This window comes from Bacillus sp. R86525, from assembly GCF_042466195.1.
GTDB lineage: Bacteria > Bacillota > Bacilli > Bacillales > Bacillaceae_G > Bacillus_A > Bacillus_A nitratireducens.
Map to the genome: position 1 here is coordinate 3,225,251 of NZ_JAXHPX010000007.1, position 57,671 is coordinate 3,282,921.

59 protein-coding genes, 6 pseudogenes and 1 other annotated feature (1 of these 66 cut by a window edge) are annotated in these 57,671 nt (G+C 33.7%); of the genes and pseudogenes, 16 read left to right on the top strand and 49 right to left on the bottom strand.

Annotation, left to right across the window (positions count from 1 at the left end; genetic code table 11):
- Both gntK and SJY24_RS19270 read right to left on the bottom strand, forming a co-directional pair.
- Window positions 1-592, bottom strand: partial view of a gluconokinase gene (gene gntK, locus SJY24_RS19265; protein WP_377865818.1) — the 5' portion only. The gene continues 947 nt to the left of window position 1, outside the view; 592 of the gene's 1,539 nt are visible here — the first part of the coding sequence; its start codon is at window positions 590-592; its stop codon lies beyond the left edge, outside the window.
- 490 nt (window positions 593-1,082) lie between these two features.
- Window positions 1,083-1,544: a hypothetical protein gene (locus tag SJY24_RS19270; RefSeq protein ID WP_098219481.1), complete on the bottom strand. Its 462-nt coding sequence runs from the start codon at window positions 1,542-1,544 to the stop codon at window positions 1,083-1,085.
- Window positions 1,545-1,754: 210 nt separating this feature from the next.
- Between SJY24_RS19270 and SJY24_RS19275 the strand changes: the two genes are divergently transcribed.
- Together SJY24_RS19275 and SJY24_RS19280 are read left to right on the top strand one after the other, a co-directional pair.
- Window positions 1,755-2,657: an ABC transporter permease subunit gene (locus SJY24_RS19275; protein ID WP_377865819.1), complete on the top strand. Its 903-nt coding sequence runs from the start codon at window positions 1,755-1,757 to the stop codon at window positions 2,655-2,657.
- Window positions 2,654-3,673 (top strand): ABC transporter permease, encoded by a 1,020-nt coding sequence (locus SJY24_RS19280; protein WP_377865820.1) that lies wholly within the window; start codon window positions 2,654-2,656, stop codon window positions 3,671-3,673. Before SJY24_RS19275 ends, SJY24_RS19280 begins: the two co-directional genes overlap by 4 nt.
- 152 nt (window positions 3,674-3,825) lie before the next feature.
- Here SJY24_RS19280 and adhP read toward each other — a convergent pair whose 3' ends face one another.
- The 7 genes from adhP to SJY24_RS19315 all read right to left on the bottom strand — a co-directional run bounded on the left by adhP (window position 3,826) and on the right by SJY24_RS19315 (window position 10,996).
- Window positions 3,826-4,863 (bottom strand): alcohol dehydrogenase AdhP, encoded by a 1,038-nt coding sequence (gene adhP, locus SJY24_RS19285; RefSeq protein ID WP_000649117.1) that lies wholly within the window; start codon window positions 4,861-4,863, stop codon window positions 3,826-3,828.
- Between the two features lie 773 nt (window positions 4,864-5,636).
- The gene (locus tag SJY24_RS19290) at window positions 5,637-6,173 is read right to left on the bottom strand and encodes a methyltransferase family protein (RefSeq protein WP_377865822.1); all 537 of its coding nucleotides are present in this window, start codon (window positions 6,171-6,173) and stop codon (window positions 5,637-5,639) included.
- Window positions 6,174-6,721: 548 nt separating this feature from the next.
- Window positions 6,722-7,576, bottom strand: coding sequence for a MurR/RpiR family transcriptional regulator (locus SJY24_RS19295; protein WP_377865824.1), 855 nt, complete (start codon window positions 7,574-7,576; stop codon window positions 6,722-6,724).
- A 130-nt stretch (window positions 7,577-7,706) separates the two neighbouring features.
- Complete coding sequence (locus SJY24_RS19300) at window positions 7,707-8,342, bottom strand: response regulator (protein ID WP_000694636.1); 636 nt, start codon at window positions 8,340-8,342, stop codon at window positions 7,707-7,709.
- Between the two features lie 14 nt (window positions 8,343-8,356).
- Window positions 8,357-9,475, bottom strand: coding sequence for a GAF domain-containing sensor histidine kinase (locus tag SJY24_RS19305; RefSeq protein ID WP_483861726.1), 1,119 nt, complete (start codon window positions 9,473-9,475; stop codon window positions 8,357-8,359).
- Window positions 9,476-9,627: 152 nt separating this feature from the next.
- The gene (locus SJY24_RS19310) at window positions 9,628-10,521 is read right to left on the bottom strand and encodes a mechanosensitive ion channel family protein (protein WP_377865826.1); all 894 of its coding nucleotides are present in this window, start codon (window positions 10,519-10,521) and stop codon (window positions 9,628-9,630) included.
- Between the two features lie 307 nt (window positions 10,522-10,828).
- Window positions 10,829-10,996, bottom strand: coding sequence for a hypothetical protein (locus SJY24_RS19315; RefSeq protein WP_377865828.1), 168 nt, complete (start codon window positions 10,994-10,996; stop codon window positions 10,829-10,831).
- Window positions 10,997-11,042: 46 nt separating this feature from the next.
- On the opposite strand from SJY24_RS19315, the pseudogene SJY24_RS19320 reads away from it, so the two are divergent.
- Window positions 11,043-11,272: pseudogene (locus tag SJY24_RS19320) on the top strand (hypothetical protein).
- A 35-nt stretch (window positions 11,273-11,307) separates the two neighbouring features.
- On the opposite strand, the gene SJY24_RS19325 reads toward SJY24_RS19320, so the two are convergent.
- The 3 genes from SJY24_RS19325 to SJY24_RS19335 form a co-directional block, all read right to left on the bottom strand.
- On the bottom strand, window positions 11,308-11,856 hold the full coding sequence (locus SJY24_RS19325) for a cysteine hydrolase family protein (RefSeq protein ID WP_061673900.1): 549 nt from the start codon (window positions 11,854-11,856) through the stop codon (window positions 11,308-11,310).
- Between the two features lie 114 nt (window positions 11,857-11,970).
- Window positions 11,971-12,216 carry a hypothetical protein gene (locus SJY24_RS19330; protein WP_016129303.1) on the bottom strand — a complete coding sequence of 82 codons (246 nt, stop codon included), beginning with the start codon at window positions 12,214-12,216 and terminating at the stop codon, window positions 11,971-11,973.
- Window positions 12,217-12,292: 76 nt separating this feature from the next.
- Window positions 12,293-12,781: a putative periplasmic lipoprotein gene (locus SJY24_RS19335; protein WP_377865829.1), complete on the bottom strand. Its 489-nt coding sequence runs from the start codon at window positions 12,779-12,781 to the stop codon at window positions 12,293-12,295.
- Between the two features lie 422 nt (window positions 12,782-13,203).
- On the opposite strand from SJY24_RS19335, the gene SJY24_RS19340 reads away from it, so the two are divergent.
- Together SJY24_RS19340 and SJY24_RS19345 are read left to right on the top strand one after the other, a co-directional pair.
- Entirely contained in the window at window positions 13,204-13,638 is a 435-nt protein-coding gene (locus SJY24_RS19340) for a GNAT family N-acetyltransferase (protein WP_377865831.1), read from the top strand.
- Window positions 13,639-13,738: 100 nt separating this feature from the next.
- Window positions 13,739-14,614 (top strand): annotated as a pseudogene (locus SJY24_RS19345) (WXG100 family type VII secretion target); the annotation flags it as partial.
- A 250-nt stretch (window positions 14,615-14,864) separates the two neighbouring features.
- Here the strand turns inward: SJY24_RS19345 and SJY24_RS19350 are convergent.
- Window positions 14,865-15,038 (bottom strand): hypothetical protein, encoded by a 174-nt coding sequence (locus SJY24_RS19350; protein WP_377865832.1) that lies wholly within the window; start codon window positions 15,036-15,038, stop codon window positions 14,865-14,867.
- 197 nt (window positions 15,039-15,235) lie between these two features.
- Window positions 15,236-15,766 (bottom strand): hypothetical protein, encoded by a 531-nt coding sequence (locus SJY24_RS19355; protein WP_377865834.1) that lies wholly within the window; start codon window positions 15,764-15,766, stop codon window positions 15,236-15,238.
- A gap of 343 nt (window positions 15,767-16,109) precedes the next feature.
- On the opposite strand from SJY24_RS19355, the pseudogene SJY24_RS19360 reads away from it, so the two are divergent.
- Window positions 16,110-17,031 (top strand): annotated as a pseudogene (locus SJY24_RS19360) (CPBP family intramembrane glutamic endopeptidase).
- Window positions 17,032-17,233: 202 nt separating this feature from the next.
- Here the strand turns inward: SJY24_RS19360 and SJY24_RS19365 are convergent.
- The 8 genes and pseudogenes from SJY24_RS19365 to asnB all read right to left on the bottom strand — a co-directional run.
- Window positions 17,234-17,494, bottom strand: a pseudogene (locus SJY24_RS19365) (hypothetical protein); the annotation flags it as partial.
- A gap of 93 nt (window positions 17,495-17,587) precedes the next feature.
- On the bottom strand, window positions 17,588-18,235 hold the full coding sequence (locus SJY24_RS19370) for a nitroreductase family protein (protein ID WP_377865836.1): 648 nt from the start codon (window positions 18,233-18,235) through the stop codon (window positions 17,588-17,590).
- A gap of 98 nt (window positions 18,236-18,333) precedes the next feature.
- Window positions 18,334-19,209 (bottom strand): D-amino-acid transaminase, encoded by an 876-nt coding sequence (dat, locus tag SJY24_RS19375; RefSeq protein WP_377865837.1) that lies wholly within the window; start codon window positions 19,207-19,209, stop codon window positions 18,334-18,336.
- A 131-nt stretch (window positions 19,210-19,340) separates the two neighbouring features.
- Window positions 19,341-20,303, bottom strand: coding sequence for an ABC transporter substrate-binding protein (locus tag SJY24_RS19380; RefSeq protein WP_377865838.1), 963 nt, complete (start codon window positions 20,301-20,303; stop codon window positions 19,341-19,343).
- 233 nt (window positions 20,304-20,536) lie between these two features.
- Window positions 20,537-21,538 carry an N-acetylmuramoyl-L-alanine amidase gene (locus SJY24_RS19385; protein ID WP_377865839.1) on the bottom strand — a complete coding sequence of 334 codons (1,002 nt, stop codon included), beginning with the start codon at window positions 21,536-21,538 and terminating at the stop codon, window positions 20,537-20,539.
- A gap of 105 nt (window positions 21,539-21,643) precedes the next feature.
- Entirely contained in the window at window positions 21,644-21,979 is a 336-nt protein-coding gene (locus SJY24_RS19390) for a hypothetical protein (protein ID WP_377865840.1), read from the bottom strand.
- A gap of 43 nt (window positions 21,980-22,022) precedes the next feature.
- Window positions 22,023-22,382, bottom strand: a complete 360-nt coding sequence (locus SJY24_RS19395) for a GNAT family N-acetyltransferase (RefSeq protein WP_377865841.1) — start codon at window positions 22,380-22,382, stop codon at window positions 22,023-22,025.
- A gap of 92 nt (window positions 22,383-22,474) precedes the next feature.
- Entirely contained in the window at window positions 22,475-24,376 is a 1,902-nt protein-coding gene (gene asnB / locus SJY24_RS19400) for an asparagine synthase (glutamine-hydrolyzing) (RefSeq protein ID WP_000333827.1), read from the bottom strand.
- A gap of 217 nt (window positions 24,377-24,593) precedes the next feature.
- Here asnB and SJY24_RS19405 point away from each other — a divergent pair, with 217 nt between their 5' ends.
- Window positions 24,594-25,058 carry an Hsp20/alpha crystallin family protein gene (locus SJY24_RS19405; protein ID WP_001288090.1) on the top strand — a complete coding sequence of 155 codons (465 nt, stop codon included), beginning with the start codon at window positions 24,594-24,596 and terminating at the stop codon, window positions 25,056-25,058.
- A 34-nt stretch (window positions 25,059-25,092) separates the two neighbouring features.
- Here the strand turns inward: SJY24_RS19405 and SJY24_RS19410 are convergent, their stop codons facing one another.
- On the bottom strand, window positions 25,093-25,680 hold the full coding sequence (locus SJY24_RS19410) for an SCO family protein (RefSeq protein ID WP_000833350.1): 588 nt from the start codon (window positions 25,678-25,680) through the stop codon (window positions 25,093-25,095).
- A gap of 336 nt (window positions 25,681-26,016) precedes the next feature.
- On the opposite strand from SJY24_RS19410, the gene SJY24_RS19415 reads away from it, so the two are divergent.
- Window positions 26,017-26,991 (top strand): MBL fold metallo-hydrolase, encoded by a 975-nt coding sequence (locus SJY24_RS19415; protein ID WP_377865842.1) that lies wholly within the window; start codon window positions 26,017-26,019, stop codon window positions 26,989-26,991.
- Between the two features lie 199 nt (window positions 26,992-27,190).
- On the opposite strand, the gene SJY24_RS19420 is transcribed toward SJY24_RS19415, so the two are convergent.
- The 4 genes from SJY24_RS19420 to SJY24_RS19435 all read right to left on the bottom strand — a co-directional run bounded on the left by SJY24_RS19420 (window position 27,191) and on the right by SJY24_RS19435 (window position 29,737).
- The gene (locus SJY24_RS19420) at window positions 27,191-28,033 is read right to left on the bottom strand and encodes a DegV family protein (RefSeq protein ID WP_098500441.1); all 843 of its coding nucleotides are present in this window, start codon (window positions 28,031-28,033) and stop codon (window positions 27,191-27,193) included.
- Between the two features lie 153 nt (window positions 28,034-28,186).
- The gene (locus SJY24_RS19425) at window positions 28,187-28,438 is read right to left on the bottom strand and encodes a DUF2535 family protein (RefSeq protein ID WP_000629009.1); all 252 of its coding nucleotides are present in this window, start codon (window positions 28,436-28,438) and stop codon (window positions 28,187-28,189) included.
- A gap of 330 nt (window positions 28,439-28,768) precedes the next feature.
- Window positions 28,769-29,509, bottom strand: a complete 741-nt coding sequence (gene tatC, locus SJY24_RS19430; protein ID WP_000390123.1) for a twin-arginine translocase subunit TatC — start codon at window positions 29,507-29,509, stop codon at window positions 28,769-28,771.
- A 42-nt stretch (window positions 29,510-29,551) separates the two neighbouring features.
- Complete coding sequence (locus SJY24_RS19435; RefSeq protein ID WP_000492443.1) at window positions 29,552-29,737, bottom strand: twin-arginine translocase TatA/TatE family subunit; 186 nt, start codon at window positions 29,735-29,737, stop codon at window positions 29,552-29,554.
- A 214-nt stretch (window positions 29,738-29,951) separates the two neighbouring features.
- Between SJY24_RS19435 and trhA the strand changes: the two genes are divergently transcribed.
- The gene (gene trhA / locus SJY24_RS19440; protein ID WP_098500252.1) at window positions 29,952-30,608 is read left to right on the top strand and encodes a PAQR family membrane homeostasis protein TrhA; all 657 of its coding nucleotides are present in this window, start codon (window positions 29,952-29,954) and stop codon (window positions 30,606-30,608) included.
- 41 nt (window positions 30,609-30,649) lie between these two features.
- On the opposite strand, the gene SJY24_RS19445 is transcribed toward trhA, so the two are convergent.
- The 5 genes from SJY24_RS19445 to SJY24_RS19465 form a co-directional block, all read right to left on the bottom strand.
- Window positions 30,650-31,369, bottom strand: coding sequence for a lysophospholipid acyltransferase family protein (locus SJY24_RS19445; protein ID WP_377865843.1), 720 nt, complete (start codon window positions 31,367-31,369; stop codon window positions 30,650-30,652).
- Window positions 31,370-31,480: 111 nt separating this feature from the next.
- The gene (locus SJY24_RS19450) at window positions 31,481-32,116 is read right to left on the bottom strand and encodes an FMN-dependent NADH-azoreductase (RefSeq protein ID WP_377865844.1); all 636 of its coding nucleotides are present in this window, start codon (window positions 32,114-32,116) and stop codon (window positions 31,481-31,483) included.
- 217 nt (window positions 32,117-32,333) lie between these two features.
- The gene (gene pbpC, locus SJY24_RS19455; protein WP_377865845.1) at window positions 32,334-34,319 is read right to left on the bottom strand and encodes a penicillin-binding protein 3; all 1,986 of its coding nucleotides are present in this window, start codon (window positions 34,317-34,319) and stop codon (window positions 32,334-32,336) included.
- 156 nt (window positions 34,320-34,475) lie between these two features.
- The gene (locus SJY24_RS19460; protein ID WP_377865846.1) at window positions 34,476-34,964 is read right to left on the bottom strand and encodes a dihydrofolate reductase; all 489 of its coding nucleotides are present in this window, start codon (window positions 34,962-34,964) and stop codon (window positions 34,476-34,478) included.
- A 20-nt stretch (window positions 34,965-34,984) separates the two neighbouring features.
- Entirely contained in the window at window positions 34,985-35,941 is a 957-nt protein-coding gene (locus SJY24_RS19465) for a thymidylate synthase (protein ID WP_377865847.1), read from the bottom strand.
- 199 nt (window positions 35,942-36,140) lie between these two features.
- Between SJY24_RS19465 and SJY24_RS19470 the strand changes: the two genes are divergently transcribed.
- Complete coding sequence (locus SJY24_RS19470; RefSeq protein WP_377865848.1) at window positions 36,141-37,598, top strand: serine hydrolase; 1,458 nt, start codon at window positions 36,141-36,143, stop codon at window positions 37,596-37,598.
- A gap of 170 nt (window positions 37,599-37,768) precedes the next feature.
- Here the strand turns inward: SJY24_RS19470 and SJY24_RS19475 are convergent, their stop codons facing one another.
- The 3 genes from SJY24_RS19475 to SJY24_RS19485 form a co-directional block, all read right to left on the bottom strand.
- Window positions 37,769-38,632 (bottom strand): phosphatase PAP2 family protein, encoded by an 864-nt coding sequence (locus SJY24_RS19475; protein WP_377865849.1) that lies wholly within the window; start codon window positions 38,630-38,632, stop codon window positions 37,769-37,771.
- Between the two features lie 8 nt (window positions 38,633-38,640).
- On the bottom strand, window positions 38,641-39,750 hold the full coding sequence (locus SJY24_RS19480) for an alpha/beta hydrolase (protein ID WP_377865850.1): 1,110 nt from the start codon (window positions 39,748-39,750) through the stop codon (window positions 38,641-38,643).
- Between the two features lie 153 nt (window positions 39,751-39,903).
- The gene (locus SJY24_RS19485) at window positions 39,904-40,764 is read right to left on the bottom strand and encodes an AraC family transcriptional regulator (protein WP_377865851.1); all 861 of its coding nucleotides are present in this window, start codon (window positions 40,762-40,764) and stop codon (window positions 39,904-39,906) included.
- Between the two features lie 45 nt (window positions 40,765-40,809).
- Between SJY24_RS19485 and SJY24_RS19490 the strand changes: the two are divergent.
- Window positions 40,810-40,944 (top strand): annotated as a pseudogene (locus SJY24_RS19490) (S41 family peptidase); the annotation flags it as partial.
- Window positions 40,945-40,980: 36 nt separating this feature from the next.
- Here the strand turns inward: SJY24_RS19490 and SJY24_RS19495 are convergent.
- The 6 genes and pseudogenes from SJY24_RS19495 to SJY24_RS19515 all read right to left on the bottom strand — a co-directional run bounded on the left by SJY24_RS19495 (window position 40,981) and on the right by SJY24_RS19515 (window position 45,598).
- A complete protein-coding gene (locus tag SJY24_RS19495; protein ID WP_377865852.1) occupies window positions 40,981-41,910 on the bottom strand; it encodes an aminoglycoside phosphotransferase family protein in 930 nt (309 codons plus the stop codon).
- A gap of 11 nt (window positions 41,911-41,921) precedes the next feature.
- Window positions 41,922-42,070, bottom strand: a pseudogene (locus SJY24_RS32085) (VOC family protein); the annotation flags it as partial.
- 7 nt (window positions 42,071-42,077) lie between these two features.
- The gene (locus SJY24_RS19500; protein WP_377865853.1) at window positions 42,078-42,719 is read right to left on the bottom strand and encodes an HAD family hydrolase; all 642 of its coding nucleotides are present in this window, start codon (window positions 42,717-42,719) and stop codon (window positions 42,078-42,080) included.
- A 107-nt stretch (window positions 42,720-42,826) separates the two neighbouring features.
- Window positions 42,827-43,414, bottom strand: coding sequence for a YpjP family protein (locus SJY24_RS19505; protein ID WP_377865854.1), 588 nt, complete (start codon window positions 43,412-43,414; stop codon window positions 42,827-42,829).
- Window positions 43,415-43,695: 281 nt separating this feature from the next.
- Window positions 43,696-44,895 carry an ABC transporter permease gene (locus tag SJY24_RS19510; protein WP_377865855.1) on the bottom strand — a complete coding sequence of 400 codons (1,200 nt, stop codon included), beginning with the start codon at window positions 44,893-44,895 and terminating at the stop codon, window positions 43,696-43,698.
- Window positions 44,888-45,598, bottom strand: a complete 711-nt coding sequence (locus SJY24_RS19515; RefSeq protein ID WP_377865856.1) for an ABC transporter ATP-binding protein — start codon at window positions 45,596-45,598, stop codon at window positions 44,888-44,890. Before SJY24_RS19515 ends, SJY24_RS19510 begins: the two co-directional genes overlap by 8 nt.
- A 154-nt stretch (window positions 45,599-45,752) precedes the next feature.
- Between SJY24_RS19515 and SJY24_RS19520 the strand changes: the two genes are divergently transcribed.
- Window positions 45,753-46,184, top strand: a complete 432-nt coding sequence (locus SJY24_RS19520; protein ID WP_377865857.1) for a GNAT family N-acetyltransferase — start codon at window positions 45,753-45,755, stop codon at window positions 46,182-46,184.
- A 29-nt stretch (window positions 46,185-46,213) separates the two neighbouring features.
- Complete coding sequence (locus tag SJY24_RS19525) at window positions 46,214-46,741, top strand: HAD-IIIA family hydrolase (RefSeq protein WP_377865858.1); 528 nt, start codon at window positions 46,214-46,216, stop codon at window positions 46,739-46,741.
- 57 nt (window positions 46,742-46,798) lie between these two features.
- Here the strand turns inward: SJY24_RS19525 and SJY24_RS19530 are convergent, their stop codons facing one another.
- From SJY24_RS19530 to SJY24_RS19555, 6 genes are all read right to left on the bottom strand, one after another.
- Window positions 46,799-47,239: a GNAT family N-acetyltransferase gene (locus SJY24_RS19530; RefSeq protein WP_073518498.1), complete on the bottom strand. Its 441-nt coding sequence runs from the start codon at window positions 47,237-47,239 to the stop codon at window positions 46,799-46,801.
- Window positions 47,236-47,709: an SAM-dependent methyltransferase gene (locus tag SJY24_RS19535; protein ID WP_377865859.1), complete on the bottom strand. Its 474-nt coding sequence runs from the start codon at window positions 47,707-47,709 to the stop codon at window positions 47,236-47,238. The genes SJY24_RS19530 and SJY24_RS19535 overlap by 4 nt, the downstream gene beginning before the upstream one ends.
- Before the next feature lie 87 nt (window positions 47,710-47,796).
- Entirely contained in the window at window positions 47,797-48,495 is a 699-nt protein-coding gene (locus tag SJY24_RS19540) for an aspartate/glutamate racemase family protein (protein WP_377865860.1), read from the bottom strand.
- A gap of 145 nt (window positions 48,496-48,640) precedes the next feature.
- The gene (eutG, locus tag SJY24_RS19545) at window positions 48,641-49,843 is read right to left on the bottom strand and encodes an alcohol dehydrogenase EutG (protein WP_377865861.1); all 1,203 of its coding nucleotides are present in this window, start codon (window positions 49,841-49,843) and stop codon (window positions 48,641-48,643) included.
- Window positions 49,844-49,895: 52 nt separating this feature from the next.
- On the bottom strand, window positions 49,896-51,335 hold the full coding sequence (locus tag SJY24_RS19550; RefSeq protein WP_377865862.1) for a GntP family permease: 1,440 nt from the start codon (window positions 51,333-51,335) through the stop codon (window positions 49,896-49,898).
- A 355-nt stretch (window positions 51,336-51,690) separates the two neighbouring features.
- Window positions 51,691-52,356, bottom strand: coding sequence for an HAD family hydrolase (locus SJY24_RS19555; protein WP_377865863.1), 666 nt, complete (start codon window positions 52,354-52,356; stop codon window positions 51,691-51,693).
- 191 nt (window positions 52,357-52,547) lie between these two features.
- Here SJY24_RS19555 and SJY24_RS19560 point away from each other — a divergent pair, with 191 nt between their 5' ends.
- Both SJY24_RS19560 and SJY24_RS19565 read left to right on the top strand, forming a co-directional pair.
- Window positions 52,548-53,345: a lipid II flippase Amj family protein gene (locus SJY24_RS19560; protein ID WP_377865864.1), complete on the top strand. Its 798-nt coding sequence runs from the start codon at window positions 52,548-52,550 to the stop codon at window positions 53,343-53,345.
- Between the two features lie 24 nt (window positions 53,346-53,369).
- Complete coding sequence (locus SJY24_RS19565; RefSeq protein ID WP_377865865.1) at window positions 53,370-53,945, top strand: nucleotidyltransferase family protein; 576 nt, start codon at window positions 53,370-53,372, stop codon at window positions 53,943-53,945.
- A 37-nt stretch (window positions 53,946-53,982) separates the two neighbouring features.
- On the opposite strand, the gene SJY24_RS19570 is transcribed toward SJY24_RS19565, so the two are convergent.
- Together SJY24_RS19570 and SJY24_RS19575 are read right to left on the bottom strand one after the other, a co-directional pair.
- Window positions 53,983-54,897, bottom strand: a complete 915-nt coding sequence (locus SJY24_RS19570) for an alpha/beta fold hydrolase (RefSeq protein ID WP_377865866.1) — start codon at window positions 54,895-54,897, stop codon at window positions 53,983-53,985.
- 36 nt (window positions 54,898-54,933) lie between these two features.
- Window positions 54,934-56,274, bottom strand: a complete 1,341-nt coding sequence (locus SJY24_RS19575) for a sodium-dependent transporter (RefSeq protein WP_377865868.1) — start codon at window positions 56,272-56,274, stop codon at window positions 54,934-54,936.
- 117 nt (window positions 56,275-56,391) lie between these two features.
- Window positions 56,392-56,640 (bottom strand) — a binding site (T-box leader).
- 153 nt (window positions 56,641-56,793) lie between these two features.
- Between SJY24_RS19575 and SJY24_RS19580 the strand changes: the two genes are divergently transcribed.
- On the top strand, window positions 56,794-57,600 hold the full coding sequence (locus SJY24_RS19580; RefSeq protein WP_377865869.1) for a peptide ABC transporter permease: 807 nt from the start codon (window positions 56,794-56,796) through the stop codon (window positions 57,598-57,600).
- The last annotated feature ends 71 nt before the right edge of the window (window positions 57,601-57,671 follow it).

Genomic DNA, 57,671 nt, shown 5'->3' on the forward strand with positions numbered 1-57,671 from the left:
AAACATCTTCATCCCAGTTTAATGTTTCTAAATTAAATAACCCAGTAGCTGATGCAATTGAATGATCAACTACATAGCGTGAGAATAATTGATAAATGACATACTCTTTAATGGAAATAAATTTATGAGCAGTTCTGAATAACTCCGTTTCTTCTTCTTTCATCCACAGTAATTTAGAAAGTGGTGACATCGGATGAATCGGTGTACCAGTTCTTCTATAAATGTCATGACCATTCATTTGTTGTAATAGTTTTTCTGATTGCTTTGTGCTTCGATTATCTGCCCAAATAATAGAGCGCGTTAACGGTGCGCCGTTTTCATCTACTGCAATTAAGGCGTGCATTGCTGTACTAATACCGATTGAAGAAATATCCTCTGGTGACACATTACCCTTTTCAATGGCAACGCTTACAGTTTTATATACAGCAGCACATATTACATCAGGATCTTGCTCCGCCCATCCGACGTTCGGTTGAATGATTGGATAATCAACTGCATGTGAAGCAACGACTTTTCCTTTTTCAGTGAATACAACCGTTTTCGTACTTGTGGTACCGATGTCAATCCCGATTACTCTCCCCCTTGTTTCCATGCGAATCTTCCCTTCGTTTCTAGCAAAATACGATCTAGTAAACCGTTTACATGAATTAGCATATAAAATATTTTTCATAAATCAAGTCACAAAAAGAAAATTTTTTTCAAAATAAAATGTACCCCCCATTTTATTTCACTTATCCATACACATAGAGCGACTAAATCTTTTGTTTAGTATTTGCTGATTCGTTGCACGAAACCAACATCTCTCGTAAGATATTCGGAAATAAAAAGTTTTGAATTTCTCAAGCAAATAATTGTAATTCATTGGATACAGAAATAGACATACAAAAACGCCATCCTTTCCTGTGATTTTACAGAAAGAATAGCGTATTTTGTAACAGGAACATAAAGTTTGACAAATTAATATAGATAAACTCAATAAATGAGCAAAAAGAAAGAGCGTTTTAAAAAAGGATTAATTATTATTTGTATTTCTTGTTCAACTACATAACTCGTTAATTAAACGAGAGACTAGTATACATTAATTATTCAAGTAATGTTTGTAAAGCTGTTTCAATGTCTGTTTCTAAATTATTTCTTGATGTGTCATATAAAGTCCCAGTACTTTTAAAATAACCACCATAGTAATACCATAACTGTATGAAATCTGCATATTCATCATCTTCAACAGTAACATCATTAAAATCTATTATTATTTCAGAACGATATTCTTTTTCTAGACATTTCTCAGAATTTAAGTCTTCTATTTCATCTCCGTCAATATCCCTATTAACCCATATTTTTAGGTTTCGTTTTCCTTTTCTCTCAAATTCATTTATATATTTTTTTTGAAGAACTTTACTATATTCTGATCCTAACCTTTCTAATTCAACTATCTTTCTTTTTAATTCTTCATTTAGCTCACTTTCAGAAATTAAAATGTACCTCTCATCTTCTAAATCATTCTCTTTATCTTTTTTAAATAACCTTTTTAATTTATCAAACATTCTTTCCCCTCCACCTAAAGATAATAATATATAAGTTTTCGTTTTCTCAGCTTGATAGACATAGGGCGTGGCTCCCTACTATCACTTTTTCACCTTGTAAATATATGTTCCATACTATAAAATCTAATAGAATTTATATTTTTCTGAAAAATCAAAAACAAAATATGAACTTTATTGTATAATGTTGTAAAACGATGTCGGAGGGATTTAATGTTATATAAAATATCTCAATTCACAATAAAACTTTCATCAATTCTTTTATCACTCTTACTATTACTAAATTTACCTTATTTATTTATCACTCAACAAGGATTCACTTTTCAACCAATTCATTTTTTTAATCAGATCGTTACTATGTTAAAACAGGTTTTCTCCCCTGAATCATTAGTGGTTATAGGATCAGACCCGAAATTTGGTAGTTTCAAAAAAATACCATTATTTCCAACTGTTTTAGAACCTTACCTCTATTCATTTACTGTATTATTTGTAGCCTTTTTGCTTGCACTCTTTCTATCATCTAGTATGGCATTTTTTTATTTTTTAGCAAAAGATTATATAAAAAAATGGATAAACCGAATTGTATTCATATTAGAAGCTGTCCCTGATATGATGATGATGATTTGTTTGCAAATATTTTTCATATGGGTACTTCAGAAATTCGGGGAATCTCCTGTCACCATTATTTCTTTTAATGAAAATCGAGCTTATTTACTCCCTATTTTATCTTTAGCAGTCTTACCTACATTACAAATGTTTCGGATGATGGTGTTATACATAAAAGAAGAACATGAAAAACATTACGTAGAGGTTGCATATGGAAAAGGACTTTCATCAAGTTATATACTATGCATTCATTTATTCAAAAATATATCTATCCACTTCTTTCACCATTTAAAAACGATTTTTGTTTTCTTACTTTCTAACTTATTCATTTTAGAATTTATTTTTAATATGGAAGGCATTATCCAATTTTTATTTAAGAAGGCGTTTATTTCACCTCCAGCTGCATTTATCATACTTGTTATGATTATTTTACCGTTTTATGCCATTTTTCAAATAATCTCATTCATGATGAATAGATGGCAAAAGCAATTGAAAGGAGCAGCATTATGAAATCTATTTGGAAATCAAAACGATTTTTAATCGGCTTTACTTATTTATTCATACTTGTTTCAGCTAGTTTTATTTATAGTTGGTTCTTTAAAGATAACATCCCAAAACCTCCTCAGTTACTTTACAATGACAATAACGAATTACTTGGAAAGGCCCCCTTTTCGCCATCGTTAATGCCGCCTTTTGGATCTGATCGTTTTGGAGAGTCTGTTTTCTTCCAAATTGTAGAAGGAGCAAAATTCACCATTTTATTAGCCGTGGCAATTAGCTTCTTTCGAATTTTATTCGGAACATGTATAGGAATCCTCTTAAGTTTATACGCTCCAAAATTCAAGAGATTTTTCCAGTCATGCTCAGAAGTTTTTTATTATATTCCAACTCTATTTATCGCATTTATACTCATCACGCCCGTTAATATTGTAATCACATCAAACGCTGATAGATTGGACCCAAATATTTCATTTATGTTTTATCAAGTACTCGTACTTATTTTCGTCGCTCTACCTACACTTTCTTTATATATATCCTCAGAGGTTGATGAATTTATGAAACAAGATTACATTTTAAGTTCTCAATTGCTGGGTGCTAGCCGTTTTCATATTATCAAAAAACACTTACGAGTCTTATTACTTGATCGCTTATTTGTGTTATTCATGGAACATATCGTCCAAACACTCATACTCGTTATCCATTTAGCGTTGCTTAACATTGTAATTGGCGGGATACAAATGCGGGAACTCTATGACGGAGTGCCCAAACCTGTTTCTATATCTAATGATTGGGCAGGTCTTATTGGATTAAATCGTTATGAAATGAATCTTTCATGGTGGATTATTTTTTATACTCTCGTTTCATTCTTTATTACGATTCTTTTTATTAAGCTTATGACAATCGGGATTCAAGATGCACTGAAAGCAAGAGATTCGCAAGTTGTAGCAATTAAAACCGTTCCAGATCATAAAAAATTTGTTGAAAATAAAGATTCTTTTTCGTTTGCAAATAAAGTGAACTTTTAATCATGTCTCATCAATCAAGTATTAATTGGCATTGATATTAGTAGAATATAAAAAAGATGATCCCTATTGAATACGAGGGATCATCTTTTTTATGCCGTCTAACTTTTTTACATGTCCTTTGCTAGACTCATGTTTTGTATATTTAAAGTAAATTATTTACAATCACAATTATGCTGTTTAAAATCGATTACCATACGTCCTTGAATTCTACCTTCTTCCATTTCTTCGAATACATTTTGTACTTTATCTAGAGAACAGGTTTGAACAACCGGCACTACTTTTCCTTCTGCACCGAACATGAATGCCTCCTCTAAGTCCTTACGAGTACCAACTAGAGAACCAACTACTTCAATTCCATCTAATACAAGGCGCGGAATGTTTAAATCCATAGTTTCTACTGGTAAACCTACTGCAACGACTTTACCACAAGCACGTACTGCATCAACTGCTGAATTGAAGGCTACTTTAGAAACGGCTGTTACTACAGCAGCATAAGCACCACCAAACTCATCTTGAACAATCTTATCAGCAGGACCTTGAGAAATTGGATTGATAGTCATATCCGCACCAACCTCTTTTGCTAAGGCTAATTTGTCGTCATTGATATCTACTGCAATTACCTTTGCACCAAATACGTTTTTAGCATATTGGATAGCTAAGTTTCCTAATCCACCACAACCATAGATTACGATAGGTTGACCAGGTTTAATGTCTGATACTTTTATAGCTTTATATGTAGTTACGCCCGCACATGTGATTGATGATGCTTGAGCAGGATCTAATCCTTCTGGTACCTTCACCGCATAATCAGCTGTAACAATACATTGTTCAGCCATACCACCATCTACTGAATAACCAGCATTTTTCACTTCACGGCAGAATGTTTCTCTCCCCGTTACGCAATATTCACAACGTCCACAAGATTGGAACATCCATGCAATACTTACACGGTCACCTATCTTTAGTGAAGTAACATCATCAGCAATTTTAGTAACAATACCTACACCCTCATGACCAAGGATGCGGCCATCGGTGTTTCCGAAATCATGATTCGCAACGTGTAAATCAGTGTGGCAAACTCCACAATACTCTACATCCACTAGCGCTTCACCCGAGTGTAACGGACGTAATTCTTTTTCAATAACTTCAATATTTGCTTTGCTGTTTTTATTAACTACTACTGCTTTCATATGTGATCTCCCCTTTAGTGTTTTAGAGTTTTAATGAGTTTATCTCACAACTACTGTCCTCACTATTTTGGCTAATTATTGTACCAAATTTAAGTGTTCAATCATCATTACAGGTTCATCATAACATGGAATTTCATAAGCTTATTGTAAAATATTGAACAATTTTTGAATTATTAACCAAATATTTTCTTGCTATATTTGAAAGGAAAACTGAAATTCCATCATATTTACATTGAAATTTATCAGGCATTTCTTTTTGGTTTAGATGCAAAGAATATAGGGGTTTAAAAAATATTTTTTAAGCTTGGGAGATTATAAGTAGTATATTTCTATAGACAATTAGAACCCTTAAATCAAGCGAATATATCAACAACTATTCACCAATATAAAAAGCCTTCTATTATTATATTTAGATCATACACTTTAGACTCAATAAAATCAAAGACAGGAACATATTTGTTCCTATCTTTTTATAATGTGGTGGGACCCCGAATCCATTTATTTAAGAAATTTCTAGCACCCCAAAATAAGAAAATGTACATTTTCTTATTTTGGGATATTTGCTTTTCTTAGTTTGATTGTGACGAGCTACACCACGCTAAGCAAAAATACAATAAGCCATCCATTTAGACAGTTTATTCCGATAACTATTCCTCTAACTTCACCAAATAGAAAGAAAAGATGTATTTCCTCGAATAAAATTAGTTTGGATATCACCCCAATGTAAAGACTAAATGACTTTAGTAACTAATTTTGAACTTTCCCTATAATCCCTAATATAGAAACGGAATAATTCGCCAAGTCTTGGACTGATATTGTTTATATTGTTCACCAAACAGCGTAATAAGAATTCTCTCTTCAATTTTTATACGATACGAATACACAAGGAAAAATAAAATAATATTTATGATAATGGCAATGAATGAAGATGAAGATATAGCAAATCCTAAAAAGGTCAAAAAAGACCCTAAATAACCAGGATGGCGAACATATTTATATAGACCGTTTTGAATTAACTTATGTCCCCCTTGCATTCCGACATTCCTACTGTAAAATCTCCCTAAGATTTTCATTGAAGAAAATCTTATCCATACACCAATTAGCCCGATAATAACACCCAAAAACAGCAATGAATTAATCTTATTTACTGTAAAGAAATACATAATCTCTGGAATGGTTAACATCAATGCTAAAACTATTCCGATAAAAAAACTAGAGCCACGATTTTGTTTTTCTTCTTTAACAGGTGAACTTCTATAAAATTCTAATAATAAATACAGAAAAATAGGTAAATATGCTATGAGAAACATAATTCTTTTTCCTTTCAATAAAAGTATCTTATAATCAACTCACTTATTTTTATCAATTAGGTCATGAAATTTGGAGATCCCTTCAGAAATAACTAATTACTCTTCCTTGTTCAATGCCTTTATTTTTGCAAGTAATGGCACAAAATAATCAGAGATTAACTTTTCAATATAGTCTTTAACTTGTTCTAAAATGTAAAGACATGTATATCCCCGATCTAATTTGTCAGTTTTTCGTTCTACTAAATTTTGTTTTTCTAATCGGTCTATTACTAAGCTACTGATGTAACAGGTACCCCCTCTGAATCCACTAGTAGGAAAGCTTTTCTTTTACCAACGTTTATTTTCTTTAACCCTCATTAAAACACTCTCCGAGGCTTTGTCCCCCTCCCAAAAGCCAAACAAACGATTCAAATTCCATATCTACATTATACTAATCGAATTGAATATTCATTCTTTTTATTCATTATGTAAATAAAAAGGATAATCAGCCCCATAATGGACTAACTACCCTATAAGTTATTATCTATATTTAACATTTGAAGAGCCTTTTATATTCGTTTCATTGAAATTGTTTCACGTATACTTTGTAAATTTTGCAATGTTTCTTCTTGGCGTTGTAACGATAACCCAACGTATAAAGTATCTAACAAACTTAACTGTGCTATTCTTGACGAACTTGCTTCTGTACGAAATTCCGTCTCACGCGTCGAAGTATATAGCGTTATATGAGCAAGTTGGCTTAATGCAGATTTTTGATAGCTCGTAATCGCAATAATGCGCGCCCCTCTTGCTTTCGCTACTTCTAATGCTTCAAGTAATCCTTTATTACTGCCCGAATGAGAAATTGCAATGACCACTGCTTCTTTTGTCAGCAAGCCAGCTCCCATAATTTGAAAATGTGAATCCGTATGAGCAATACAAGAAATACCCGTTCTCATAAACTTATGATAAGCATCCATCGCAATAATACCCGAACCACCATTTCCATAAAACTCAATTCGTTTCGCTTCATTCAGCGCACTTACTGCCTGTTCCAACGCGTTATCGTTTAACAAATGTAATGTATCTTGCAGTCCTGTAATATGTGAATGAAAAACTTTTTTAGCAACAGTGACCATATTATCTTCTACCGATACTTCCTCATGAATATTTTGCATCGGGGTATGTACAATCTCACGAGCTAATGTAATTTTCAGGTCTTGAAACCCTTGAAAACCTAGGTGTTTGCATAAGCGGAATATCGTTGCTTCAGAACTATTCGTAACCTCCGCTAACTCCGTAATCGATTTATGTACAACATCTTGTGGATGTTTCAAAATATGTTCGGCAATACTTCGTAATTTCGGTGATAAACCATTTAACGAAGCCTGAATCTTTCCAATCCCACTTTTTGTACCAGGCATATCGTATCTTCCCCTTCCATAGTAGCTATATTGTACCTAATAATCGAAAGAAGAAACACCTTTATTTAGCGATTTTATTCGCTCCTATGTATTCTACCGTAACATATGACACAATTATTCATACTTATTTCTAGTTTTCCCCATGCTTTACTGCGTATAATGCAGCTTGTGTACGGTCATCTACTTCTAATTTGGCCAATACGTTAGAAACGTGTGTTTTCACAGTTTGTTCTGTAATATGAAGCTCTGCTGCAATCTCCTTATTGCTTCTTCCTTTCGCAATTTCACGAAGTACTTCTTGCTCCCTTCTCGTTAACATAGAAAAAGGATTCTCTTTTTCTTTCTTGACTGCTGACCGTCCTAATAGTGCAGGTGTTACTTTCGGATGAAAATTTGCATTCCCTTGATATACCGCAACGATTGACGCAACAAGTTGATCTGGCTGCACTTCTTTTAATTGATAACCATCTGCTCCAGCTTCTATTGCTGGTAAAACATAATCTTGTTCTGAAAAACTACTGAGCATAAGTATCTTTATCGTCTCATCATATTGTTTTATACGTTTTGTCGCTTCAATACCATCCATTTTCGGCATTGATAAATCCATTAATACTACATCTGGCCTTTCTGTTTGGACGAATGTTAATGCTTCTTCACCATTTTCTGCTTCCCCAATAATTTCAAATTCTTCTCTCGTCTTCAAAAAAAATACAAGTCCCCTTCGAACGATATGATGATCTTCTACAAGTAATAATTTAATTTTCACAGACGTTCTCCCTCTCAAACCGGTAATTGAATTTCTATCTTCGTTCCCTTTTCTGGTTCTGTTTTTATTCGAAAAATTCCCCTCATTAATTCAATTCGTTCTTTCATACTTTTCAAACCAAGTGCGGACTCTCTTACTTGATCCTGTATAAATCCTATTCCGTTATCTTCTATGTAAAAGTGCAGCTTATTATCTTCAATCCTTAAATGAACACATACTTTTTCACACGAAGCATGCTTTTTACAATTATGTAATGCCTCTTGGCTTATACGCCATAAAACTTCTTCTATTTCATCTTCAATTAAAACCATTCCATCAATTCGAACTTCCACTTGAATCCCTAACAGTTTTCCGTAATTTTGTATCGCTTCTGCTAAACCCTTCTCTAATCCTTCAGGCCTTAATTGCCAAATCAAAAGTGTCATCTCTTGTAATGCTTCCTGTGATAATTCTCCAATATAACTTAACATCTCTTGCAAGTCTCTATCCTTCGTCATATTTAGAGTCCCTTTCGCCGTTAGCATAATTGAAAATAACAATTGTTTAACGGAATCATGTAGGTCACGTGCAAGTCGATTTCTTTCAGCTACAACTACATATTTCCGTTCTTTCTCAACTAATTGAATACGTTGTATGGTCGTTCCAATTTGAAATGCAATCGCTTCTAATAACGCTAACTCTTCCTCAGAAAAATGTGTTTTATGGGGCGAGGCAACATTTAATAGACCAAATTTCTCTGATCCAGATCTTAGTGGGATTGTCGCATGATGTGTAACATCTTCGGTCTCTCCCCAATTACATTCAATCGCATCCTCTATTCGTTTACATTCAATAATATTTGTCGCTTTTTCCAATCTTCCATTCACAAAACGTTCTACACACCAACAATCTCCTTCACACATCGGCTTCTTTTCTTGCCAAGTAAGAGCTGGTGGTAAGTTTTGGTCTACAAGCATACGATGCTTTCCACTTTCATCAATAAAGAATATCCAGCCTGTTTGTAAATTCATAACTTGTAATAATGTATGTAACACTTTTTCTAACATTTCCTGTAAGTTTGTCGCTTCATTCAGTAACTCAGCAATTTTTTTTAATGCTTCTAAACGATGCATCTCTTTTTCATCTATGTTCATTCTCATCACCAACTATCATTATAACATTAAGAAATTTCTAAATACTATAAACAAAAAAAGAACTGAATTCCTTCGGCTCTTTTTCAGGAGATATCCCATACAGTTCATTCAAATCCAAATTCTAAATAAAAACAGAAATCAGCTAATTTTCTTTAACTGTCTGATAAAGATTGTCCTCTATGAATATGCTGTAAACTTTCAGTGTTAACGAACATATTCGCTGCTGGCATTTGCACTTGATTTTTATGGAACATAGACATTAATTCAAACCTTACTTGTCTAGAAGTTTCAAAATAATCTTCCGGTTTAATCAAACCTGTAATACAAAATTCATATCCAACATATTTAAGGTTAGGATTTAAGTCTGTAACTCCAACATATTTAAATGGTTCAACAGCTTCATCATCTACTCTATAAAGATTTTGGTCCGATTTTTCATTACAAATAACACATACTTCTTCTAACAATTCCTTAACTCTTGTAGGATCTTCCTGATAACTTACCGTGATGCGTTCAATAACTCGCATCCACCCTTTATTAAAATTCTGTATCGTTCTAATCTCTCCATGTGGTATGGTAAGGAGTTTCCCTGACCATTCACGAATTTGCATAAAACGAATACTAATTTCCTCAATAGTTCCTGAATTTGTTCCGTTAAAAGTTACAAAATCGCCAACACGAAACTCTTTGTCCGCTAATCTTGCGAAGCCTAATATGACATCTTTTAGCATCTGTTGTGCAGCAAAACCGATGACAACTCCCGCTATCCCTGCACCTGCAATAATACTTTTTATATCTACAAATTGACTAATTAAATATATGATCAGACTGATGATAATGATATATCTAAAAATAGATCGAATAACACTTTGAATCGTCTGCTCTACCTCTTCATCAAAAAAGCTTGATTTTTTAAAAAACCAATCAATAATGCGATTTATGACAAAAGAAATAATAATAAGAACTAAAGCAAATAGTAAAAACCTTAAAAGTAAAAACTCCCTTACATAATTAAAAAACTCCTCAGTATACGTTAATAAACTCATCCATCCACTTCCTTACTAATGAAAATTTCATGCAAAGCTGCTTTATTGTAAATACGCATTTATCATCTCAACACTTGTTTTCAGAACATCTTTTCTCCTGACCTTAAATCATACTTTCTTAACTATGTATTTGTATTCATTGTTCATCTTCAACAATATAATCCTTTCATCAATCTTTCAACTTCAGATGTCCTTTTCTATTCACTATAAATATACCCTTTTTAATACCCTAAAGGGAGATTACAATAGAATTTTTTATAAAGTGAAACTTTAATCAGTGGGGGTTTTGTTCATCTCCCACTGATTATTAGCCCTCACCAATCGGGCATTTACGGGCAGCAGGGCTTCCACCTAACTTCTTTGCTCCAGTCGAATTTTGAGGTAAAAGTTTTACTGCCCACAAATAGCGGGATAAACGACTTTCTTTTAAATCCGCAATACTCACTTCATTACAAGGAACATATTCATATGACACCGAATAGTTCATTTGAATATATTTTTACTCGCGGAGGTTACTAACAATGGGATATATTGAAGAGCTAAGAAAAGTTGTTGGATCAAGATCACTCAATTTAGCTGGAGTAGCTGTTTTCAATGAACAAGGATAAATATTACAGAATTTACATGTGGCTTGTTAAAAGCAGACGGAGTTGAATCATTGCATGTACAATTTTTCGATTTAAACCGACTACCAGAAAAAATTAGTCCGTTCATTAAAAAGTTAATTCAAAAACAAGTTGTTTCTATATAAATGTAAAAAAGAGGCCTTTTCGAAGGCCTCTTTTTTCACTTCACTTCTGCATTTAAACAAGATTTAAAATGTCCAAGCGCATATTCATGTCCTTGCGCATTAAAAGATGCAACCGCCTTTTCATAAACGACAATTTTAAATCCTTTATTATAAGCATCTACTGCTGTATGAAGAACACAGATATCGGTACAAACACCTACAAGATGAACTTCTTCTATTCCTCGTTCTCTTAACTTCATCTCTAAATCTGTTCCAGCAAATGCACTGTATCGTGTTTTGTCCATGTAATATACATTCTCAGCATTTTTATATTTTTCGTATACATCTTGTAATTCACCGAATAAGTCTCTTCCATTTGTATCTGCTATATTATGAGGCGGAAACAATTTGGCTTCAGGATGATATACATCATTGTCTTCATGTTTATCGATCGCAAACACTACATAATCTCCATCTTCAATATACTTCTTCGTTACATGCACAAGTTCTTTCTCAATTTCTTGACCTGGCTTCCCGCAAGTTAAAGCACCTTTTTCAGCTACAAAATCATATGTATAGTCGATATTAATAAGAGCTCGTTTCATTACTACTATCTCTCCTTCTTCTGTTTCACAGTAAACAATAGAAAATTTGTTATTACGACATCGTATGTACTATTCGACATTTCAAATGAAATCCCTACATTTCCAACTCAATACTTACCTTAATCCGAGCTTATCATGAAATCGGTACACAATGACAAAACATACAGCTCCTATTAGCATGTCATGGATTTGATAATTGAGCGTCATTTGAATAACCTCTTGTATAGTAAGCCAAACTACTGACATTATCATACTAATCAAAAAGATACGAACAAACCGATTCACATCATCAACCACTTTCTCTGTCGTAGTAGTAAAGAGTAATTTCTTACTATTCATTCGTACTAGAAAGTGAAACATATTATTCTCAACAACCTAATTCTATCCAAATTAAAAAGTACACTACCACTTTAAGTAATGTACTTTTTATCCATAATTAAGACGCAGGCTTCGTTTCAAACGTCGCTTGATTAAAGCTAATGACTTTTCCTTTCGGGTCATTGTTTTCAAACTGAGCTGCGGTAATCGTATGACTACCTGTCTCAAGCATTTTTTCTTTTAATTGCACTGTTGTCTGTGTTGTACTAGTTACTTGATGTTTATCTGCAAATATTTGATCTACAAATACAAATGTTTCTTTATCGTTTTGAAAATTAGAAAGTTCTAACTCGACTTGCTGAATTAAAGTATCTTTTTTGATAAATACAGTCGGTATATTTCCATTTTCAGAAGTACCATCTGGTGTAATGACTTTTACTTTCCCTTCTCCAACTGGTATTGCCCCTTCAGGAAATACAACCATATTCTCATCACTTGCATTTACAATTTGTTCTTCCTGATTTGACTGTGCATCCTCTTTTTCCTTTGGAGCACCACAGCCTACTAATAACAATACAGACAATCCAGCGATTATGAATTTTTTCAAAATTCATCCCCCCTGTAATTTCATTATACTTTATTATACAAAAATAATTTATTAATTTTAAAACTAGTTTTCAACACTTTCATGAACAAACATAAGCTTGCTCACGATTACTGTACCATACTTTCATTTTAAGAACATTAATTTTTTTTAAGAAATAAATAGTAATTCCACTCTATTCATCATTTTAGCCCAATTCACTAAAGAAATATCCATTCAAAATAAAAAGACATTGTTTAAATTATATTTAGGTAATGTACCTCAAAGACAATAAAACCAAAGGTGTGGACATATTATACATGTACAATATGTCCACGCCTTTTTTATTGGGATAGCACCAACATAACGCGGATTCTGTACGTTAAGATAAATATTGTAAATATTAAATGTGATATAATTGGAGAAAAAAATGTAGGGGGTCCTTAGTGGAGATAAGAAAATATAATTCTGATGACATCAAACAATTTACAGATTTAATTCCAGATTTTGGTTACCCTAGTTCATTAGATGAAATGAAAGTAAGAATGAAACGTATCGAATCCAATCCAAATTATTACACCTTTGTTGCAATAAATGATAATAACTTAGTAGGGATGGTAGGAATAACAATTCATACAACGTACACAAACAATGATGAAATGATTCAAATAACATCGCTAGTTACAAAGAAAGAATATCGCGGCCAAGGTATTGCGAAAGCATTGATTAAATATGTGGAAGAATGGTCTTTGAAAAGAGGTTCTGATTTTATTTATCTTCTAAGTGGAAAAAGTGAAAAGAGGATAAAGGCACACGAACTATATAAATTCCTTGGTTACGAGATAACAGGTTATAGGTTTGTAAAGCGTATGAATAAATAGATATTATTTAACAATTGAGTGCATTTGTTAAATAATTAAATCCCAATTTCTTATGTATTTAACTGAGAGATTGGGATTTTTTATACTGGATATCCTTAGCGTGCGAAATTTGCGTTTTCAATGGATTGGTGCCTCTAATCAACGATTCATTCAAATGTTCAATGATGCAAGACCAAAAGCTTTTACATCTATCAATTCGATTATAAAAGTGGAAGAGGATTTGAAACGAATTGCCGAAAAATTCCGTACTGCAGATGCTTCATATGACGAAAATCTTGAAGAAGGAGCAATGTGTGGTCCGTTAAATAGTGAGAAAAAAGATGAATCTTTACGTGACAAAGTTTGGCATGGTCTCAAAGAAACTTATGAAGATCTTAGTAAAGTAAAAAATTCAGATGAGTCTTTATATGATAAATTTAAACATGGTATCGATGCAGCGTATAAAGATGTGAATAAAATAAAAGACGCTATAGATGATGAAATTGAATCTACTTTTGAAAAAGCTGGATTAGGTGTCTCTTATCACTTTAAAAAGGGAATAGGCGACGCTATAGGTGATGAATTATTAGGACTTGCAGATGCAGTTATCCATCCGATTGACACATTTAATAACACGATTGAAGCCGTTTCTCACCCAGTCGATACGTTCAATGCGATAAAACAAACAATTTCTGATTCTTGGAATCGTGATGTTACCAATGGTAACTCGTATAGTAGTGCAGAATGGTATGGAAGCGCGACTGGTCATACTATATTGGCTGTTGGACAACTATTCGTAGGAACAAAAGGCGTGGATAAAATCGCAATGTTGAAACCTGGCACAAAATTATCTGAGATTTCACTAACCGCTAATCAAAGCTTGCAAGACGCTGCGTCCTTATTCAATCGTAATCACAATGAGTTTGCTTTAGCTGGCGGAAATAATATACGCTCTGCATTTGATACACCTGATTTTAGAAAAGCTGAAGAAAAACTATCGACTCATCAGTTTGCTAAAGACGAGTCTGGTTCTAGCGGAAATAATCCTGTTAATGAAAATCATACTTCATCACTCTCTACTAGCGAAATCATATCTAGTTTACAAGAAACTGAGAATTTCCGGTCAAACTCACTTAAACATATCCTTGAAATCGGACGAATTGTAACGGAATTAGAACAAGCCCCCTAAGAAACGGTCTTGTTCCTTGTTTTCTTTGATCAACTATTACAACGGAGACTCAAATAAATCATCTTGCTGTAACATCTTTAACTGCATCGGAAATACGGTCAACTGCTGCTTTTCCAGCATCTTCAACAACATCAATTGCATTTTGTACTGTATCGCCTGCCACTTCAATCCCACGTTTTGTTTTGTTACGTCCTTGGTCAATGGCAGATTGATTTCGATTTTGCTCAGTCATTTTTTACTCCTCCTTAAATCGCTCTTCGACCTTAGTATACGAAAATGTTGTTTTATCATTCATACATTAGGGAGTGTTATAGGACGGGTACATTATCCATTCATTTGCATTGTTTTGAATGTACAATACAATTAAAGTAAAAAAAATCCCTCAGATAAGCTGAGGGAAGCTTTAAAATTCACATTATTTTTCCTTCTTTAATCGCATTTTTCTATTTGGTCGCCTTCTTCACCTGTGTTTACTGCCGAACTATCCGTTCCGCCTCCCACTGCATGTTGCTGTTTGGTGTTAGAACTTTCGATGGCAGCGTTGGTTCCCGCTGCACTGTCATCTCCACCACCACTTGCCACTTGAGTAGCACTAGCCTGTTTCTCACGGGTTCTATTAATTTGATTATTGATGATGAGTACAACTTCTGCCTCTTCATCCGAAGTCTCTTCTTTCATTTTATGCGGCTCAATCTGATCCCCACTAATTCCTTTATTTATCGCTTCGCCTCCAGCGCCCACCGTTTCTTGCTGTCGGGTATTCGATGAATCGATTGCTGCATTACTTCCTGCTGCACTATTTTGTCCGGCTCCACTGGCAATTTGTGTTGTATTTGGTGCAAATGTAATCTGATTATTAATGACAATGACAATTTTTCGTTTATCATCAAGATTTCCCAAATTAATTTCTTGCCCATCTTTTTTTACAAATCGAAACGTGATTTTTTCATTGTTTTCCATGTTCTCACCCCCTTTGTAATATTAAATGACTAAAGAATGATAATGGATTGGACAAGGGTATTTTTTTATAACTATGTGCACCCCGCCCACAATGAAAGGTGTATTCCTATGACTACTTTCCATAAGAAGTGAATGTTATTTTTCTTAAGCCGTTCCAAAGTAAACTTTTGAATATTAGTTTACTTTCATTTCTCAGATTTTATTGACTCTTCACCGAATCTTCTAATGTCCTCAAAGTAAACAACAAAATAATACATTCAAAACATAATTAAAAATTAAGATGGTTCAATTCGGACGAAGGCACCAGCACATAGCGCAGTATTTTATAATTGAAGGGGTGATTATGTTGAAATATTTAACGAAATCAAAAAAACTCATCAACGAGTCTGAGAGCGTATTTGGAATCCTATCCGTTAACTTCATTTTTTGTAATGGCATATTTATTCTCGTGGGTTGTATTAATTCCATTTGTCTTATCCCAATGGGGTGTTTTCCCTAAAACAAAAGCATTTGATATTTTCTTTGTTGCCAATGCATTTGTAGGCCCTATGTTAGCAGCATATATCGTGATTCGAACTCTTGAGGGAAAAGAGTCATGGAAAAAAGTTAGAAAAAGCATCATATCTACTAAAGTCGGTTTGAAGTGGTATTTGTTTACTCTCATCGTTATCCCTGCTGCAATGTTTCTGGGTATGGTGATATTAAATTGGGGGATACCTACTTTCCATGACCTTACTTCTAAATTTTTTATAACCTATCTCATCTCTTTTGTAGTTACTTTCTTTCTCGGTGGACCTTTACCTGAGGAAATCGGATGGCGCGGTTTCGCTCTCCCTCGGTTACAATCGAAGTTTGGACCGTTAAAAGCAACATTACTACTTGCCGTCCTGTGGGCTTTTTGGCATCTTCCGCATTTCTTAACTGCTGCACAAAGGGGCGGACCAGGTTCTGACCTTTCTATCCTATATATTCATTTACCAATTTTCATTTTGATGTGTTTGCCGATTTCAATCATTCTCACTTGGGTCTATAACTGCAATCGCGGTAACTTATTTATTGTCATGCTAGTTCATGCGAGTGTAAATACGTTTAGCTTGGTACAAACTAATTCCACCAACCCTGTTTTAAAGAATTCAGATTTATTTGTAGGGATAGGATTGAGCATTGTTGCTTTGCTTATTCTTATTTTCACACGAGGCAGCCTTGGATATAGACAAATTACTAATGAAATAGGATTCAGTAACAATGAAAATATAAGTAAATAGAAACGATAAAAATAAACTTGGTTACCATAAAAAACATCACGTTTTCATTCTGAAAGCATTATAGAAGTTTAACCTAATGATTATATAGCTGATACTGATTATAAAAAAAATATAATCAGATTAATCGCTACATCAATAAAGATAATTTAAATAAAAAAACACCCTTCATTAATAACTAATGAAGGGTGTTTTGAATTAATCATTACAGTTCATCTTCTTCAACTTTTTTACTGTTATACTTACTATATCCGTATATACATAAGCAAAAAAACACTCCGCCTATACCATTTATAGTAAGATCCTTCATGGTAATTGCTTCTCCAGAAAGTAAATATGTTAATAAAGTAAATACAATGAAGAAAATAAATCCCGAGAATATCGGATTACGAACTAACATTTTATGATTTGATGTATAGCGTATATATATTTTTTTGATCCGCATCATTATAACGCTATAAACGGAAATACAAAAAGATAATCAGCCTACATAATAGACTAACTATCCTATAACTTATTACCTAATTTTAATCATTTCAATGTCTTTTCTACATAACATTTAGAAAATAAATGTTGTAATCTCATCTACTTCTTTTCTTGGAAGTTTCTTCGGCTTATCTTTCGGAAACCCGAGTGAAATTACCATATTAATTTGTTTTTGAGGCCCAATTTGTAAATATTGTCGCAGTTCATCCTGAGCTAATAATACAGGTCCTGTCATTGGACAAGTGCCAAGTCCTCTCGCATGTGCAGCTAGCATTAAGTTTTGTGCTGCTAGACAGCTACTCTTAATTCCTTCTTCTTCCCATACTGAATCAGGAACGAAGGCAATTGGATCAAATATCTTTTCACGAAACTTTGATTCATATGGTGTTGCTAAACATACGATTAATACTGGCGCCTCAGAGAAAGCTGTCGCATATGGGCCGAAAGAACGTGTAAGTAATTTCCCTGCTTTCTCTTCTCCATTTTCTGCTGCTTTTGCCGCAAGTTTATGTAATGCATCCCATGTCATTTGTTCAATTTCTTTAATTTTCTCTCGGTTCATAATGACCAAGAACTCCCACGTTTGTGAGTTCGTATCACTCGGTGCATAACGAGCACAATCAATAATTTCTTTTATATCACTAGTGGATACTTCTTGTTCTGTAAACTTTCTTACACTTCGTCTACCGTGAATTACTTCTTTAAAATCTTCATAATTCATACATTAAATCCCCTTTTTACAGCGTTTTCAAAACTTGTCCTATGGTTGAATTATATCATGAAAAAAAGCTGGGGGAATACCAGCTTTTTTCCTCATTATTAATTTGTCACTTTAAACAAACTAATACTTTCTTCATATGCAGCTTGTAGTTTTTTCGTAATTGGTCCTCTTTCGCCACTCCCAAACTTCTCATCACCAATTTGAACAACAGGGAATATTTCAAGTGGTGTTGCTGTGAAAAAGCACTCATCGGATTCGTACACTTCCTGTAATGAAAATTCACGCTCTTCTACCTCTATATGTAACGCTTTCGCTAATGTAATAACGTAGTGACGAGTAATGCCGTGTAGAATGAAATTATCGGCCGGATGTGTAATTAATTTATCATTTTTCACCATAAAGAAATTCGAATGACACCCCTCTGTTACAATTCCATCTCGCACCAATATCGCTTCTTGGTAGCCTTGCTCGTTTATTTTATTTTTAATCATGATATTAGGAAGCAGATTTAATGATTTTATATGGCAGAACTTCCAGCGTATATCCTCTTCGACAGTAACCTTTATTCCTTGTTCCATAGTAGCAGTAGGTCTTGGAAACGAAACGATATTCGCAAAATATGTTGGTTGTAAATCTTTTTCATACACATGATTTCGTACTTGAACACCACGTGATATTTGAAGATACACATTCCCATCTTCTTGAAATTGATTTTTTTCAATCATTTGATGTAACTCTTCCACTAACTCTTCTTTAGTAAACGGTGGAATTAGTTTTATTTCTTCCATAGAATTAAAAAATCGTTCCAAATGTAAATCTAATAAATGTGGCTTCCCATCATATAGCCTAAAAACCTCATATATACCATCACCAAATTGAAAGCCCCTCTCCTCTAATGGGACCATCGGCTGTTCTTCCTTCTTATTCACAATTCTTCCGTTAAATAAAATCCAATCTTTATGAGTAGCTTTCATTCCTTCCCACTCCTTTATTCCATGATTGATTTTATTATACAACTTATCCACATTTAAAAGAAGGAATTTTCTGTATTTAACTAAATTAAAAAGTACATCACCTATTTAAAGTGATGTACTCAACCATTCATTTATTTCAGGAAATATTTTCCAATATCATCTAACATTAAATTTGCTGCTTTAATACCACCTGCTGTATTCCAAATTACTTCATCCACTTGGAATACTTTATTGTCTTTTGAAGCTTGTAGCTGCTTAAAGAGTGGATCTTCTGTCCATTCTTTTGCTAACGTATTTCCTTCGTTATTCTTATCTGCATCTTTATCAGATGTAAAATAGAATATGTAGTCCCCATCCATATTCGGAATTTGCTCTTTTGTAATTCCTTTTATCGCAAATTCATCTTTATCTTGTAGTGGTGGTCGCTTAAATCCAACATCATTTAAAACAGCACCTGAGAATGAGTTTTTCTGATAAATCCGGACATCACCTGGTACGAAGCGAATAATAGAAACTGTAGAATTCAATTTATCTCCTAACTTCTCTTTCATTCCTTCAATACGTTTTTTATAATCTTCAAGAGCCTTTTGCCCTTCTTTTTCTTTATTTACAGATTTTGTATAGAGTGTAAAGTTTTCCTTCCAATCCCCGCGCAATGTTTCAGCGTATACAGTTGGTGCTATTTCGTTCAATTGCTCATATATTTTTTCATGACGCATTTTATTCCCGATAATTAAATCCGGCTTAAGCTTCATAACTGCCTCTAAATTAATATCACGCTCAGTTCCTACAACTTTCGTATCTTTTAAATCTTTCGCTAAATGAGGATACCATTCATCACCAGCACGTGGTTTTGTAGTTCCAACTGGCGTTACTCCAACAGCTAAAAGTGCCTCCGCACCCTCATTTGTTAAAACAACTACTTTTTTAGGTGTACCATTTACTGTTGTTTCACCCATTGCATGCTTTACAGTATACGAATCTTTTGCTTTAGCTGATGGATCATTTTCTTTTTTCTCTTCTTTGCTACACCCTGCGATTATTACCATAAGTATCATAATGCAGAACATAAATATTTTTTTACTATGTACCATACGTCCCCCTAGATGAAATTGATTATCATTAACAATTAAATGTTAATGTATATTACATACATTGTCAATGTATATCAGAAAACTTTTTTAATATATACAATTTAGATTCTATCCGCTATTCAAATGTTTATTTTTAAAATAAAGTGTATAAGTATGAAAACAATAAACGTTCTTAAAATGCGTATCTACGTCATACATAAATACGCATTCATATTACATCATAAATTCATTTCCTAATATTGATTATATTTAATATATGATGGATCATTGTACACCCATTGATTTCCACCAAGGTTCAACCAACCGTTTTGATTAATATATACTAAATAAGATTCTGGATTATTTAATTTACGAATAACTGAAGAAGATGTTGATGGACCACTTCTTAAATTCACATTCATTCCTTGTATATATGCGACACCAATTGCACTTCCATCACTATTGCTCGTCTTTACAAAATTAATGTACGAAGGGTCATTATACACCCATTGTCCATTTCCTAAGTCCAACCATCTATTACTTTCCTGATATACGACATACGACTCTGGGGAGTTTAGTTGACGAATAACTGAAGAAGACGTTGATGGACCACTTCTTAAATTCACATTTTTCCCAAGTATATAGGCGATCCCCTTCGTTTGTGGTGTTGGCTGGGGGTTTGGAGGTTGTGGATTTGGAGGATTGGGATTTGGAGCAACTCCAAAAATAGCTGCTATCCCATTTGCATACGCTTGACTTAATTCTTCAATAAATTGTGGATTTTTCAATAAATTAGCATCAAACGTTGTATCAATAAAAGCAGTCTCAGTTAAAATTGCATCCATTGCAGTCTCTCTTAGTACCGCATAATTTGCTTTTTTTGCTCCTCGGTCACGAAGACCATATTTAGTTAATACAGGATTGACTGCTGCATGCATTTTTTGTTGCTTTTCATATGCGGAACTACTATTAGATAGCGCATTGTAAATATAACTTTCAAATCCAGTTCCACCGCCGCTATTAATGTGAAATGAGATAAAATAATCTGCACCAAATGAATTAGCAATATTAGCACGTTCTGATAAAGAGATGAATACATCGCTGTCACGTGTCATTTTAATATTGATTGGATAATTTGCAGATAAAATATCTCGTACACGTCTAGCAATTTGAAGTGTTAACTCTTTTTCCACTAACCCATTACCAACAGCACCAGAATCATATCCACCATGCCCTGCGTCTATAACCAGTTTCATATAGCTTTTTCGTTCCTTTCGTTAAGATAATAAGCTTACATTTCTACTCGTCCTATTTTATGTTAGTTGTACAAGTTCCGTTACAAATACAAAGAAAAAACCCCCTTATGTAAGGCGGCTTCTATCACTTTTCTTTAACCAATTTAAAATGAATATGTACGATTGATAGTGGATGTAACGTATACAAAACAAAATAAATATAAGAGCTATTCCAACACCGCTGTATAACAATCCAAACTTTAAAAAGATGTTCAAAAGAGGTGAAAAATGAATTGCGCTTTGTAATGCAAATAACATGCAAAACAAAATTACAAACACGGGTATATATTGTAATTCATATGGTCTTCTCTTCTTATACATTCTTTTTCGAATAAAAATCTGGCATAGTTCTGCTACAATAAAACAACCTCCAACTAATACAAGACCAGCAGTCATCGTCATACATTCACCTGCCCCATATTCATTTTATCAAGTGATCAATTCACTATATTTTCTTTACATATATTCCATTTTCCTCAATAAAACCAGATCCCATTATGAATGATTTGGCTTGTTCCGTAAACACCTCTTGCAATACTTTTATTTCATTCACATTTCTCTGTTTCATTATTTCTTCAAATGTAAAATACGTATTTGTCCCGTATCCATAACCTTGATAATCAAAATGAATAATTAACTGTGACAAAATAGCACTCTCTTCTTGGACACTATAATCTATTACACCAATATATGTATCATCAACTTTTACACAATACTGAACCTTTTTCATATCTAAGCTGTGTGAGTGAAACATTTCTTTTACAACACTTTCATTTTCTGTATTTACTTTCTCAAACGTAATCATATGTTGTCCATCCTTTTACTATTATTGTATCAATTATAATTACAATTTATGAAAAAAACCTTAAGGCCGAATACGACCTTAAGGTTTTTTTATTAAACTAAGCTATACGCACGCTTTGTTTCTTCGTGGAACTTATTCGTATCGTATTTATGCTCAACATAAATTTGATGCCATACCATAAACGCAAGTACAGTCCAAATTTTACGGCTATAATCGCCTTTATCTGCACAATGTGCTTCCAGTAAGTTTAATACATACTGTTTGTCGATTAAATGATCCGTTTTGCTTTCTTTAATAATATTTATAGCCCAATCGTGCATTTCATCTTTTAACCAGTGACGAATTGGTACTGGGAATCCAAGCTTTTTACGATCTAATACGTGATCTGGAACAATGCCACGTGCTGCTTCACGTAAAATAGCTTTCGTAGTTCCGTTAGCAATTTTAAATTCAGTCGGAATTTTAGATGCAACGTCAAATACTTCTTTATCTAAGAACGGTACACGAAGTTCTAATGAATTTGCCATCGTCATTTTATCAGCTTTTAATAAAATATCGCCGCGTAACCATGTGAACATGTCAATGTACTGCATTTTACTTACATCATCATAATCTTTAATTTCGTTATACAATGGTTTCGTGATATCCATATAGTTAACACTTTCATCGTAATACTTCATTAATTCAGCTTTCTCTTCTTCACGGAAGATTTTCGCATTTCCATAGTAACGCTCTTCAATTGGCGTACAGCCACGCTCTAAGAAGCTTTTCCCTTTAAATCCTTCTTTAAGAGCACCACTTAATGCCTTTAGAACGCTCTTTCCTGGGCTAGGAATGTAAGAGAACATTTTTAAAGAGTTTGGCTCACGATAAATGTTATATCCACCAAATAGCTCGTCTGCACCTTCACCAGAAAGAACAACCGTTACATGTTTACGTGCTTCTTTCGCAACGAAATACAATGGTACAGCTGCTGGATCTGCTAAAGGATCATCCATATGCCAAATGATTTTTGGGAACTCATCCATAAACTCTTGCGCTGAAATGAATACGTTATGGTTTTTAACTCCTAATTTCTCTGCAGTTTCTTTCGCAACGTCAACTTCACTAAAACCGCGTTGCTCAAAACCAATAGAAAATGTTAAAAGATTTGGGTTCATTTCTCTTGCGATAGAAGCAATAATAGATGAATCGATACCACCAGAAAGGAATGAACCTACTGGTACATCACTACGCATATGCACTTTTACAGAATCGTATAATACATCACGAATTGCTTGGATATGTTCCTCTTTCGTTGCGCTTGAAGCGTTGAAATAAGGATTCCAGTAGCGATGGATTTCCATCTCTTTACCGATTTCTTTTACGAAGTAATGACCAGGCTCAATTTTATTAACATCAATTGTTAATGTTTCTGGCTCTGGACCATATTGGTACGTAAAGTAATGTTGTAGTGACGTTGGGTTTACCCCTTTGTCTTCCATTACATGCATAATACTTTTCTTCTCAGATGCGAAGAATGTAGTATCACCTTGTTGTGCGATGTATAAAGGCTTAATGCCAAAGTGGTCACGTGCACCGAAAAGTGTCTTTTCTTCACGATCCCAAATCATAAATGCGAACATACCACGAAGGTAGTCTACACATTTTTCTTTCATATGTGCATACAATGCAATGATAACTTCTGTATCAGATTGCGTTGCAAACGTTGCGCCTTTTTCAAGTAACATTTCACGTAATTCTACATAATTGTAAATTTCACCATTAAAAATAATTACATATCGATCATTTTCATAAGTTAGCGGCTGATGTCCTGCCTCTAAGTCAATGATGCTTAAACGGCGGAAGCCAAATTGTACATGTTCATCACGAAAATATCCTTCGTCATCTGGACCGCGGTGGAAAATCATCGTGTTCATATTTTCAAATTGATGTTTTTCTGTTTCTGAAAACTCTCTAGGGTTTTCACATAAACATCCTACAAAACCACACATACTTCTTACCCTCTTTCAGTTTTCATTCTGTCTCTATACTACTATATCAACCCTATTTATACTAGCATAATCAACTGAATATGGCGACCAAAAACTATAAAAAAATCACTCCATTTCACATTTTTAACAATTTTTTATGAAAACATGAAAACTAGGCAATCACCTTTCTCCGCTTTTGTCATATGATATTGCATATTGATTTCTAGGAGGGAATACCATGAGTGAAGAAAAAAAAGATTCTTCTCGCCCACCGGTTCGCAATTATTTAAAGCAAATTGATGATTTCTTCGAGCAAACACCACTTCGCAATGTAATCGCTGATTTAAATCATTTTTTCCAAAAAGGAAACCGTTTATTAACATTCCCTGTAGATTTATATGAAGTTGGTGAAGAACTCGTTGTTACAGCTGAACTACCTGGTATACAAAAAGAACAAATTCGAATTGAAATACAAAGTGAATACTTAAAAGTCTCTGTAAAAGAAGAGATACTTGACGAGGAAGAAGAACAAACATCTCATAACTATTATCGCCGAGAACGTTCCATTTCAGAAGCATCAAGACTGATTAAGTTACCATACTCAATTAATAAAAAAGCAGCGAAAGCTTCTTATCAAAACGGCGTATTAGAAATTCGTGCACCAAAACTTCCACAGCAGCATGACATTTTATCCATAGACTAATGTAAAAAAAGAAGGGTGCTATGCACCCTTCTTTTTAATCCGCTAATCGCTTCATATCACGTATAATATCTTCGTATGGCGTATTACTAATGCCACTATATTTTTTCATTACTTTTCCGTTTTGATCAATTAAATAAAAAGATGTACCGTGTATTACTTGCCCATCTTCTGGTTTATCTACAAGCGATTGGAAGTTATCTTTTGAAAACTTTGTAATTTCCTCCAGTGAATACCCTGTTAACAAGTTCCAATTACTTGTATCTTCTGTAAACTTTTGAATGAAAGCTTTCAAATTTTCTGGTTTATCAAGTTCAGGATCTACACTAAACGAAACAAACTCAACATCCAATTTCTCTTCCTTAGCCATTTTCTGTAATTTAGCCATATTAGCAGTCATTGGCGGACAAACTGTTTGACAGTTTGTAAACATGAAATCAGCTACCCAAACTTTCCCTTTTAAATCTTTTGTACCAAATGGCTTTCCTTCTTGATTTGTAAATTGGAAAGTTTCTAAATCCCAGTTTAACGGTTTACGTAATTTTGAACCTGAACTGCTACAACCTGCAAGTACAAAGAGACAAAATACAACCATAAGACCAATTAACTTTTGATAACGCTTCATTATTAAACCTCTCTTCTCTTTCCTTAATTTATGTAAGTAATGTATATCATAACAAAAGTAAACACTATGAGAAAATTGTTTACGTCATTTGTTCACGAAATCGTACGATTTTACGTATGTTACTTCTTTATTTAAAGCTAATTACTAGACAAAATATATTTTACTACTATTATTTCTCTTAACATTATTTACGAAACAAAGTTCATTGGTAAATTTGTAAATACCTATCCCCTGTTTTTTTACAATTACTTAAACATTAATCCATGTTAAACACTGTATTCCTTAACAACATTTCGGTACAATACAACTACAACGATTTTAAATGAGGTGATGTTCATGGCTAAGCGCTATGAAAATATGGATAATGTAAGTACAAAAAAATCGATTCGCTCCTTCCTACGCTGGCGTAAAGAGAGAAAGCAAAACAAAAAAGACTTTTCTTTTCTAGTAGAACAATCACCTGTTAAACAAAGTAAATTTTTGCTCAATAACTTTGAAAAAACAACTGTCACATGGATTGGTCATTCCACTTTTCTCATTCAAACGAACGGCTTAAATATTTTAACAGATCCAGTATGGGCAAATAAATTAAAGTTGGTTCCACGACTTACTGAGCCAGGGCTCTCTATAAAAGAACTACCGAAAATCGATATCGTTCTTATTTCACACGGTCATTACGATCATTTAGACTTTTCATCTCTTCGCCAGCTAAATAATGATGTTCTATACCTTGTACCTATTGGGCTGAAAAAATTATTTACTCGCAAAAAATTCACTAACGTAGAAGAGTATAATTGGTGGGAAAACACAACAATTAATGATGTTTCCTTTCACTTCGTACCCGCCCAGCACTGGACGAGAAGATCCTTATTTGATATGAATACATCTCACTGGGGTGGATGGATTATTAATAATGAAACAACGAAAGAAACCATTTATTTTTGTGGTGACAGTGGCTATTTCCAAGGTTTCAAAGAAATTGGCAAACGCTTTTCAATTGATATTGCCCTTATGCCAATTGGCGCTTATGAACCAGAATGGTTTATGAAAGTATCTCATGTTTCACCTGAAGAGGCAGTGCAAGCTTATTTAGATTTAAACGCTACACACTTTATACCGATGCATTACGGAGCTTTTGCCCTCGCCGATGAAACACCCCGCGAGGCAGTAACAAGGCTTCGAAATAATTGGAATTTACGTATGTTACCGTGGGAACAACTGCATGTACTCTTTTTAGGCCAAACTTTTACTTATAATAGTGCAACAAACGGTAAGCAAGTAAATGAAAAAATTGAAACGTTACACGTATAACGTAACTACTTATTTTCTATATCCAACATATACTATAGAAAATCATAAAGTGAAACTTTAATCAGTGGGTGTTTTCTATGAATGAATATTTACAGACTCGCTATATCATTAGCGGGAGTGCCTGTATAGCCCTTCTTATTTCTTACTTTCTATTCACATAAAAAAGCTACTTGAAAATTCATTTCAAGTAGCTTTTTTATTACTCTGCTAAATACATAAATCCGATTGCTCCCGGACCTGTATGAGTACTAATAATAGGCGTTGTATAGAAAATTTCTGATTGAGCAAATCCACTCACTTTTTCAACAGCCGCTTTTACATTTTCAGCTAAAGGAATTGCTTTCGCATGTGGAATTGCAACAGCTTTTACAACTTTTCCAGCTGTATCTTCCTCAAATAACTTAGCTAACGTTTTTACAATTTGACCTTGGCTACGCACTTTCGTTACAGGGTTATAAACACCATCTTCAAGGCTAGCAATTGGTTTTATATTAAGTAGCGAACCGATAAACGCTTTTCCTTTACCGATACGCCCACCCTTCACTAAGTTTTCTAATGTATCTACTACTACATATAAACGAGTATTCTTTCTCACTTCATCTACACGTTTTAAAATTTCTTCTAGTGAGCGTCCTTCATTTGCCATTTTCGCAGCTTCAACTACTTGATATGCTAAAGCATGTGTAATAAATTGAGAATCAACAACTGTTACTTTTGTATCGGTCATTGATGCAGCACTATTGGCAGTTGCCACAGTACCACTCATTCCACTTGTCATATGAATGGAAAGTACTTCACTTCCATCTTCACCTAACTTGTCATACATTTCTACAAATGTACCCATTGCCGGTTGTGATGTTTTTGGTAATTCCTCTGATTTGATCATTTCTTCAATAAATTCATCAGGTTGTAAATCAACACGATCTAAATATGTTTGTCCATTTACAGAGATTGATAATGGTAGCACATGAATGCCATACTTTTCGATTACATCCTGCGCTAAATCTGCAGTTGAATCTGTTACAATTTTAATTTTTTGCATATTATATTCTTCCCTTTCCAATACGCTCTCCCTGTTATTATACTAGCATTCCCAGTGCTTTCAACAATTTAGAACAAATTTCACCAAATTAATTATATTTTTATACCTAAAATGAAAAAGACAGAGCCTATTTAACTCTGTCCCTGCTGTATATTATGCATTCTTTTCCAGAGTATTTGTTTTATATACATTTGAATAATCATTCCACTTCAAACAACTTTGTAAATATTCACGGAAAGAGTACGAGAATCTTGGATTTTTATGTTTTTGAATTTTTGCAATAAACAATTGAAGACGAGACTGAATTAGAAACGCTAATGGATGCTGTGTTTGTAGGACAGGGATTTCAAATATTTTAATACAACTCCCTGTTGCATGAGTGAAATAAAAACTTTTCGTAATCACAATATCAATCCTCTTTTTCGTTGGATTTTTGAACTTCCTCCACTTTATTCTTTAACACGTTTTTCAAGTGTAGGTTTCCTATGAAAACTAAAATATTCTTAAGCGGCCCCCGTTTAGAAGTTAATACTTCATTTATATCCACCTAATTCGGCCCCTGTCCTATATATCCCTTGAGACGGGAGTCTTATTACCCATATATAGCTAGATAACTTCAGTATAAACTTATAAAAGTGAAAAGTTTGTCTAAATTTTGGAGATTCTATAATTTTTTTCTTCTATATATTGTATACGATTATATCTAGAGTATAACAAATAAATTAAAAAGTGCCTTTATAAAGAGGCACTTTTCGACTGTATTTCTTCTCTTTTCTTTTTGCGCTTACTAACAATCTTTGATAGAGCGATACTAATTTCATAAATACAAATAAGCGGTACTGCTACTAAACTATGTGATAAAAAATCAGGCGGCGATATACACGATGCAATGATAATCAATGCTACGTATGCATACCTTCTTATTTTTATTAGAAATTCCGCCGTCAACAGTCCAATACTCGTTAAAAACATTACTACTACAGGCAATTCAAAAATTACAGCAAATGGAACTGTTAAATTGAGAACAAAATGAAAATACTTTTCTGTCGTAAACATCGTATTAAACATTTCATTACCTATCGTAGTTAAAAAATGAAATAAAAACGGCATTACAATGAAATATCCAAAGCATAAACCTGCAATAAATAATATAGACAATACCGGTATATACATCACTGTCATCTTTTGTTCATTTGGATGTAAACCCGGTTTTACAAATAACCAAATTTGTATAGCAGCAAAAGGAATTGTACAAACGATAGCAAATACTGTAGCAATCGAGAAAAAAATCCACAATACATCACTTGGACCGAGAACAGTTAATTTCATTGGTAAATCTTTTACAAGCCAAAAATAAATATCCTTCGTAAAAGTGAATCCAATAATTAAAAATAGCACAAAGGATAGCACTGTATATATTACTCGTTTGCGAAGCTCAACTATATGTTCTACTACGCTCATTTCCCGATCTTCCATCTCGTTCACCACACTTTATTTATCCATTACAAGGAAAATTCATTACATTTTTTCTTTCTTTTCCTTCTCTTGAAATGCATCATCAGTCAATTCTTTCGTTGATTTTTTGAATTCTTTTAACGTTTCCCCTAAAGCCTTCCCGATTTCCGGCAATTTTTTAGGTCCAAATAAAATGAGTACAGCTACTAAAATTAAAATTAACCCTGGAAAGCCAATATTTGAAAACATTTCCCCATCCCCTTTTTTTAGTAGATTCCTTGTCCTACTATTACATAATTTTATTTTGTCAAAAAAGTTTGAAAACGTCAACAAGTCCGTTGTCTTTTGTCAAAAAAATTCAAAAATATAATCAATTATACAAATTTCATTTTCTATTGTCTTTGTGTATGATATGGTAAGGGAAACGACATATTATTTTATGATAGTAGAAAGGATTTGCATTATGACTGAAAAAATGACACGAATGACACATTTTGTGAAAGAGGAAATTGCAAATGCAATTACACATGGTATCGGTGCCATTTTAAGCATCCCTGCCTTAATTATATTAATTATTCATGCTTCTAAACATGGTACTGCATCTGCTGTTGTTGCATTTACTGTTTATGGTGTAAGCATGTTCTTACTGTACTTGTTTTCAACGTTGCTACATAGCATTCACCATCCAAAGGTAGAAAAATTATTTACTATTTTAGATCACTCAGCCATCTATTTATTAATCGCCGGCACATATACTCCGTTTCTACTCATTACACTTCGTGGACCTTTAGGCTGGACGTTACTCGCTATTATATGGACACTTGCAATTGGCGGTATTGTCTTCAAAATTTTCTTTGTACGTCGCTTTATAAAAGCATCAACTTTATGTTATATCATTATGGGATGGCTCATAATCGTTGCTATTAAACCACTTTATGAAAATCTAACTGGACATGGTTTTTCCCTACTTTTAGCAGGTGGCATTTTATATTCAGTCGGGGCAATCTTCTTCCTTTGGGAAAAGCTACCTTTCAATCATGCCATTTGGCATCTCTTCGTTTTAGGTGGCAGTACAATGATGTTCTTTTGTGTACTCTTTTACGTCTTACCTGCAGTTTAATAAAAAAAGTTTCAGCTTGATGTAAGCTGAAACTTTTTTTATTACTTATGTAATTGAGATGCAATAACATCCTGTGTATGTTTTGTTAATTCTTTAATATCCATATTCGCATACTCTTCAGGTGTAATCGGCTTAGAAATCGTTACTGTTGCATGAGCTGGTTTCATACGATTTCCATTCGCTTCAAACATCTTATATGTACCATCTAACGTTACAGGTAAGATTGCTACACCAGATTTTACTGCTAGGTGAAAACTACCAGCTTTAAACTCTCCAATTTCGCCACCCTTACTTCTCGTTCCTTCAGGGAAAATTACGATAGAATGTCCATTCTTTAATAGTTCAATTCCATCTTTAATCGCTTGAAGAGATTGACGACGATCATTACGAACCATAAATACACAGTTCATAAGTTCCATCCAAGTTGGTACAACTGGAAATTTCTTAATCTCTGCCTTTGAAACGAATCCAATTGGTTTATTCAAGTAACCTAGTAAAACAGGAATATCCATATTACTTTGATGATTACTTACAACTAGTACCGGCTTGTCTTTCGGAACATTTTCAAGCCCTTTTACTTCTACTGTCGATCCAGCAACACGTACCATTTTTTTACCAAACCAATTTGTCGTTTTATACACAGCATTATCTTTTTCTTGCAGTGACATCGTATTTACTTGTTTTTTAAGACGCCACATTCTCGGTGTAATCGCAATTACGATTAAAATTAAATAAAAGATTTTAAAAAACGTTTGAATCATACAGAACCCCCACCTATTATCATTCCGACCTTCATTATACTAGACAAACGAAGGAAAAAGAAGAAAAAATGTCCAAACAACAAGTGTTTGGACATTTTTAAGTAGTCTATATTAGAAACGTTTTGCTAATTCACGTGCGTTAGCAATTGCTGCTTCTTTAATTTCTTGTGCTTTTTCAGGATTAGCATTCATACCTTCAACTGCAATATATTCAGTTTCATTTACACCGATGAATCCTAATACTGTTTTCAAGTGATTACGACCGAAGTCTACAGCTGCGTATGCTCCTTCAGAATAAACGCCACCTGTCGCTTGAATGTGAAGTGCTTTTTTGCCTTCTAATAAGCCAACTGGACCATTTTCAGTATATTTGAATGTTTTACCTGCGATTGCTAAGTTATCTAAGTATGCTTTTACTACTGGTGGATAGCTAAAGTTCCACATTGGAGTTACGAATACATAACGATCTGCATGCATAAATGTTTCTAAGTTTGTGTTCATTGCTGCAACTTTTTGTTGTTGAGTTTCACTTAAAGTTTCGAATCCTTCACCTGCTGCAAATTTACCCCAAGCAGCAAATACGTCTGCATCAATTGCTGGTACAGTTGTATTGAATAAATCAATTGTTACAACTTCGTCTTGTGGATGTTCGTTTTTATATGCTTCGATGAAAGCTTCTCCTACTGCCATACCGAAAGAACCTTCTGCTGAATTTGGATTTGCTGTGATAAATAGTACTTTTGTCATTGTATTCTCTCCCTTTTTCTATTTTATCTTTAATTCAAGATTTATAATTCGAAAGTAAATAACTTACCTTATGTAAGTATAATACGAAAAGTTTTAACTGTTGTCAATAAAAATAGCTACTTTTTTTTCGTAAGTTAATAAGTAATACTACTATATTAAGTTTCTGACGAAATAAAAAACTACCTCCTTATTCCATGGAGGTAGTTTTCATCAATTTTTATTTTTGAAAAACATGTTTAACTTTTTCAGCTGGAATATTACTTCCACCTCTACCTTTTACATCTTCAATCATCATTGTAATGACCATATCAGGTGAATTCAAATCAAAAGCAGCGAACCAACCTAGTTCTTTTCCTTCTGCCTCTTTTGATACTTTCAATTCTGCTGTTCCTGTTTTACCAGCAAGGGTCATACCATCAATTTTCGCAATTTTCCCGGTACCATCAGGATCGTTAATTACTTTCGTTAAAGCCGTTTTCAATATATCTTGATTTTCTTTAGAAATCACGTTCTCTTTCCAAGCTTTTGGTTGTTTATCTGTTTTAATAAGATATGGCGACGGAATCTTTCCATCATTTACAATCGGTGCATACGTTAAAGCTAAATGAAGAGGAGTCATTAAGACTTGTCCTTGTCCATATCCTGTATCTGCCATTTGAATATCATTTTTAATACCATCATTTGCGATTTTAGAAGCTGGGAATCCATATTCAATTGGTAATTTCTCATCGAATCCGAATTTTTTTGCTTCACTCATAAATTTGTCTTTTCCGATTTTCATAGCTTCTTGCGCGAAATAAATATTATCCGAGTATTTCATCGCCTTATCAAAATCAATCGGATTCGCATCTTTCACACGCGTTACATAATAATTGCCCCATGAAGAATCTTTTGTCCATTTCAATCCTTCAATTTTCAACTCTTCTTTTGGATCAATTGTTTTCGTTTCAAGACCGATTGCACCTGTAATTGGCTTAAATACAGAACCCGGTACCGATAATTGTGTAAATCGATTCGTCATCGGTTTTTTCGGATCATTATTCCAAGCTTCACGTTGTGCTTTCGATGTGCCTCGTGCTATTAAATTAGGATCATATGCTGGACTACTTACAAGTGCAATTGTTTCTCCACTTTTCGGATTAATTGCTGCACTTGAACCAGCTTCGCCCTTCATTTCATTATACGTTTTTTCTTGAACAGCACTATCGATAGTTAAAGTTACATTTTCTCCATCAACAGCATCTGTTTTCACTATATTTTTAATTTCTTTTCCTTGCGCATCTTCTACAAAGACACGGCCACCTTTTTTACCGCGCAGCTTTTCTTCTAATACTTGCTCTAATCCAGCTTTACCAACTGGCTCATCGGCTTGATAGCCTTTCTTTTGTAGCGTTTTTAAGTCTTCAGCATTCACTTTTCCAATATAGCCAGTAAGATGTGCCGCTGCTTCTCCTAACGGATATGTACGAACATTTACAGGTTTTGTTACAACACCAGGTAAATCAAGATACGTATTTTGAGTTGCCCCTTCAGGTAAAATTCCAATTGGTACGAGATACCCTGGTTTTACCCATTTAGCAGCTAGTTTTTGATCAATTTCTTCTACAGACATATTTAACAACTTCGCTACCGTTTCTTTCGTTTGCGGAGCAGCATCCCCTAACTTTTCAGGAATCATTCCGATTTCAGAAGCTTTACCATTTACCGCAAGATATTTACCGTTACGGTCATATATTTCTCCACGTTTTGGTTGCGTCGTTTGCATACGCACTTTACTATCTTTTGTCATACCAGGGAAAATGAAATCAGGAGTCCAATCTATTTTCCAAGATTCTTTATCTCCATCTTTTTCTTTCACCATTTTTGCTTCATGGCCAAAAGTGATTTTACCTCCAACTGTATCCATGCTTACCTTAAAAGGAACAGGGCCTTCATCTTTTTTATCTTCTTTTACTTCCCCTGTTTCTACCTTTAAGTCTTTCACTTCGATACCAGAATAAATCTTTTCATATTTCTCAGTAAACTCTTTCTTTGAAATATCTTTTTTTGCATTTTCTGATAATTGATCATACATATCTGCAAATTTTTGTTTATTCCATGCTTTTGCATATGTATCAAACGCTTCTTGTGGTTTTTCTTCTTTACCGCATCCGACTAACATGAATGTTAAGCAAAGAAATAGAATCCCCCATATCTTTCTCAATCGATTCTCCTCCTCTTTCTACATGAATACTCTTGAAAATTTTAGCATTTTTTACATGCTATCTTTCATTATAGCACTATCGTATATCATCAATAAACTTATATCTATGAATACAAATAAAAAGATTGATGCGAATGTTCACATCAATCTTTATTATTATTGTTGCTTTTCATATACATGGTAATAGTACGTATACGGATTTTTTTCATCCGTTAAACCTTTTTCTACAAAAATCTCTTTCCAATTTGTCATATCCATTTCTGGGAAGAATGTATCCCCTTCAAATGCATGGTGGATTTTTGTTATATATAATTTGTCTACGTAAGGTAAAAAGAGATCATAAATTTGCGCTCCACCAAAAATAAAAATCTCTTCTTCATTTTTACATAGTTCAAACACTTCTTCTACGGTATGAGCAACTTCACAACCTTCTACATGGTAATCACCGTTACGTGTTACGATAATATTACGTCTTCCTGGAAGCGGTCTACCAATCGCTTCATAGTTTTTTCTTCCCATAATAAGCGGGTGGCCCATCGTCGTTCTCTTCACGTATTGTAATTCACTCGGTAAACGCCAAGGTAAGTTATTATCTTTCCCAATTACTCTATTCTCGTCCATTGCGACCATAAATGAAATAATCATTCTTTTCATCTCCTCTACAATTATACTGCAACCGGTGCTTTAATTGCTGGGTGTGGATCATATCCTTCAATCGTTAAATCTTCCATTTCAAAATCGAATACAGATTTTACATCTGGATTTAATGTAAGTTTCGGGAATGAACGTGGTTCACGTGCCAACTGCTTTTCTACTTGTTCAAAATGATTCGTATAAATATGTGCATCACCAATTGTATGAACAAACTCGCCAACTTCAAGACCACATTCATGTGCAATTAAATGTGTTAGTAATGAATAGCTTGCGATGTTAAATGGAATTCCAAGGAATATATCTCCACTTCTTTGATATAGCTGACAAGAAAGTTTTCCGTCCGCTACATAAAATTGAAATAGCGTATGACAAGGCGGTAAAGCCATACTTGGTACATCTTCAGGATTCCAAGCAGAAACAATTAAGCGACGTGAATCTGGCGTTTTCTTAATCATTTCAATTACATCTTTTAGCTGATCAAGTGTTTCACCAGCTGTCGTTTTCCAAGCACGCCATTGTTTTCCGTATACGTCTCCTAAATATCCAAATTTCGTTGAGAATTCATCGTCTTCTAAAACGTTCTTTTTAAACAATTCCATTTGCTCATCGTATTGCACTTTAAATTTCTCATCTTGTTGTGAGCGAAGACCAAAATCAGTCATATCAGGACCAGTATACTCATCGCTTTCCACCCAGCTCTTAAATGCCCATTCATTCCAAATATTATTATTATGCTGCAATAAATAACGAATATTTGTATCACCTTTCATAAACCAAAGCAGTTCACTTGCTACAAGGCGAAATGGGACTCTCTTTGTCGTTAATAAAGGAAATCCTTTACTTAGATCGAAACGCATTTGGTAACCAAATACAGATACAGTACCAGTCCCCGTACGATCTTCTTTCTTTGTACCGTGCTCCATTACGTGACGGCATAAATTTAAGTATTCATATTCAGCATGTTTCATATGTAGGAAAACCTTCTTTCAATCTTATATGAAATTTATCATAACATGAAAAACAGTGAATTTAATAATCTTGATTAATAAAATTTCATTTCAATAATTCTTACAAAATTATTAACTTTCCATAATTATAAAGGTTTTCATTTTCTATTACCGAAAGTATAGTGCGGTAGGATAAAATTTATATTTGGAGGTTAGAAGTATGTCTAAAATTGAAACTCCTGTTATGACTTCTTTACAAACAACGGTTGAAAAAATGATGAAGGATTTAAATGTTCCTGGTGCTGCTGTAGCTGTTATAAAAGACGGTGAAGTTATTATTTCGGAAGGTTTCGGCTATCGTAATATAGAGACAAAAGAGGCTGTTACACCGAGTACTCGGTTCGCAATTGGTTCCTCAACGAAAGCTTTTGGCACACTTTCATTAAGTTTATTAGCACAGCAAAAAAAGTTTAATTGGGATACTTCTGTCCAGTCTTATATACCTAACTTCTCTTTATCTGAACTACTTGCTAACTCGCAAGTTACAGGACGAGATTTAGCTTCTCATCGTACTGGGGTAAGTCGTCACGATGCTCTTTGGTACAGTTCTTCCTTAACTCGAAAAGATCTTGTTGAAAAAATAAAACATTTATCACTTGATGCACCGTTCCGCACAGCATTTCTTTATAACAACTTAATGTATGCGACAATTAGTTATATTGTAGAAAACATTACGAATCAAACATGGGAACAATATGTTGCAGAACATATTTTAGAGCCTTTAAATATGGATCAAACAAACTTCTCTGTTACAGACTCACAAAATACAGATGATTACGCATTACCTTACGTTGAAAATAACGGTGAAATGAAAGAAGTTCCATTCCGTAACATTGATACAGTTGGCGCTGCTGGATGTATTAATTCTACAATTGAAGATATGGCAAATTGGGTACTTCTTCACTTAAACGAAGGGAAATTTGGTGATCATGAACTAATCTCCTCTGAATTATTACAACAACTGTGTACACCACATAATTCAATTCCAGATCAACCAGCTTTATCACTTCCTGAATCTCCATTAAATAGTTATGGGCTTGGTTGGTTTATTAGCGCTTACCGTGGTTATAAAATGATTCATCACGGCGGTAATATCGATGGATTTTCAGCGTTTGTTTCATTTATGCCAAATGAAAATGTAGGTCTCGTTATATTAACGAATGCTGGAGGTACATTACTGCCTATATATCTTGCTAACCAAATTTACGACGAGCTACTCGGATTAGAATCTATCGACTGGCATAAACGTGCTGTAGAAGATAGTGAAAAAATGAAGGAAATGATGAAAGAAACAACTGAATCCATTCCTGAACAAATTAAAGGTACTACACCTTCTCACAAGTTAGAGGATTATACTGGTACTTTTGAACATCCTGCATATGGAACGTTACAAGTATACAAACGAGATGATTCGTTATATGTACAATTTATGGAGATGGAAATTCAATTAGGGCATCATCACTACGACATTTTCTCTGCAGAAGTTGATTTATTCCAAATGAAAATGAGTTTATTATTCTCTTATGAAATGAATGTAAGTGGTGAATTCCCATCGCTGCAGTTACATGTACCTGCAATGCTAAGTACCCAACCTCTTACATTTACTAAAATTGAATAGTTAATTTTATAGAGGGAAGCTTTCGCTTCCCTCTATTTTTTCACAAGTAGAAATTCCATCTAAAACTATTAATTTGATTATCTAATTGAACAAATGATCTTTTAATATTAATCAAACCATTCATCATTAAATAATCTCAAAATAATCCTTCATAGAGCATTGTTTTCTTATTACCGTTTTACTGAATATGGAAGAATATAGTTATTATTGGCGAGTTTAATTTTCTTATCTCTCCAAATAAATTTTTCCAAACACATAAACACAGTTACCGCGATAGCGACTCCAACTGTAACATCTGAAGCAAAATGAGCTCCTACCATAATACGACTCAATGGTACCACTATCATCCATAAAAGAATGAGAATCCAAACACCTATTTTTTTTCTTTTTAGGGAAGCGAAATATTCCGGTAATAAACTAAACCAAATGACTAGCGCTGCATTGGCACTATGACCTGATGGAAACGACATAAACTCATCACTTTTAGCGATTCCCTGAGGTACAAACCATTTTGAAAACCCTTCAAACGATCCAATAGAAACCATATGACGATAGCGTTCTCTATCCCATCCTAATTTTATTAAATTAAATGTAATTAATACAATAACTACACTTAACAATCCAATTAATGCAATTTCTCTCAATCTTGCATCATCATATTTACTCCATGATTTAGAAATCATATAACAAGCCACAATAAAGCAAAGCATAAAAATTGGAATTAAAAATTTTGAAATGGTTAAATAATGTACTAACATAAATGCAGCTATAAAAGCGAACAAAAGAATGATTACTCCATAGCCAATTACAGATAGAAAATATCCTCTTGAACCTTGATTTTTTCTAGTTTTAAATAAATACATACTAGAAAATAGGGCAATAAGCATCGCTGGAATTTCTCCTATAGCTTGTAAAAAAAGAGCAATCTTATTAGTTGGTTCATATAAACTATTGGATATTTGTAAGTCTGTAAACGCAAAGATACATAGTAAAATAGCAAAGCTAACAATTAATATCACTTTTCTATTTTTCATCATTCTCCCTACTTTCTACTATGCTTTAATATAAAATTCCCCATTTCAATTGCTAAATCTTCACTTTGAGGATAAACACCTACGTTATCTCCATAAGCATGCCCTAAACCTCTATAAAGGACTGTTTCAGTATCAACTCCTTTGTTAGTTAATTTAGCTGCATACGCTAAACATTCTATCATTAGAAAATCATGCTCTCCTACCGTAATAAATGTACTTGGATAATCTGGGGATACATCAACATATGGGCTTAAATACTTAGAATTAATTTCTTTCGTACCAAGTACTTCTGACATACCTCCAACCATTGAATGCATAATATTAAGCATTTTTTCTAATCCTTTTTTATACTTTGGAGCAATTTCATATTTATCTATACTCCAAGAATAAAACTCATCTTCATAATCACACATATTAATTGTAGGATACAGTAGCAACTGTCCCTTCACGTACTTCCTACCATCTTCCAAATCTTTAGTTGTACAATACTGTGTTAAGTTCCCTCCTGCACTATCACCTGCCACAAAGATATTATTCTTATCACCACCTAATGTGTCAGCATTCTCATAAATCCACTTTAAAGTAGTGTAACAATCTGTATGCCCAGTTGGAAAAGGATTTTCTGGAGCTAATCGATAATCCACAGAAACAGCTAATATATCTGTTTTTTCCACTATCAATTTCACAAGTTCTTCTACTACATCTGGTGAACCTGCCATAAATCCACCACCATGAATAAAGTATAGAATTGGTGCATTCTCTTGTTTAGAACTACTATTATAAATTCTTATCGGAATATCAAATCCATCTTCAGCTTTCACAGTTTTATGCGTAATATTTATGTCTTTAGTGACAATGGGAACACTTTTAATTCCATTAAATTGTTTTCGCATATTCTTTACTGATTTTTCAGAAGCATCCATTTTCATCATATTTTTAGGCATAAACCTCATTACATTCATTTGAACCTTCATATCCTTATAAAGACGTGGATCCATAGCACCTTTTTCATCACAATCTGGTATGTTTTTTACTAAGATTTTTGCCCCCTGCACATTGATGATTTCTTGTTTTTCTTGCATTTTTTCTAATAAGTCTAAGTCATATTTTCTAGTCATCTAGTATTCATCCTCTCTCATTTTAAGCGTTTTCATTTTTAGGGATTATATAAATCCCCTTTGAAACTTACTTCAAACGCTATTATTAAATTAAAAACGTTCCATGTACAAAATGTACCATGGAACGTTTTTTTATTGTTGTTCATATCTGATTCAATTATTGTCATTTTTTGATGTGCTATTTTTCCTATACTGTAATGGTGTATATCCATATTTGTCTTTAAACTGTGAAATAAATGATTTCACATTTGGAAATCCATGTTTCAGCGCTATATCTTGTATAGAATTTGTACTTCTAATAATATCTTCATAAGCTTTATAGAGCCTGTATCTCGTTAAAAAAGTGGTGAAATTTGATCCGAACGATTTTTTAAACATACGTGAAAAATGTTCTTCACTTACAAAAAAGTATTTGGCCACATCTTTCAGTTTTAGTTCCTCATCATAATGTTTGTAAATATACGTAATCATTTCTTTCTGTCTATTTCCAAGTTGAAAATCATTGTCTATATTCTCCCCATCTTTGCAATATCGCAATAGAATATAAACAATTTCATAAATTAAACTATTAATTTTTATGTAAGTTAAATCATCAGAATTTGTGACTAACCCCTTTAATTCATAAAACATTTGCTGGAGGTTAGTTTTCTGAACAACTGATTCCTTTATATTGAATCTATATTTATCAAAATCTTCATTTAGCTCTTTAAGAAATTCATAAGAAATAATTAACATCATTACTGCACAACTTGTATTTTCAACTTTTTCAAATTCATGAACATCTCCACTATTTACAAAAATAAATTCGCCAGCAGATACTTTCTTTTTTTGCCCATTCACATACAAGAAAACTTCTCCATATACGACTAGGCTAATTTCAATACTTCTATGCCAGTGCGGAGGAATATAATAGTGAAAACCAGTAGGTAACATTGTGTCTTCTATATATTCAACCATTCCTGGAATTTTATCACGTAATTTTATTTCTTCATATTTACCTTGCCTGAATTTCAATAATCCACCCCCTTTTTTTATTATAATGGATTCGTCAAGTTTCTCATTATGTATAAAGGTGAAGGAATGTCCGGAATTGGTATACAACCGCATATACATATCCCGTGGACTCCGGAACGTATACAAGAAGATGTGGATTTAAAGTTAGCATTACAACTGCTCCAAAACGAAGAATGGTAAAAAAATAAAGGTAGATGTGAATCACACCTACCTTTTCTATTTCATATCAATCTTTTCTGGTTGAAACCAAATTGGCTTTAATAGCTCAAAGTTTTTATGATCCTCTAAAACGATAGTAAGGCGTTCTAACGTATCATCTAACATATGCGGTGCTGCTCGTAAACTCCAGACAACTGATGAGAAAACTGTCATACCAACGTACACCGCATATAATTTCCAGAACTCCTCTGGTATTCTCCCATTAAAGTATCCTTCTATTTGTCCGATTGAATACGGAATACTAATATCCCTTGCAAATAGTGCAATTTTTACGAAATCATGAAGTGGATCGCCCCAGTCGTAGCCATTAAAATCAACAACACCTACATATTTCGCATCACGTACAATTATATTCTCTAAATGAAAATCGTCATGTTGAAATCGATTTGGGCGGTTCTTTAAATATATTTCATTTTCATCTATAAACTTTATGATTTTATCATCATTTTTTATTTTTATTCCACATGTTTTATATGCCTCTACATATTTTCGATGTTTTTTCATTGCTCTTTCATACCATGGAAGTATGTCCTTAGGAGCTTCATATGTATGCATTTTTGCTAAATCTTTTCCTGCCTCTATACCAATTTCATATTGTTCTTTTGGTGTATATGTAGGCAACAATTTTTTCGCATCTTCCCCCTCTATATATGAGAAAATACTATATACACCTTCTTCTTCCAATATACCTATTTCAATCGGCCTTTGTGCCTGTACGTTACGTTTTACCATTTCATTTAAAATTTGAAATTCTATTTTCCTTCTTTCATACTCTCGTATATCGCCAATCCGTAACAAATATTTTTCATCATCAATTGTCGTAACTATATATTTCTTATCAGGAGAGAAACCTTTAGAGATTTCTTCAATATTTGCTGCATCTTTTACTATTTGTATATTGTTTTTCCACGTTGTAATTATCTTCATGTCTATTCTCCTTACGTTTCTGTATTCGGTGTATACGCAACCTCTACAATATAGCCCTTCGGGTCATAAAAGTCTATTGTATAGTAACATCCGAATAATGATTCATTTCAATTGGACCACGTATAACCTTCACCTTATTACCAGCAAGAAACTTTGCTACCCAAAATTCAATATGATGAATACGCCCCTTGTACTACTTGCACAATTTCCATCGGTGTATTGACCATATAATCTGGTGCATCTTTTTTCACTGTTTCAATGACATCATATCCCCAAGATACCCAAATTACATTCACCCCAGCCTTTTTACATGCTGCTACATCTCGCTGTTCGTCACCAACGTATAACATATCTTTCTCTGTTATCTTTTTCGATTTTAAAAATCTTTTAATCATTTTATCTTTGCCAAACAAATTTTTAGAGCAATACACTTCTTGTATATTTTCTATATCATTATTGTGTAAAAATGCCCGAATATGCTCTTCTGAGTTCGATGATATGACTGCAATTCCGTAGCCTTTTTTATGTAGTTCATCTAATACATCCTTCATCCCATGGAACAAAATGAGATCTTTTATAGCAGGTTGATACAATTTATAAAACTCCAGCGCTAATATCGGTAGTTTATACAGTGGTACATCGAGTTGTTTACATCTCTCTGGCATCGTTAATTTACGTAAATACTCAATTTCTTCTTCCCTTACCGTTTTATATCCGTGCTTTTCAGCAAGTTGATTATAAATCGGTACAAATATATTTTGTGAATCTACTAATGTGCCATCAAAGTCAAAAACGATATATTTTTGCATTCCCTTACTCCCTTTGCTTTTTTTCCTAAACATATATTATTCAACAACATAAATGTCTTACCCTTTCATAAATATAAAAAAAGAACAAGATTTTCTCTTGTTCTTTTTTAAGACAGCCATTTCGGCGGTACATTTGTATTCCAATAAATATTTCCTAACTCATGGTGTCCTGAGTACCCATCATCAAAACGATGATAGTGGAAATTAAAATAATATCCATCTTGCGGCGGATGATCTCTCCTCACATGAAATCGCAGTAAGTCATTTCCTGATTTCGTATCATAAACATGAAAAATCTTTTCATTATTTCCGCCAGCTGGTCTTTGAGAAATCGCTAATGATTGTAACGATTCTTCTGGCACATCATTGGCAAGTTCCGCAATTGCCTCTTCAATTTTAGGTAATACAACATCTTTAAATTCATCTTCAATTACAGGCCCAATTTTAGAGCCAAATTTTTGCATAGATTGCATCTCTGCTTCTTGCATCGCATAATTAATAAAGGTATCGGTGGTTAACCTATCATTCGTTTCTTCATATGTATAGGACGTACTCTCCAAATTTTGTTGCCCAGCTGTGCTCGTAGGCTTGTCCGCAGCTTTGGCATTATCAAGTAATATGGAAGGAGGCGTCACTAAACCAAATGTAAATACGGTAATTAATGCGACTAAGGTTTTTCTAAACCAATTTGGCATTTATGTTCCCTCCCCTTTCGCTCATTATATTTTATATAACGATTGTTTCTTCTATTATACAAAATGATTGTAATTTTTGCACTTTACAATTTTGTTAACGTTCACATATTTTTCACTTGAATATGAAATTGTAAGATTTCATACACTATAAATACAACAACAACGAGGAGGCGATCAGATGACTTTAGATGCCATGTACTCCGCCGCAAGCATACTCCTTTTAGTATATTTTATTTATCAGTGTGTTACAGACTAGAAAAAGAGCCGTTTCCGGCTCTTTTCTATGGTAAAAATACAATCCAACCAATGAATACTATAAAAATAAACCCAATAATAACTGCTGGCAATAAGTAAAACTGAGAAAGGATAACTGTCCCGTATATGAATACGACTGGAAAGAGCAAATAACGATCTGCCTTCCATCTTAACAATAGTAATTTTCCTTCATCACAATATAAATGAAGAAACATTTTTTTCGTAAATTCATTCCAATAATCGCGCGCATAACGAGAAATTCCAACTAAAGCAAATGCAAGAATAATAGATGCAATCCACCTCGGACTCATGATAATACTGACAGTGCTTATACATACAATTTGAATATAAAATATTCGTGCACTACTTGTACGGAAAAATTCTTTTAAAAAGGATTCAACAATACGAGAATCCTTTTTCTTCCCTAAAAACTTTTTAGAACGAGGAAACATCCACGGTTTTTTATTCGAACTACTCGGTTTAGCTGTATGACCACCAACTTGCATAATCCCACTCGTCCAGCGCATACTTTCTGCTTTCTCTTTCTCAACTTCTTTAAAAAAGCAATTTTTATAATTTAGTTTTTCTTTTATCAATATGATAATTAGAAAAACTGCTAGACCGATACATAGTATAGAATAAAATGGATTTTTATAAATAAGAAACAGACTCACTCCAAAAAAGGATAGACTTATAGAAGATATTACATTTTTTATAATCCATAGTAGCCATCGTTTCCCCACACGTACATGAATAAATCTCGTTAATAACGACAACATAAATCGAAATACAGTAAAGAATAGCCAAAATAATACGACTTGTACCTTCGTCACTCCAATACTTTTCATCAACACCGGTAACATAGCAACTACTACTACTACATTCGTTATCGCTATTCGAATAAACGTATATGTCATGCCATACTGAATTAACTTTTGCATGTGAGCGGGATACGAAATTAAAAATAAACTATCCGCTTGTTCAAAAAACGTGCGTACACCTCTCGAATATGTTACAAGATAAAATGCGAGTAAACCTAATCCGAAATACACCGTCTCTTCCATCGATAATGTTTCCGTCCATAGTGATCGATAATAGATTCCCATAAATATAAGTGCTGGAATAATTATATATAACGCAACTGTCCAATCTGTTACCGAACGTATGGACTTCCATTTCCGCTGGAGTTCATGGCGTAATCTTTTATAAAATTGTTTTTTAATCATGCTGTTCACGCCTTACGATTACATCAAAACAGTCTAATAATGAACTCCCTGGCATTTCTGCTAACGTTTGAATTGCCTCTAAATGACCATCTGCGACTAATGTACCTTTTGATATGAGTAAAAATCTTTCACAAATTCTTTCAGCAGTATCCAATACGTGCGTACAAAGTAAAATTCCTGCCCCGCGCTCTTTTTCTTTATATAAATAACTTAAAAACTCTTTCGTAGCTACTGGATCTAATCCGATAAAAGGTTCGTCAATTATATAAAAATCTGGCTTAGTTAAAAACGCCAATATAAGCATCGATTTTTGTTTCATCCCTTTTGAAAACTTTGATAAATACTCATGCTTATGCTTATCCATTCGAAACATATGTAATAATTCTTCAGCTTCCCTTTCCCAGCTTCCTACTTCATTCTCACGAGCAGCCATTAATAATTCAATATGTTCCCATAGCGTTAAATAATCATAATATGTCGGATGCTCCGGCACATATGCATAAGGGTTCTTTTTTTCACCGAATGATATTTCACCATTCATATTTACAAGTAAACCGAGCATCGTTTTAATCGTCGTACTCTTCCCAGCACCATTCGCACCAATAAGTGCAACTAATTCACCTTTTTCAATCGAAAAGGCAATATCATGAATTGTCTTTTCCTCTATATCATATCCGGCAGAGCGGATATTCACGTCTAACATACATTCCCCTTCTTTCCATTTCCAATACAATCAAGGAAAAGAATAACATATAACTATCTATATATCATTATAAAATATTTATTTTCATAGCAGGAATAAATATTTTTTTACAGAAATACTTAATGTTTGATTACATTTTATTGGAGTGGATAATATGTCTTTTCAAATTCGTGAAGCTACGATAGACGATATAGATGCACTTTGTTCTTTAACGAAAGAGTTAAAAGGTTCCTCTATTTCCTATGAAGATATGAACAACCGATTGCAATTCGTACAAATGAGTCCCTTTGATTTTTTATATGTTTATGAGGAAGAAGAAAATATATATGGATTACTTGGGTTTCGTATACGTGAAAATTTAGAAGATATAACTCGTTATGGAGAAATTTCAATTATTAGCGTTGATTCTACAATACGGCGAAAAGGCATTGGACAAATATTAATGGATTATGCAGAGCAATTAGCAAAGACACATAATTGTATCGGCACATGGCTAGTCAGTGGTACAAAAAGAGTAGAAGCACATCCATTTTATAAAAAATTAGGGTATGAAATAAATGGATATCGATTTGTAAAACATTTTTAAACTACTTATAAATTGAAAGGACTATAACTATGACAAACATCGAAGCTATTTTTATTGATCGTGACGGTACAATTGGCGGTGACACTACAATACATTATCCAGGCTCTTTTACATTATTTCCTTTTACAAAAGCAGCATTACAAAAACTAAAAGCTAAAAACATAAAGGTTTTCTCCTTTACAAATCAACCAGGTATCGCAGATGGGATAGCCACTGTTGCTGATTTTGTACAGGAATTAAAAGGGTTCGGCTTTGATGATATTTACGTATGTCCTCACAAACACGGTGATGGTTGTGAATGTCGCAAACCAAATACAGGTATGCTGCTACAAGCAGCTGAAAAACACGGGCTTACTTTAACAAAATGCGCTGTAATTGGTGATCGCTGGACCGATATCGTTGCAGGAGCAACAGTACATGCGACAACGATATTAGTGCGAACAGGCGCTGGATATGATGCTTTACATACGTACCGAGACAAATGGGCACATATTGAACCAAACTACATTGCAGAAAACTTTGAGGATGCTACAAATTGGGTTTTAAATCAACTATAATACAGATTAAAAAAGACGTTTTCACAATGAAAATGTCTTTTTTAATCTTATATTTTTTTAAAACGTTAATTCATAATGGAAATAACGATTATCTCTCAAATAACCATTTTCAGCGTATAATCGCTGTGCTGATAAATTATCAATCTCCGTTTGTAATTTTACACCTTTTGCACCATTTTCTAAGGCAAATTCTTTAGCAGCTTCTAGTAATTTTTTACCTGTTCCTGCTCCGCGCTTAGTGGCTTGTACAAACAGATCATTTAATATCCATAATTCTTTCATCGAAATGGAAGAAAATGATGGATATAATTGTGTGAATCCAATATATTCACCGTCTTCAACTGCTACGAAAATAACGGATTCTTTTCTCTCGATTCGATTTCGCAAAAATACTTTTGCTCCTTCTATATCGGAATCTTGTCTATAAAACATACGATAGTTATTAAAAACTGATGCTAGTCCATCTAAATCTGCAATTGTTGCCTCATATATTCTCATTTTACTCCATTCCCCTTCCAATACTCTCTCATTATATCTGTTGCCCATTTAGGCTGTACAATTTCTTCTTTCGGCATAAACTCTTTCATTATCGGCTTTATATCCAATATAGGGGTGCCATCAATAGCATCTAACCCCTCAACAATAATTGATTTACCTTCTCTTTTGATTACCTTTACAATTGTGGCTCCTATGCGATTCGGACGATTTTTCCCACGCTGTGCAAAAATGCCTACTTTAGGATAATCATTATTATTTCTAGGATGTCTAGCAAAATATTGAATTTGTTCATCAGTTACTTTATGAAAATAAAAAACAACTTCAATGTGAGAAAAATCTTCAATCCCTTGTATACTTTCCTCTGTATACATTTCAGTTAAAGTAATATAGGATCTTACTTCTCCCCACTCATCGTCTTTTATTTCCTTTCTTTCATTATGTACAAATGCGATTGGCTGAACTGAAAACATACGCATTCCCCCTTAAATGTAACCACTTACATTATAAAGTATTTTCTGAATGTTTTCCACACACACGAACTAGGTTACATAATATAATTATAATCTATTTTGTAAAGCGAAATTAACTCCTTCAACTGCATGTATATGAGTTGTGTCAAATATCGGTATTGATACGTCTTCCTGCTTTATTAATAATCCTATTTCTGTACAACCTAATATGATTCCTTGTGCCCCTTCTTGTACTAGTTCTTCTATAACTCTTTTATAATACTCTCTAGATTGAGGTGTTATCTTTCCTAAACACAATTCTGTATATATTACTTCGTTTATCTTATCTCTATCCTTTTTTGATGGAACCATTACTTTTATATGATTCTCTTCTATGCGTAACTTATAAAAATCTTGCTCCATTGTATATTTAGTTCCAAGCAAACCAACCGTTTGAATATCTTTCCTTTTAATTTCTTTCGCAGTTGCATCAGCAATATGTAACACTGGAATATTAATATTCTCCTTTATTTTCTCCACTACTTTATGCATTGTATTTGTGCAAATAATTATAAAATCTGCTCCTCCCCTCTGTAACGAATACGCCGCATTCCCTAATACTTCTCCTGCTCCATTCCAATCTCCGTTAGACTGGAATCGTTCAATCTCTTCAAAGTCCACACTATTAATCATACATTTCGCTGAATGTAACCCTCCTAATCTCTCTTTTATTTCTTCATTTATGATTCGATAGTATTCAGAAGTTGATTCCCAACTCATACCACCAATTAAACCTATTGTTTTCATTAAACAACCCACCTTATACTGTTTTTTAAAATTAATTATAACGTTTTATTATGTATATTATACATAATAAAACAAGACTTTACATTTATAATATAAAGTCTTGTTTTAACTATTTCCAAGGAAATTTTATAAGAATATTCTGAAATTATTCCTCTAATGTTTTTATAGAATCTTTATATTGATAATGAAAACATTCTCGATACAACTGTTTAATTTCATCATATGATGGCACACGTGGATTATTTGCTGGACTCCCACTTTCAATTGCATCTGATGCCATTTTAGAAATAGCTTTTTCAAATTCAACTTCACCAATTCCGTATTCTTTTAAATTTGGAATACGAAGATCAAAACAAAGTTTTTTTATTTCTCCCAGCGTGTAGTCGGCTACTTCTTCATCACAATATGAATACAAATCTTTATTTAAACAACGTCCAATTTCCGCTAGTCTTTTTACTGCACTAATTTTTGTATATTCTAAAACTGTAGGTAATAGTATTGCATTCGATATACCATGTGGTACATGAAATAATGCTCCTACTGGCCTTGACATTCCATGAACTAACGTAACAGATGCGTTTGAAAATGCGATTCCAGCTTGTAAGGAAGCAATCATCATCGCTTCTCTTGCTTCCATATTCTCACCATCTTCATATGCAATACGTAAATATTTCATAATACTTTCAATAGCTGAAAGTGCCAGTACATCTGTAAGTGATTGTGAAACTTTAGAAATATATGCTTCGACTGCATGACATAATGCATCTATCCCTGTTGCTGCTGTAATATGAGGTGGTACCGAACGTGTTAAAATCGGGTCAATAATTGCTACTTGCGGGATAAAACTCGGATGCTTCATCATCATTTTTACATCTGTTCGTTTATTCGTAATTACTGCTACACTTGTTACTTCCGATCCAGTACCAGAAGTTGTTGGAATTGCAATAAGTGGTAGCGGATCATTGTCTATTTCCATATCCTTTTGGGCATAATCTTCCACTTCACCACCATTTGTATATAACACCGCAACTGCTTTCGCAGCATCAATACAACTTCCACCACCAATACCAATTATAAAATCACACTTTCCTTCTTTACAAATCGTTAACGCTTCTAACACGTGTATATTTGTAGGCTCAGCATTTACTTTATTATATGTAATAACAGTAATACCTTTCGTATTTAGTTGTTGTATACACCTTTCAACATATCCTAAATTCTCCATAATTGTATCAGTAACTATAAACGCTCTTTTCCCCAACTTCTTGGATTGCTCCCCCAGCTTTTCAAGCGAATTTCTTCCATATAATACAGACTTCGGCATACGAAACTCAGCAACCTCTTGCAAGTACTCCACTCCTTCTTACCCTAATTAATATTTTAGTCCATAAAATATCTATTTAATAAATTCCTGTTAAAGTATAGAATGCGATAACTATAAATACAGCGAGCGTTTTCAAAACTGTAATAGCAAAAATATCTTTATATGATTGCTTATGTGTTAATCCCGTTACCGTCAATATTGTAATAATTGCACCATTATGCGGCAATGTATCCATTCCACCTGACGCCATTGATACAATTCGGTGCATAACTTCTAATGGAATGTTATATTGCGTTGCTGCAGCAATAAATTTATCCCCCATCGCACTTAACACAATTCCCATTCCGCCTGATGCTGAACCTGTAATTCCAGCTAAAATATTCGTCGTTACTGCCCCATTCACTAATGGGTTAGTAAACGTTGCAGAGATGCCATCTCTCATTATCGCAAAGCCAGGAAGTGCGGCAATAACACCACCAAACCCAAACTCAGCTCCTGTATTCATCGTTGCAAGTAACGCTCCACCAATACTTGTATTCAATCCAGCTTGGAATCCTGTTACTACTCGTTTCCAATATAATAATAACGTTGTTAAAATACCTATAATAAGTGCCAATTCTACTGACCAGATTCCAACTACTGCACTTAATTCTACTTTTCCAAATGCTTTCATACCAATAGCTGAGAAATCAAAGCCATTCGGATACCACTTTGGTATCATGATTGTGAAAACTTTATTCATTACACCTACTAAAATAAGTGGTACAAACGCAATCACCTGTTGCACTCTTGTGATTTCAATACCGCTTAGTATCGGCATATCTTTTTGTTCTAATTGTAAAGATGCTGCCATTTCAGAATTTCCATCGTTAAAACCAAAATATCCTTCACCTGCTTCTTTTGCCTTCTTACGTCTACTTTCTAAATATAGTAAACCTAATGTAAGAACAAAAATTGCCCCTACAATACCAAGTACCGGCGCAGCATAAATGTCCGTTTTAAAAAAGGTTGTAGGTATTACGTTTTGAATTTGTGGTGATCCAGGTAGCGCATCCATTGTAAACGTTACTGCTCCAAGAACAATCGTTCCAGGGATTAGACGCTTTGGAATATCCGCTTGTCGAAATAACTTAGCTGCGAACGGATATACAGCAAACACTACTACATAAACACTAACACCACTATACGTTAAAATAGCCCCCATTAATACAATCGCTAATATCGTACGCTTTTCACCAACTAACTCTATAATTGTCTTTGCAATCGAGTCCGCAATTCCTGACATTTCTACTACTTTCCCAAATATTGCCCCAAGTAAAAATACAGGGAAATATAGTTTAATAAAACCTACCATTTTCTCCATAAAAATATTTGAAAAGAAAGGTAATACAAAACTAGGCTCTGTCAAAAATACCGCAAATAATGCAAATATCGGTGCAAATAAAATAACAGAAAACCCTCTATATGCTACAAACATTAGTAAACTAAGTGCTAATAATATAATAACTAGCTCCAATTATAACCCTCCTTTTAAACTGAAAATTCAATCTTTTAATAACGAACTTTTACTGGCATTTCAAACCCTTTTATTTCATGACATTCCTCCTCTTTTTATCCCGCTATTTGCGGGCAGTAACTCCCGCCTTAAAATTCAGCAAATGCGCGGAAGCTAGGCAGGGTAAAAGCCCAATTGGTGATGGCTGATAATCAGTGGAGGATGGACAAAACTTCCACTGATTAAAGTTTCACTTTATTACAAATTTTTCATGCTAAAATTGTCTAATTATAGTATTCGATTACATATGTAAAATCCCTTTAAACAAAAACGATTTCATCGTCATATGTTATAAAGGGATTTCTAGGTTCTATTTCTATAGTTTTATCGTACTATTCTCTATACAAAAGCTTTGTAACTCTTCGACATCTTTCACTATATGAAGCGCCCCAGCATCACTCAATTCAATCTCACTACCATATCCATACAATACACCTATTGAAGCAATTCCGTTACGGTTCGCACCAATTACGTCATGCTTTCTATCACCAATCATCACCATTTCTTCTTTTTTAAGTTCTTCATTTGTTTGTAAAATATGAGCAATGATTTCTTCCTTTTTTATTCTTGTCCCATCTAAATTACTCCCTACAATCTCTTCAAAAAAAGTTGTCAACTGAAAGTGCTCTATTACTTGTTTCGCAAATACAGTAGGTTTTGATGTCGCTACAAACAAACGATTATCAGTATCCTTTAATTCTTGCAATAGGGTTGTAATTCCATCGTATACTTTATTCTCTAATAAACCACTTTGCTTTAAATACTCCCGAAAGTAAAACACTGCTCGTTCTACTTCTATTTCGTTCATATTATATCTATCTACAAAAGATTGTTGTATTGGTGGGCCGATAAATGAATCTAACTCGCTTATATTTACTTCTTCAATCCCGATTTTTTCTAACGCGTATAGAACAGAATTTATAATCCCTTCTTTCGGATCCGTTAATGTTCCATCTAAATCAAATAGAAATGTTTTATACATATTTAATTCCCCCACTGATTTTATATGTACCCCATTAAAGCCATTCTCCTACTTAGCCCTTTACTATACTATCACCATTTAACTTTTCAGAAAATTACTTTTTCTTATCCTTATACTTTCAGTTACAAAATCTCAAAAGATATGATAAAGTGAAAAAGTTATACTCAATTTAATAGAAACTGGTGAATCAAATGTCAATTACATTAATTTTTATAATGGCTTTCACAATTGTTATCCACGCGGTTGAAACTAGCTCTTATAGTATTCGATTAGCTGGTGTACGTTTAAAAAAGATTGCCGTTGCCTTATCCGTCGTAGGAATGGTACTGCTTATTTCAAGAACATCTAACTTACTACAAGCCTTTTTAATCGGTGGTATTGTCGATGAAGCAAAACTAGATTCTTCTATTGATTTAGAGCATATTATACGGCTCGTTCTATTATCTGCTTCCGTCGGTACATTGCTCGCGATTATACTCTATCCAACTTTGACAAAGTTATTTGGATACGTGATTCAAAACTTTGAAACAGATGGTTCATTCATTCGAATGATGAAGACGAATAACATTCAAAAATTAAAGTATACAAAAAAATATGTACGCTTCCCTAAATTCGAAATGATTCATCGAATGAGGATCGGTGGTATCCCAAAGCGTATTATGCTTATTAACATGTTTGCTACTGCAATTTATACAGCGGGGGTACTTTCAGCCCTTTACGCTTCCTTTTTAAACCCAGATTACGCAACAAATGCAAGTACAGCTTCCGGCCTTGTTAATGGTTTTGCTACCATTTTATTAACAGTGCTACTCGATCCACGCATTGCCCTTTTAACAGAACGTGCTTTACAATCAGAAAAGGGTGCTGAATCTATGAGTAAAATGTATGGTTGGCTAATGATATCTAGACTTCTCGGTACTTTACTCGCACAACTGTTGTTCGTACCAGGTGCTTACTGGATTTTATGGATTATTGAGCTGATGCATTAATCTACTAGGAAGGTGTATTTATCAATGAATATAAAAACAGAGCAAGATTTAATTCACTTAATAGAAAACGACGAATGGATGATGAATGTATTACAAATGGCAAAATCACTAGAGCTACCTGATTGGTGGGTTTGCGCTGGATTTGTCCGCTCTAAAATTTGGGATACTTTACATAACTACGAAGTGCGAACAGCTACACCCGACGTCGATGTCATTTATTTTGATCCATTATATAAAGATGAGGTATACGAACAATCATTAGAACAGAAGCTGACGAATCTGGATGCCTCTATCCCTTGGTCAGTAAAAAATCAAACGCGCATGCATGTAGTGAATGGAATGCCGCCATACTCTTCTTCTGTTGATGCTATTTCTAAATTTCCTGAAACAGCAACCGCTCTTGGTGTTTCTTTGGACGAACAAAATAAAGTCATATTAACATCCCCGTGCGGAATAGAAGATTTACTTTCATTACAAGTGAAACCTACACCTCATTTTCTTGAAACGAAAGAACGAATACATATGTATAAAAATAGGGTTAATAAAAAGAATTGGCAAAGCAAATGGCCTAACATTACAATCACTTATCCCGAAATTTAAAAAGGGTGCTTCTCATTATTAGAAGCACCTTTCTTTTTTATTTCAAAAAATGAATGATTGTTTCTGCGAATCTCTCTGCTTCTTCATAATGCGGTGAATGACCACTTTCTCCGAATACAATATACTTCCCATTTGAAGCATCATTATTAAATATTTCAATTTGTTTTTCACACGTTACTACATCGTATTTTCCTACAATTAATAACATTGGATTCTTTATTTCTTTTATTTTTGATAACAATGATATATGACATGCTCCCTCTGATTTTAATCTATCGAAATGGATTTTGGAACGATTCGAAAATTGTTCCCACTCTTCGTCACTATATAAGCTATCGTCTGTCTCATCTTCCTTATAGTTGTAAATTTCCATTCTTTTTTCATCTAATTCATCACTTAACCTTATATATGCATCTAGTAACTCTTCCGAATTAGCATTACTAGATGCATAAGTTAGGCACTCTTCTGCTACCGCTTCTTTTCCATACTTTTTTAATAACGTTCCTGTCTTTTGTAATAGAGCTCTACTTGTTAATGAAAAATCGAAAGTCGGCCCTTCGAATATTATTTTCTCTATTGAATTTGGATACGCCCTTGCATATAACAATGCTAAATATCCACCGAAAGAATGTCCAATTACAGACCATTTCTCAATTTGAAATACTTTTCTTAGTTCTTCACAGTCTTGAATTAAATCACATAGTCCAAAAGTTTCTTCTTCGGTAATTACTTCTGACCGACAAACCCCTCTTTGATCTATCATAATTACATATAAGGAATCTTTTAATCGTTCCGCTTGATGAAATGAAAAATCATAACAGCTTTCACCTGGACCACCGTGTAAAAATAATACTGGTTTATTTTTAGGACTTCCATGTGTTTCAACGTATAGCTTTTTCCCTCTAATGTTCATATATTTTCCAACTTCAATCAAATTCGTTTTTATGATCATCACCTTCTTTTTTACTGAATATTATAACATTTAAACTTAAATAATCCCTATTACATTTAAAAATACGATAACTATCGCAAGTGGTGCTACAAATCGAAGTAAAAATACCCAGATAGTAAATACTATCTTTCCGTAATTTCCACCTACAAAAAATTCAGCTTCTAGCACTTTCTTTTCCATCTTGAATGATACGAAAATACTAATGAATAGCGCTCCAAGCGGCATTAATATATTACTAGATAAGAAGTCTACTGTATCAAAAATATTCTTCCCAAAAATCGTAATATCACTCCATACTCCAAATGATAAGGCAGATGGTATACCTACTAGGAAAATGCAGAAACCGATGATCCATGAAAGTTTAGCTCTTCTTTCTTGTTCACCATTTGCTAATGCTGAAACAACCGTCTCTAGTAGAGAAAATGCCGAGGTTAATGTGGCAAATGTAAATAGCGCAAGAAATACAGTTAAGAACAATCCTCCGAATGGAATTTGGCTAAATACAGATGGCAATACAATAAATAGTAAGCCCGGCCCCTCTGTCGGCTCCATTCCTAATGAAAATACTGCTGGAAATATAGCAAGACCTGCAAATAAAGATACGAATAAATTCAATCCGACAATTGTAACTGCTGATTTTGGTAAACTTTCTTTTTTATTTAAATACGAGCTATACGTAACCATAATCGAAATCCCTATACTAATCGCAAAGAATGATTGGCCCATTGCGAATAAAATACTTTCTGAAGTAATCTTTGAGAAATCTGGTTGTAAGAAAAACTTCACGCCTTGCATCGCATTATCCAGTGTTAATGAACGAATAATAAGAGCGACAAATAAAACGAACAATGCTGGTAGCATATATTTACTTGCTTTTTCAATTCCGTTTTGTACACCTTTTGATACAACCCATATCGTAATGAACATAAAAGCGAAATGTCCAGTAATAGCCCAAACCGGATTTCCAATTGTTTCAGTAAATAACGAACCGTAATTTTGTCCCGGAGTAATAAGTTGTCCAGTTACTCCTCTGAATAAATAAATTAGTACCCATCCACCTACAACACTATAAAATGAAAGTAATATAAAACAAGTCCCAACCCCAAGACGTCCAATCCAGTGCCATCCTGTATTTGGTGCGATACTTTTAAATGCTCCAACTGCTTGTTTCTGTGTACTACGTCCAATCATAAATTCAGCTATAAGTAGCGGTAATCCAATTAATACAGTAAATAATATAAAGATTAAAAAGAATGCTCCTCCCCCACTCTTTCCAGCAATATAAGGAAACTTCCATATTGCGCCAAGTCCAATTGCTGATCCTGCTGCTGCCATTATAAATCCTAGTTTCGAAGTCCATTGCTCCGTCTGTTTCATCCTATTTTCCTCCTAATTAAATCCTTTTATATAAATAAATAAATTTTATACACCTATCCGAATAAACCCTCCATTTCTTTTTCTATAAAATAAAAAATGGCTCAGCATCTCTTTATATAAAGAGACGCTAAGCCATTTACTTAACGCGGTACCACCCTTATTGATTCCATTATGAATCCACCTTAGTAGTAATCGTTTGATTACAAACCTAATATCGAAGGTTAACCGTTAAGATTTACTAAGAATGTGATTCCGTTCCACCTTACTGCTCCTAGGCGAGTTCAGGATGTCATTTGACTATGTCGCACCAACCCATAGCTCTCTGTACAAATACATGACCTTACTACTCCTATTCAATGCATTTTAATATTTAGAATATATTTTCTTTTGAAATTAATATGAAGTATATCGGTTATATTTATAACTGTCAAGATATATATTAATTATTTTGTCGAAAAGGATTTTTATAGCTTCATATAGAAAATATTTACAAATAAAATATATGGAGAAAAATATGTTATGTCACTTTTAAAGAATGGATGTTTTTTTATTATCCGCTCATTTTTCATCCTCTTTGGTATTATTGCGATTTGTTCCTTGCCACAATTGTTTTTCGGTGCACCTCTAAGTCCAACAACATCACTAGCTATGCCGCCAACACCTACTTTACAATTTAATTTTAGTAACTATTTCAATTCGATATCAAATGTTATTTCTTCTTTGTTTCATCCTACAAGTATTACTTATAAAATTAGCAGCGCTGGCACGCAATCACCAGACCGTGATCTTTTTCCCTATTTACTAGAATCATATACCCATACATTAACTATTATGATTTGTGCTTTCCTTATCGCCGTACTCCTTTCTACAACTTTTACCATACTTACATTTTACTTTCCTAAACGCATACAATCTCTTATTCTTAAAACTTTGCACGTACTAGAATCATTGCCAGACTTATTTTTCGTCGTTTGTGTACAGTTATTTGTCATTTGGATTTATCAACAAATGCTGCAAACCTTAGTTTTATTGCTGCATTTAGCATTATTTCAAACCATTTCATTTAACATTGCTGGTACACTTGTTTTACTTGGTCACAATCATCAATTTTTAAATGTATTAACTTGGGTAGCATTCGGACCTGTTTTATTTTTCACTATAGTTATTTTAGCTGTATACATGATGTTATCTGGAATGCAACATGCACTAAAAAATGAATTGGTCCATATCGATAACTCTCTTTTATTAAGTGTATTAGCAAAAGAAAAGAGAGAAAAAAGAAATCTTCTTTTTTCGTTCAAACAGAGATTTATGACAAAATATTAACAGCAATGCCCAATTGTATATTAATCATCTAAATCGTCTTTATCTTCTTTTTGTTACGCCGCTTCTTTTTG

Excerpts from the sequence above, each read along its gene's own strand:
- SJY24_RS19270 (WP_098219481.1), bottom strand. The coding sequence starts at position 1,544 with ATGTTTGATAAATTAAAAAGGTTATTTAAAAAAGATAAAGAGAATGAT.
- SJY24_RS19415 (WP_377865842.1), top strand. The coding sequence starts at position 26,017 with ATGGCTAAGCGCTATGAAAATATGGATAATGTAAGTACAAAAAAATCG.
- SJY24_RS19505 (WP_377865854.1), bottom strand. The coding sequence starts at position 43,414 with ATGCCAAATTGGTTTAGAAAAACCTTAGTCGCATTAATTACCGTATTT.
- SJY24_RS19280 (WP_377865820.1), top strand. The coding sequence starts at position 2,654 with ATGAAATCTATTTGGAAATCAAAACGATTTTTAATCGGCTTTACTTAT.
- SJY24_RS19540 (WP_377865860.1), bottom strand. The coding sequence starts at position 48,495 with ATGAAAACAATAGGTTTAATTGGTGGTATGAGTTGGGAATCAACTTCT.
- SJY24_RS19370 (WP_377865836.1), bottom strand. The coding sequence starts at position 18,235 with ATGAATTATGAAGATTTTAAAGAAGTAATTCACGGTAGACGAAGTGTA.
- SJY24_RS19445 (WP_377865843.1), bottom strand. The coding sequence starts at position 31,369 with ATGATTCAAACGTTTTTTAAAATCTTTTATTTAATTTTAATCGTAATT.
- SJY24_RS19475 (WP_377865849.1), bottom strand. The coding sequence starts at position 38,632 with ATGAAAAATAGAAAAGTGATATTAATTGTTAGCTTTGCTATTTTACTA.
- SJY24_RS19325 (WP_061673900.1), bottom strand. The coding sequence starts at position 11,856 with ATGAAACGAGCTCTTATTAATATCGACTATACATATGATTTTGTAGCT.
- SJY24_RS19290 (WP_377865822.1), bottom strand. The coding sequence starts at position 6,173 with ATGTTTCTCATAGCATATTTACCTATTTTTCTGTATTTATTATTAGAA.
- SJY24_RS19555 (WP_377865863.1), bottom strand. The coding sequence starts at position 52,356 with ATGTATAAAACATTTCTATTTGATTTAGATGGAACATTAACGGATCCG.
- SJY24_RS19450 (WP_377865844.1), bottom strand. The coding sequence starts at position 32,116 with ATGACAAAAGTACTATTTATCACAGCAAATCCAAATTCAGCAGAAGGT.
- SJY24_RS19390 (WP_377865840.1), bottom strand. The coding sequence starts at position 21,979 with ATGACGATGACTGCTGGTCTTGTATTAGTTGGAGGTTGTTTTATTGTA.
- SJY24_RS19470 (WP_377865848.1), top strand. The coding sequence starts at position 36,141 with ATGTCTAAAATTGAAACTCCTGTTATGACTTCTTTACAAACAACGGTT.
- SJY24_RS19275 (WP_377865819.1), top strand. The coding sequence starts at position 1,755 with ATGTTATATAAAATATCTCAATTCACAATAAAACTTTCATCAATTCTT.
- SJY24_RS19495 (WP_377865852.1), bottom strand. The coding sequence starts at position 41,910 with ATGAAGATAATTACAACGTGGAAAAACAATATACAAATAGTAAAAGAT.
- SJY24_RS19530 (WP_073518498.1), bottom strand. The coding sequence starts at position 47,239 with ATGAGAATATATGAGGCAACAATTGCAGATTTAGATGGACTAGCATCA.
- SJY24_RS19310 (WP_377865826.1), bottom strand. The coding sequence starts at position 10,521 with ATGAGTTTATTAACGTATACTGAGGAGTTTTTTAATTATGTAAGGGAG.
- SJY24_RS19525 (WP_377865858.1), top strand. The coding sequence starts at position 46,214 with ATGACAAACATCGAAGCTATTTTTATTGATCGTGACGGTACAATTGGC.
- adhP (WP_000649117.1), bottom strand. The coding sequence starts at position 4,863 with ATGAAAGCAGTAGTAGTTAATAAAAACAGCAAAGCAAATATTGAAGTT.
- SJY24_RS19515 (WP_377865856.1), bottom strand. The coding sequence starts at position 45,598 with ATGTTAGACGTGAATATCCGCTCTGCCGGATATGATATAGAGGAAAAG.
- SJY24_RS19395 (WP_377865841.1), bottom strand. The coding sequence starts at position 22,382 with ATGATTACGTTTGAGAAAGTAAATACAGAAAATGAAAGTGTTGTAAAA.
- SJY24_RS19535 (WP_377865859.1), bottom strand. The coding sequence starts at position 47,709 with ATGTTTTCAGTTCAGCCAATCGCATTTGTACATAATGAAAGAAAGGAA.
- SJY24_RS19560 (WP_377865864.1), top strand. The coding sequence starts at position 52,548 with ATGTCAATTACATTAATTTTTATAATGGCTTTCACAATTGTTATCCAC.
- asnB (WP_000333827.1), bottom strand. The coding sequence starts at position 24,376 with ATGTGTGGTTTTGTAGGATGTTTATGTGAAAACCCTAGAGAGTTTTCA.
- SJY24_RS19465 (WP_377865847.1), bottom strand. The coding sequence starts at position 35,941 with ATGAAACATGCTGAATATGAATACTTAAATTTATGCCGTCACGTAATG.
- SJY24_RS19565 (WP_377865865.1), top strand. The coding sequence starts at position 53,370 with ATGAATATAAAAACAGAGCAAGATTTAATTCACTTAATAGAAAACGAC.
- tatC (WP_000390123.1), bottom strand. The coding sequence starts at position 29,509 with ATGGAAGATCGGGAAATGAGCGTAGTAGAACATATAGTTGAGCTTCGC.
- SJY24_RS19420 (WP_098500441.1), bottom strand. The coding sequence starts at position 28,033 with ATGCAAAAAATTAAAATTGTAACAGATTCAACTGCAGATTTAGCGCAG.
- SJY24_RS19295 (WP_377865824.1), bottom strand. The coding sequence starts at position 7,576 with ATGCCTGGTACAAAAAGTGGGATTGGAAAGATTCAGGCTTCGTTAAAT.
- SJY24_RS19570 (WP_377865866.1), bottom strand. The coding sequence starts at position 54,897 with ATGATCATAAAAACGAATTTGATTGAAGTTGGAAAATATATGAACATT.
- SJY24_RS19355 (WP_377865834.1), bottom strand. The coding sequence starts at position 15,766 with ATGGAAAACAATGAAAAAATCACGTTTCGATTTGTAAAAAAAGATGGG.
- SJY24_RS19330 (WP_016129303.1), bottom strand. The coding sequence starts at position 12,216 with ATGTTTCACTTTCTAGTACGAATGAATAGTAAGAAATTACTCTTTACT.
- SJY24_RS19510 (WP_377865855.1), bottom strand. The coding sequence starts at position 44,895 with ATGATTAAAAAACAATTTTATAAAAGATTACGCCATGAACTCCAGCGG.
- SJY24_RS19480 (WP_377865850.1), bottom strand. The coding sequence starts at position 39,750 with ATGACTAGAAAATATGACTTAGACTTATTAGAAAAAATGCAAGAAAAA.
- trhA (WP_098500252.1), top strand. The coding sequence starts at position 29,952 with ATGACTGAAAAAATGACACGAATGACACATTTTGTGAAAGAGGAAATT.
- SJY24_RS19435 (WP_000492443.1), bottom strand. The coding sequence starts at position 29,737 with ATGTTTTCAAATATTGGCTTTCCAGGGTTAATTTTAATTTTAGTAGCT.
- SJY24_RS19380 (WP_377865838.1), bottom strand. The coding sequence starts at position 20,303 with ATGGTACATAGTAAAAAAATATTTATGTTCTGCATTATGATACTTATG.
- SJY24_RS19500 (WP_377865853.1), bottom strand. The coding sequence starts at position 42,719 with ATGCAAAAATATATCGTTTTTGACTTTGATGGCACATTAGTAGATTCA.
- SJY24_RS19580 (WP_377865869.1), top strand. The coding sequence starts at position 56,794 with ATGTCACTTTTAAAGAATGGATGTTTTTTTATTATCCGCTCATTTTTC.
- SJY24_RS19305 (WP_483861726.1), bottom strand. The coding sequence starts at position 9,475 with ATGAACATAGATGAAAAAGAGATGCATCGTTTAGAAGCATTAAAAAAA.
- SJY24_RS19410 (WP_000833350.1), bottom strand. The coding sequence starts at position 25,680 with ATGAAGCGTTATCAAAAGTTAATTGGTCTTATGGTTGTATTTTGTCTC.
- SJY24_RS19575 (WP_377865868.1), bottom strand. The coding sequence starts at position 56,274 with ATGAAACAGACGGAGCAATGGACTTCGAAACTAGGATTTATAATGGCA.
- SJY24_RS19460 (WP_377865846.1), bottom strand. The coding sequence starts at position 34,964 with ATGATTATTTCATTTATGGTCGCAATGGACGAGAATAGAGTAATTGGG.
- SJY24_RS19520 (WP_377865857.1), top strand. The coding sequence starts at position 45,753 with ATGTCTTTTCAAATTCGTGAAGCTACGATAGACGATATAGATGCACTT.
- dat (WP_377865837.1), bottom strand. The coding sequence starts at position 19,209 with ATGAAAGCTACTCATAAAGATTGGATTTTATTTAACGGAAGAATTGTG.
- SJY24_RS19405 (WP_001288090.1), top strand. The coding sequence starts at position 24,594 with ATGAGTGAAGAAAAAAAAGATTCTTCTCGCCCACCGGTTCGCAATTAT.
- SJY24_RS19385 (WP_377865839.1), bottom strand. The coding sequence starts at position 21,538 with ATGAAACTGGTTATAGACGCAGGGCATGGTGGATATGATTCTGGTGCT.
- SJY24_RS19350 (WP_377865832.1), bottom strand. The coding sequence starts at position 15,038 with ATGACTGAGCAAAATCGAAATCAATCTGCCATTGACCAAGGACGTAAC.